The sequence below is a fragment of the Kitasatospora sp. MAA19 genome, assembly GCF_029894125.1.
Classification (GTDB): Bacteria; Actinomycetota; Actinomycetes; order Streptomycetales; family Streptomycetaceae; genus Kitasatospora.
The window spans coordinates 167,501-225,171 of sequence record NZ_JARXYZ010000013.1; the positions used below are offsets into that span (position 1 = coordinate 167,501).

42 protein-coding genes (1 of these 42 cut by a window edge) are annotated in these 57,671 nt (G+C 74.3%); 20 read left to right on the forward strand and 22 right to left on the reverse strand.

Going from position 1 to position 57,671, the window contains the following annotated elements; all coding sequences use genetic code 11:
- Positions 1 to 35: 35 nt before the first annotated feature.
- From P3T27_RS21395 to P3T27_RS21405, 3 genes are all read right to left on the reverse strand, one after another.
- A complete protein-coding gene (locus P3T27_RS21395) occupies positions 36 to 875 on the reverse strand; it encodes an MBL fold metallo-hydrolase (RefSeq protein ID WP_280680847.1) in 840 nt (279 codons plus the stop codon).
- 179 nt (positions 876 to 1,054) lie between these two features.
- Positions 1,055 to 1,963, reverse strand: coding sequence for a zinc-dependent alcohol dehydrogenase family protein (locus P3T27_RS21400; protein ID WP_280680756.1), 909 nt, complete (start codon positions 1,961 to 1,963; stop codon positions 1,055 to 1,057).
- Positions 1,964 to 2,324: 361 nt separating this feature from the next.
- Positions 2,325 to 3,266, reverse strand: coding sequence for a D-2-hydroxyacid dehydrogenase family protein (locus P3T27_RS21405; protein WP_280680759.1), 942 nt, complete (start codon positions 3,264 to 3,266; stop codon positions 2,325 to 2,327).
- A gap of 336 nt (positions 3,267 to 3,602) precedes the next feature.
- On the opposite strand from P3T27_RS21405, the gene P3T27_RS21410 reads away from it, so the two are divergent.
- Complete coding sequence (locus P3T27_RS21410; RefSeq protein ID WP_280680848.1) at positions 3,603 to 4,970, forward strand: DUF2252 domain-containing protein; 1,368 nt, start codon at positions 3,603 to 3,605, stop codon at positions 4,968 to 4,970.
- Positions 4,971 to 5,119: 149 nt separating this feature from the next.
- Here the strand turns inward: P3T27_RS21410 and P3T27_RS21415 are convergent, their stop codons facing one another.
- From P3T27_RS21415 to P3T27_RS21430, 4 genes are read right to left on the reverse strand one after another with little or no spacing between them, the layout of a single operon-like run.
- On the reverse strand, positions 5,120 to 5,806 hold the full coding sequence (locus P3T27_RS21415) for an alpha/beta fold hydrolase (protein ID WP_280680761.1): 687 nt from the start codon (positions 5,804 to 5,806) through the stop codon (positions 5,120 to 5,122).
- Positions 5,807 to 5,834: 28 nt separating this feature from the next.
- A complete protein-coding gene (locus P3T27_RS21420; protein ID WP_280680762.1) occupies positions 5,835 to 6,119 on the reverse strand; it encodes a hypothetical protein in 285 nt (94 codons plus the stop codon).
- Positions 6,120 to 7,313, reverse strand: coding sequence for an MFS transporter (locus P3T27_RS21425; RefSeq protein WP_280680764.1), 1,194 nt, complete (start codon positions 7,311 to 7,313; stop codon positions 6,120 to 6,122). It abuts the gene before it with no gap.
- On the reverse strand, positions 7,310 to 7,873 hold the full coding sequence (locus P3T27_RS21430; protein ID WP_280680766.1) for an XRE family transcriptional regulator: 564 nt from the start codon (positions 7,871 to 7,873) through the stop codon (positions 7,310 to 7,312). The genes P3T27_RS21425 and P3T27_RS21430 overlap by 4 nt, the downstream gene beginning before the upstream one ends.
- 156 nt (positions 7,874 to 8,029) lie before the next feature.
- Here P3T27_RS21430 and P3T27_RS21435 point away from each other — a divergent pair, with 156 nt between their 5' ends.
- From P3T27_RS21435 to P3T27_RS21465, 7 genes are all read left to right on the forward strand, one after another.
- On the forward strand, positions 8,030 to 9,733 hold the full coding sequence (locus P3T27_RS21435) for an amidohydrolase (RefSeq protein WP_280680768.1): 1,704 nt from the start codon (positions 8,030 to 8,032) through the stop codon (positions 9,731 to 9,733).
- A 28-nt stretch (positions 9,734 to 9,761) separates the two neighbouring features.
- Positions 9,762 to 10,556, forward strand: coding sequence for a LuxR family transcriptional regulator (locus tag P3T27_RS21440; protein WP_280680770.1), 795 nt, complete (start codon positions 9,762 to 9,764; stop codon positions 10,554 to 10,556).
- A gap of 211 nt (positions 10,557 to 10,767) precedes the next feature.
- Positions 10,768 to 12,150: a DUF2079 domain-containing protein gene (locus P3T27_RS21445; RefSeq protein WP_280680772.1), complete on the forward strand. Its 1,383-nt coding sequence runs from the start codon at positions 10,768 to 10,770 to the stop codon at positions 12,148 to 12,150.
- 96 nt (positions 12,151 to 12,246) lie between these two features.
- Positions 12,247 to 12,654 carry a GntR family transcriptional regulator gene (locus tag P3T27_RS21450; protein ID WP_280680774.1) on the forward strand — a complete coding sequence of 136 codons (408 nt, stop codon included), beginning with the start codon at positions 12,247 to 12,249 and terminating at the stop codon, positions 12,652 to 12,654.
- 63 nt (positions 12,655 to 12,717) lie between these two features.
- Positions 12,718 to 13,650 carry an ABC transporter ATP-binding protein gene (locus P3T27_RS21455; protein ID WP_280680849.1) on the forward strand — a complete coding sequence of 311 codons (933 nt, stop codon included), beginning with the start codon at positions 12,718 to 12,720 and terminating at the stop codon, positions 13,648 to 13,650.
- Entirely contained in the window at positions 13,647 to 14,690 is a 1,044-nt protein-coding gene (locus P3T27_RS21460; RefSeq protein ID WP_280680777.1) for a hypothetical protein, read from the forward strand. The genes P3T27_RS21455 and P3T27_RS21460 overlap by 4 nt, the downstream gene beginning before the upstream one ends.
- A 130-nt stretch (positions 14,691 to 14,820) precedes the next feature.
- A complete protein-coding gene (locus P3T27_RS21465) occupies positions 14,821 to 16,098 on the forward strand; it encodes a DUF5685 family protein (RefSeq protein WP_280680779.1) in 1,278 nt (425 codons plus the stop codon).
- 53 nt (positions 16,099 to 16,151) lie between these two features.
- On the opposite strand, the gene P3T27_RS21470 is transcribed toward P3T27_RS21465, so the two are convergent.
- Positions 16,152 to 16,337, reverse strand: a complete 186-nt coding sequence (locus P3T27_RS21470) for a hypothetical protein (protein ID WP_280680781.1) — start codon at positions 16,335 to 16,337, stop codon at positions 16,152 to 16,154.
- A gap of 186 nt (positions 16,338 to 16,523) precedes the next feature.
- Between P3T27_RS21470 and P3T27_RS21475 the strand changes: the two genes are divergently transcribed.
- On the forward strand, positions 16,524 to 17,732 hold the full coding sequence (locus tag P3T27_RS21475) for an alginate lyase family protein (protein WP_280680784.1): 1,209 nt from the start codon (positions 16,524 to 16,526) through the stop codon (positions 17,730 to 17,732).
- Between the two features lie 110 nt (positions 17,733 to 17,842).
- Here P3T27_RS21475 and P3T27_RS21480 read toward each other — a convergent pair whose 3' ends face one another.
- Positions 17,843 to 18,685 (reverse strand): HAD family hydrolase, encoded by an 843-nt coding sequence (locus tag P3T27_RS21480; protein WP_280680786.1) that lies wholly within the window; start codon positions 18,683 to 18,685, stop codon positions 17,843 to 17,845.
- A gap of 424 nt (positions 18,686 to 19,109) precedes the next feature.
- Here P3T27_RS21480 and P3T27_RS21485 point away from each other — a divergent pair, with 424 nt between their 5' ends.
- The gene (locus P3T27_RS21485; protein ID WP_280680788.1) at positions 19,110 to 19,973 is read left to right on the forward strand and encodes a chitosanase; all 864 of its coding nucleotides are present in this window, start codon (positions 19,110 to 19,112) and stop codon (positions 19,971 to 19,973) included.
- A 292-nt stretch (positions 19,974 to 20,265) separates the two neighbouring features.
- On the forward strand, positions 20,266 to 21,534 hold the full coding sequence (locus P3T27_RS21490) for an ROK family transcriptional regulator (RefSeq protein WP_280680790.1): 1,269 nt from the start codon (positions 20,266 to 20,268) through the stop codon (positions 21,532 to 21,534).
- 11 nt (positions 21,535 to 21,545) lie between these two features.
- On the opposite strand, the gene P3T27_RS21495 is transcribed toward P3T27_RS21490, so the two are convergent.
- Positions 21,546 to 22,115 (reverse strand): TetR/AcrR family transcriptional regulator, encoded by a 570-nt coding sequence (locus tag P3T27_RS21495; RefSeq protein WP_280680792.1) that lies wholly within the window; start codon positions 22,113 to 22,115, stop codon positions 21,546 to 21,548.
- Positions 22,116 to 22,215: 100 nt separating this feature from the next.
- On the opposite strand from P3T27_RS21495, the gene P3T27_RS21500 reads away from it, so the two are divergent.
- The 3 genes from P3T27_RS21500 (at position 22,216) to P3T27_RS21510 (ending at position 24,422) form a co-directional block, all read left to right on the forward strand.
- Positions 22,216 to 22,686 carry a nuclear transport factor 2 family protein gene (locus P3T27_RS21500; protein WP_280680794.1) on the forward strand — a complete coding sequence of 157 codons (471 nt, stop codon included), beginning with the start codon at positions 22,216 to 22,218 and terminating at the stop codon, positions 22,684 to 22,686.
- Between the two features lie 44 nt (positions 22,687 to 22,730).
- Entirely contained in the window at positions 22,731 to 23,237 is a 507-nt protein-coding gene (locus P3T27_RS21505; RefSeq protein ID WP_280680796.1) for a GNAT family N-acetyltransferase, read from the forward strand.
- Positions 23,238 to 23,348: 111 nt separating this feature from the next.
- The gene (locus tag P3T27_RS21510; protein WP_280680797.1) at positions 23,349 to 24,422 is read left to right on the forward strand and encodes an LpqB family beta-propeller domain-containing protein; all 1,074 of its coding nucleotides are present in this window, start codon (positions 23,349 to 23,351) and stop codon (positions 24,420 to 24,422) included.
- Here the strand turns inward: P3T27_RS21510 and P3T27_RS21515 are convergent.
- On the reverse strand, positions 24,410 to 25,000 hold the full coding sequence (locus P3T27_RS21515) for a hypothetical protein (protein ID WP_280680799.1): 591 nt from the start codon (positions 24,998 to 25,000) through the stop codon (positions 24,410 to 24,412). The two genes, P3T27_RS21510 and P3T27_RS21515, sit on opposite strands and share 13 nt — an antisense overlap.
- 219 nt (positions 25,001 to 25,219) lie before the next feature.
- Between P3T27_RS21515 and P3T27_RS21520 the strand changes: the two genes are divergently transcribed.
- Both P3T27_RS21520 and P3T27_RS21525 read left to right on the forward strand, forming a co-directional pair.
- Positions 25,220 to 25,477 (forward strand): hypothetical protein, encoded by a 258-nt coding sequence (locus P3T27_RS21520; protein ID WP_280680800.1) that lies wholly within the window; start codon positions 25,220 to 25,222, stop codon positions 25,475 to 25,477.
- Positions 25,478 to 25,678: 201 nt separating this feature from the next.
- Positions 25,679 to 26,113: a VOC family protein gene (locus P3T27_RS21525; RefSeq protein WP_280680801.1), complete on the forward strand. Its 435-nt coding sequence runs from the start codon at positions 25,679 to 25,681 to the stop codon at positions 26,111 to 26,113.
- 183 nt (positions 26,114 to 26,296) lie between these two features.
- Here P3T27_RS21525 and P3T27_RS21530 read toward each other — a convergent pair whose 3' ends face one another.
- Entirely contained in the window at positions 26,297 to 26,824 is a 528-nt protein-coding gene (locus P3T27_RS21530; RefSeq protein ID WP_280680802.1) for a MarR family transcriptional regulator, read from the reverse strand.
- A 108-nt stretch (positions 26,825 to 26,932) separates the two neighbouring features.
- On the opposite strand from P3T27_RS21530, the gene P3T27_RS21535 reads away from it, so the two are divergent.
- Positions 26,933 to 28,213 carry an MFS transporter gene (locus P3T27_RS21535; protein WP_280680803.1) on the forward strand — a complete coding sequence of 427 codons (1,281 nt, stop codon included), beginning with the start codon at positions 26,933 to 26,935 and terminating at the stop codon, positions 28,211 to 28,213.
- Here the strand turns inward: P3T27_RS21535 and P3T27_RS21540 are convergent.
- On the reverse strand, positions 28,194 to 29,078 hold the full coding sequence (locus P3T27_RS21540; RefSeq protein ID WP_280680804.1) for an alkaline phosphatase family protein: 885 nt from the start codon (positions 29,076 to 29,078) through the stop codon (positions 28,194 to 28,196). The genes P3T27_RS21535 and P3T27_RS21540 overlap by 20 nt on opposite strands.
- A gap of 64 nt (positions 29,079 to 29,142) precedes the next feature.
- Positions 29,143 to 30,132 carry a phospholipase D-like domain-containing protein gene (locus P3T27_RS21545; protein WP_280680805.1) on the reverse strand — a complete coding sequence of 330 codons (990 nt, stop codon included), beginning with the start codon at positions 30,130 to 30,132 and terminating at the stop codon, positions 29,143 to 29,145.
- A gap of 253 nt (positions 30,133 to 30,385) precedes the next feature.
- Here P3T27_RS21545 and P3T27_RS21550 point away from each other — a divergent pair, with 253 nt between their 5' ends.
- The gene (locus P3T27_RS21550; protein ID WP_280680807.1) at positions 30,386 to 31,651 is read left to right on the forward strand and encodes a serine hydrolase domain-containing protein; all 1,266 of its coding nucleotides are present in this window, start codon (positions 30,386 to 30,388) and stop codon (positions 31,649 to 31,651) included.
- A gap of 117 nt (positions 31,652 to 31,768) precedes the next feature.
- Here P3T27_RS21550 and P3T27_RS21555 read toward each other — a convergent pair whose 3' ends face one another.
- The gene (locus P3T27_RS21555) at positions 31,769 to 34,165 is read right to left on the reverse strand and encodes an XRE family transcriptional regulator (protein WP_280680808.1); all 2,397 of its coding nucleotides are present in this window, start codon (positions 34,163 to 34,165) and stop codon (positions 31,769 to 31,771) included.
- A gap of 281 nt (positions 34,166 to 34,446) precedes the next feature.
- Positions 34,447 to 37,338: a BTAD domain-containing putative transcriptional regulator gene (locus P3T27_RS21560; protein ID WP_280680810.1), complete on the reverse strand. Its 2,892-nt coding sequence runs from the start codon at positions 37,336 to 37,338 to the stop codon at positions 34,447 to 34,449.
- A 276-nt stretch (positions 37,339 to 37,614) separates the two neighbouring features.
- On the opposite strand from P3T27_RS21560, the gene P3T27_RS21565 reads away from it, so the two are divergent.
- Complete coding sequence (locus tag P3T27_RS21565; RefSeq protein ID WP_280680812.1) at positions 37,615 to 40,434, forward strand: AfsR/SARP family transcriptional regulator; 2,820 nt, start codon at positions 37,615 to 37,617, stop codon at positions 40,432 to 40,434.
- A 53-nt stretch (positions 40,435 to 40,487) separates the two neighbouring features.
- Here P3T27_RS21565 and P3T27_RS21570 read toward each other — a convergent pair whose 3' ends face one another.
- Positions 40,488 to 41,171 (reverse strand): sigma-70 family RNA polymerase sigma factor, encoded by a 684-nt coding sequence (locus P3T27_RS21570; RefSeq protein ID WP_280680814.1) that lies wholly within the window; start codon positions 41,169 to 41,171, stop codon positions 40,488 to 40,490.
- A gap of 189 nt (positions 41,172 to 41,360) precedes the next feature.
- Positions 41,361 to 41,711, reverse strand: coding sequence for a hypothetical protein (locus P3T27_RS21575; RefSeq protein ID WP_280680815.1), 351 nt, complete (start codon positions 41,709 to 41,711; stop codon positions 41,361 to 41,363).
- Between the two features lie 553 nt (positions 41,712 to 42,264).
- Between P3T27_RS21575 and P3T27_RS21580 the strand changes: the two genes are divergently transcribed.
- The gene (locus P3T27_RS21580) at positions 42,265 to 43,500 is read left to right on the forward strand and encodes a MinD/ParA family protein (RefSeq protein WP_280680817.1); all 1,236 of its coding nucleotides are present in this window, start codon (positions 42,265 to 42,267) and stop codon (positions 43,498 to 43,500) included.
- Positions 43,501 to 43,802: 302 nt separating this feature from the next.
- Here P3T27_RS21580 and P3T27_RS21585 read toward each other — a convergent pair whose 3' ends face one another.
- The 4 genes from P3T27_RS21585 to P3T27_RS21600 all read right to left on the reverse strand — a co-directional run.
- Positions 43,803 to 45,080 carry a S8 family serine peptidase gene (locus P3T27_RS21585; protein WP_280680819.1) on the reverse strand — a complete coding sequence of 426 codons (1,278 nt, stop codon included), beginning with the start codon at positions 45,078 to 45,080 and terminating at the stop codon, positions 43,803 to 43,805.
- On the reverse strand, positions 45,077 to 48,508 hold the full coding sequence (locus P3T27_RS21590) for a right-handed parallel beta-helix repeat-containing protein (RefSeq protein ID WP_280680821.1): 3,432 nt from the start codon (positions 48,506 to 48,508) through the stop codon (positions 45,077 to 45,079). Before P3T27_RS21590 ends, P3T27_RS21585 begins: the two co-directional genes overlap by 4 nt.
- Before the next feature lie 76 nt (positions 48,509 to 48,584).
- On the reverse strand, positions 48,585 to 50,066 hold the full coding sequence (locus tag P3T27_RS21595; protein ID WP_280680823.1) for a hypothetical protein: 1,482 nt from the start codon (positions 50,064 to 50,066) through the stop codon (positions 48,585 to 48,587).
- Between the two features lie 132 nt (positions 50,067 to 50,198).
- Positions 50,199 to 57,671: the 3' portion of a hypothetical protein gene (locus P3T27_RS21600; protein WP_280680826.1), read on the reverse strand. 6,597 nt of this gene lie beyond the right edge of the window; only the last 7,473 of its 14,070 coding nucleotides appear in the window; its start codon lies off the right edge, out of view; the stop codon is at positions 50,199 to 50,201.

Genomic DNA, 57,671 nt, shown 5'->3' on the forward strand with positions numbered 1-57,671 from the left:
CCTGACCGAGACGGGATCGCCGTGGGCGAGGCCGGTCATGACAGGAGTGCCAGCGCGCTGTACCAGACCGGGCTCACGTTGAGTCGGTCCGGATGGAGCCGCAGCATCTGGTCGAAGAACTCGCGTGGGCTCGGCTTCGCCGCCAGCAGACGCTGCGCGTCGAGCAGGTAGTCGCGGGTCTGTTCCAGGATCGACGGGTCGTCGGGGAGTTCTCTGTTCTTGTGGCCGGCGACGACCGCGCGCGGGCGCAGTGCGGTGACGGTGTCGAGCGCGGTGAGCCACTTGTCGATTCCGCCGCCGGGGCTTTCCAGCAGGTACTGGTGGACTCCGTTGTACGCGACGTCACCTGCCACGACGAGGCCGATCGACGGCACGTGCAGGACGGTGGTGTCGTCGGTGTCGGTGTGGCCCGTCTCCACCGCCAGGAGGCGGTGGCCCTCCAGTTCGAACCCGTCCGCGGGAATCACCTGGTAGGCCACGGGACTGTCGGGAATGAGTCCGGGAAAATCCACGTCCCACATCTGTTCGCGCCCCTCGGTCGCCTGCTTGTGCATCAGCCGGATCGTGCCCTCGGTCGCGTACGGCACGGCGTCGGGGAATCGCTGCATCAGCAGATCGGTGCCGAACCAGTGGTCGCCGTGCCCGTGGGTGGCGTAGACGTGAGCCAGTCGCCTGCCCCAGCGCTCGATCCAGTCGCCGACGCCCTGCACCTGCTCGCGGGTGAACGGCACGTCGACCAGGACCGCGTCCGTCTCACCCAGGATCAAGGTGCACGCCAGCGGCGAGGACACGATCGGTCCCCCGTCGGGCAGGCGCATGGGCCGCTCGCGACGCACCCCGTCGAAAACCAGCACCTCGTAGCGCAACTCCGTCACATCGACCTCCTGGCTCTGCGACCGGTCGCCGAGCGCAGACGTCGGGCGGGGATCCGACCAGGATGACGTCTGGATCAGCGGTGCGGGATTCCCGCAGGAGGCGGCCGGAAGCACCGGCGAGGACATCGCGTTCAGCCGTGCTTCCGGCGCCCCGCTGCGGGCGGCAAGACCGGCCCCCGCTACTTCCCGGGTACGAGGAACACCTTTCCCCGCCGGCCCTTCTGCTCCGCTTGGGCGACGGCGTCACCGATCTCGTCGAGAGAATATTGACGCCCGGGAGAGGTTTCAATGATTCCCTCTCGCATCAGCGCCACGATGTCTTCCCCCAACTGCCGTCGTTCTGCTTCGGTGAGCCGCGGAAGCCAGTAGCCGAGCCAGTAGACCTCCACGATACGGCGGCCCGCCAGGATGTACCGCGGGTCCTCGCCGACACGGATCGGCTCGCCCGTCAGGGAGCCGTACACCAGCATCCGCCCGTCCTCGTGGAGCGCCTTGAACATCTGTGTTCCGGTCTCTCCGACCACCGGATCGATGGCGTACTTCACACCCTCGGGCCCGACGATCTTGCGGACCTGTTCGTCGATCGGCCCCTCGGTGGACACGATGACGGCGTCAGCGCCGAGAGCTTCCAGCTCGGCCACCGATTCGCGTCTGCGGACGACGTTCAGGGTGCGGATACCGTCGCGTTTGGCCAGCCTGATGACCATGCGTCCCAGCTCGGAACCGGCCGCGGACTGCAGCAGCCACTCCCCCTTGGGGACCGCCAGCACACGACGGACCATGAGGACCACGGAGGCGGGATTGATGACGAAGGAGGCCACCTGTTCATCGGGGATCTCATCGGGCACCTGGAACAGATCACCCGCAGGAACGACAGCGTATTCCGCCCAGTTTCCGCCCTGCCCGTTGACGACCGACACCCGCTGCCCACTGGTCAGGCCTTTCACCCCGGGCCCGAGGGCATCCACGATTCCGACGCCCTCGAATCCGACCGGCGCCGGGAACCTGGCCTGAACGCCGGCGTAGAACCCCCGCACGTACAGCAGGTCCGACGGGTTCACGGGGGCCGCCAGAATGCGAATCCTCACCTGCCCGTCCCCGGGCTCCGGGACAGGCACGTCCTCGACTTCCAGGACCTCGGATGGCTCACCGTGTCGAGCTAACCGAATAGCCTTCATCACCTCGACCTTTCTGCGTGCGACATCACCCAAAAGCGTGACTGGATTGCCGGAAAGTCCGTTGACTGTTGAGGCTCGGAGATGTTGCGGCGATCAATGCTTGAAATCTGCTGGAGCCCGCCGGCCACGCTATGGCGAATGGGCATTGTCAGACCCGCCCTCTGCAGGGATCGTAACCCGCACGCCTCGGCAGCGCTCACCGCAGGCGCCGACACCTCGGTCGGCGCAGCGACGGCACCCTTGCGCCACGCATCCGGCCGCCGGACAGGCCCTAGGTGAGGGTGCGTATCGGTCGTCCCGCCTGGAAGGCGGCGATGTCCTCGACCGCGTCGCGGTAGAAGACCTCGTAGAGCTCGCGGGTCACGTAGCCGATGTGCGGGGTGAGGACGGTGTTCGGCAGCGTACGGAAGGGATGGTCGGCGGGCAGCGGCTCGACGTCGTAGACATCGAGCGCCGCGCACCGGATCGCCTTGCGCCGCAGGGTGTCCAGCAGGGCGTCCTGATCGACGATCGGCCCCCGCGAGGTGTTCACCAGGATCGCGGACGGTTTCATCGCGGCGAGTTCCGCACTGCCGACCAGTCCTCTGGTGCGGTCGCTGAGCACCAGGTGCACCGACAGCACGTCCGCGGCGGCGAACAGCTCCTGTTTGGTCACAGCCGTCACCCCGTGCTCGGCCGCGCGTTCGGGTGTGAGGTGCTGGCTCCAGGCGATGGTGCCCATACCGAACGCCTGGCCGATCCTGGCCACGCTGCTGCCCAGGTTTCCCAGTCCGAGAAGGCCGAGGGTTTTCCCGTCCAGCCCGGTGCCGACCGTGCGTTGCCAGCCGCCGTCCCGCATCGCACGCTCCTCGACCGGGAGGTTGCGTGCGGCGGCGAGGATCAACGCCCAGGTGAGTTCGGCGGTGGGCGACCCGAAGTATCCGGTCGCGGAGACCACGATGCCCTGCCGTGCGGCGGCCGCCACGTCGATCGCCGCGTTCCCTGGGCCGGTGGTGACCAGCAGCTTGAGATCGGGCAGCCGACGCAGAACCTCGGCGGTGAACCACGTGCGCTCGCGCATCGCGACGACGACCTCGAAGCCGGCGAGCCTGCGAACCAGTTCGTCCGCATCGGGGATGTGGTCGGTGAACACCTCGATCTCGGCGTCCAGCCGGCCCCAGTCGGCGCAGTCGAGGGCGACGCCCTGGTAGTCGTCCAGAATCGCGACCTTCACAGCGGTGATGCTACGGCGCTCCTCGTGGTGGGGCGAGCGGAGGCGAGCCCGTCACGTCGCCGGGCTGGCAGGCGGTCAGGGCGAGGGCACCACCGTCCGCGCCGACGGCCGCAGGAAGCACCCCGCGCCGCAGGAACCGACGTCAGGCGCCGGACGTCACTCCCCCTGCAGGCCGTTCGCGCAGGTCGTGGGCGGGTGGGAGCCGGAAGGGACGGGCGGGGAGCGGTGACACAGGTGACCGGTGCGGTGGACGGGGCCGTGGTGGACAGGGCCGTGACGGACGCGGGCAGGGCGGACTCGAACGGAGTGGGGCCGCAGGGCCACCGGGCCTTCGCGGTGGCCGGGTTCGCCTCGGGGCAGGACGGGCGCGCGCGGGAGCGCGGGAAGGCCTTGCGCCGGCGGGTGCCACGGGAGCGGCATGCCGAGTTCGCACCCGCGGCGGAGCGGCCGACGGCCGTGGAGGCGATCGAGGCCTCCAACGCGGGCCGGATCGCCGAACTGGTGCCGATCCGGGTGGGGCGGATGGCCGCCACGCCGTTCGCGTTCCTGCGCGGTTCGGCCGGGCTGATGGCCGCCGATCTGATGGGCACACCGGACACCGGGGTGGGCGCCCAGTTGTGCGGGGACGCGCACGCCGCCAACTTCGGCCTGTACGGGGACGCCCGCGGCCGGCTGGTGATGGACATCAACGACTTCGACGAGACCGTGCCCGGCCCCTGGGAGTGGGACCTCAAGCGGCTGGCCGCGAGCCTGGTGCTGGCCGGCCGGGAGACCGGGGCCGACGAGGCCACCGCCCGGGAGGCCGCCGAGCACGCGGCCGGCTCCTACCGCCGGACCATGCGCACGCTCGCCAAACTGCCCGCGCTGGACGCCTGGAACGCCGTCGCGGACGAGCAGTTGGTCTCCTTCACCGAGGCGCACGACCTGGCCGAGGTGCTGCAGAAGGTCGGCGCGAAGGCGCTGGGCAACACGAGCGCCAGATTCGCCGCCCGCAGCACCGCCCGCACGGCGGACGGCGGCCTGCGGTTCACGGCCGCTCCCCCGGTGCTCACCGAGGTGACCGACGCGACCGCGCGGGCCGTCGCGGAGTCGCTCGGCCCGTACGTGGCGACGGTGCCCGCCGAGGTGCGCACCCTGCTGTCCCGCTACCGGGTGCAGGACGTGGCGTTCCGGGTGGTGGGCACGGGCAGCGTCGGCACCCGCTCGTACGTGGTGCTGCTCACCGACCACCGGGACCAGCCGCTGGTGCTCCAGGTGAAGGAGGCCCGTCCGTCGGCGCTGCTGCCCTACCTGGAGCGCGCCGGCCACCCGGTGGCCGGGCAGGACGGCCACGAGGGCCGCCGGGTGGTGCTCGGGCAGAAGCACATGCAGGTGGTCAGCGACACCCTGCTGGGTTGGACGACGGTGGACGGACTGCCCTACCAGGTACGGCAGTTCCGCAACCGCAAGGGCAGCGTCGACCCGGCCGCGCTGCTGCCGGGCCAACTGGACGACTACGCCCGGATCACCGGCGCCCTGCTGGCCCGGGCGCACGCGCACACCGCCGACCCCGGCCTGCTGGCCGGCTACTGCGGCAAGAGCGAGGAACTGGACGAGGCGGTCGCCGCCTTCGCGGTCGCGTACGCGGACCGGACCGAGGCCGACCACGCCGACCTGGTCGCGGCGGTGCGCAGCGGCCGCCTGCCGGCCGAGCACGGGGTCTGAGTCACAGGGCCTGAGTCACAGGGTCTGGACCAACAGGGTCCGGACCAACGGGGTCCGCGCCGGCGAGGTCCGCGCCGGCGAGGTCCGCGCCGGCGAGGTCCGCGCCGGCGAGGTCCGCGTCAGCGAGGTCCGCGCCGGTGAGGTCCGCGTCAGCGCGCCAGGAACGGCGCCACCGCGGCGACGTACTCGGCGGGCCGGGCACTGTGCACCAGGTGCCCGGCCTCGATGGTGACCAGCCGGCAGTCCGGGATCAGCCGGGCGAGTTCGGCCAGCCGCTCCTGCGGGATGTGGCTGGCCGAACCGCCCGCGACCAGCAGGGTGCGGGCGGTGATCCTCTTCATCCCCTCCCGCCAGGCCGGGTCGGGGGTGTCGATCTGCGCCTTGACCGCCTTCACCACGGCCCAGTCGAAGTGCACCGGTTCGTCCGGCGCGTCCGGCACCGCACTGGCCGGGCGCGAGTACGGCGCCGGGATGTCCTCCAGGACCAGGCGGTCGATCCGTTCCGGCCGGGCCTGGGCGACCAGGTAGCCGACCGCGCCGCCCATCGAGTGGCCGACCAGGTCGACCCGGGCCAGGCCGAGCGCGTCGAGGAAGGCGAGCACGTCGTCGCGCATCTCCTCCAGGCCGTAGGGGGTGGTGCGGCCGCTGTCGCCGTGGCCGCGCAGGTCGAGCGCGTACACGTGGTGCCCGGGCGCGAGGGCGGGCAGGACGACGTCCCAGTCAGTGGCGCGCTCGCCGAGGGCGTGCAGCAGCACCAGCGGCGGGCCGTCCGCCGGGCCGCTCGCGCGGTAGGCGATCGTCAGCTCGGGCAGTTCCACGGTCCGGATCTCGGTCATGCTCGTCACCGTACGCGCCGACCGGCCGTCACCGGACGGGTGTTCGCCCACGGCTCACCGCGACGGGCTCGCCCGTCGCGCCGCGGGCCGCCGCCCGGCCGGCGAACACCGAGGCCAGGACGGCGAGGGCGGCGACCGCCGCGCACACCGCGCTGGTGGCCAGGTAGGCGGAGCGGTGGCCGCCGCCCCCGGCCGTCTGCCGCAGGTACACCCCGGACAGCGCCGAGACCGAGACCGCCGCCGCGATCCGCTGCGCCATCTGCAGGATCGCCCCGCTCACCCCGGCCGCCTCGGCGGGCGCGTGGCGCAGCACTTACGCCTGGTTCGTGGCGCTCATCAGGCCGATCGAGGCGCCGCCGCACAGTTGCAGCAGCGCCAGCAGCCAGGGCAGGACGGCGGCGGGCGCCCAGTGCGCGACCAGTCCGCTCGCCAGCATGACCAGGGCGGAGCCGGTCATGCCCGCGGTGACGGTGCGTCGGCCGAAGCGCTGCACCACCCGCCAGGCCAGCGCCGAGGCGACGCCCATGGCCAGCGCCGAGGGCAGCGCGACCAGCGCCGCGCCCATCGGGGAGAGCCCGAGGCCGTCCTGGAGGAACATGGTGAGCACCAGTCCGGCGGCGAGCGAGGAACCGAACTGCGCCATCGCGGTCGCGGTGCCGAGCGCGTACGGCGCGGAGCGGGTGAGCGCCGGGTGGATCAGTGGGTGGCCGCCGGCGCGGGCGTAGCGGCGCTGCCACCAGGCGAGCGCACCGAGCAGCAGGACGGCGGCGGCCGCGAAGGCCAGCCAGCCGGTCCAGCCGGGAGGTTGGACGAACGGCAGCATCAGGACGAGGGTGAGCGCGGCGACCAGCAGCAGGCCGACCAGGTCGAGGTCGGCGTGCCGGGCGCTCGGGCGGGGCCTGGGCAGGTGACGCACCGCCAGCGCGACGGTGGCCAGGCCGAACGGCACGTTGAGCAGGAAGGTCAGCCGCCAGCCGTGCTCCGGGCCGACGGCCGCCAGGACCGCGCCGCCGATCGGCGGGCCGAGCGCGAAGGCCAGCCCGCCGGTGACGGCGTACATGCCGAGGGCGCGGGCCCGCAGCTGGCCGTCGAAGACGTCCTGGAGGGTGCCGATCATCTGTGAGTTGACCAGTCCGGCGCCGACGCCCTGGAGCAGCCGGGCGGCGATCAGCACCCCGGGTGTGGTGGCGGTCGCGGAGACCAGGCTGACCAGGGTGAACAGGGCGAGGCCGGTGACGAAGAACCACTTGCGGCCCCGGACGTCGCCGAGCCGGCCGCCGGGGATCAGCGCGAGGCCGAAGGCGAGCGAGTAGCCGGCGACGATCCACTGCAGGTGGGCGGGCTGGGCGTGCAGGCTCTCGCGCAGCGCCGGGATGGAGGTGTTGAGGACGGACTGGTCGAGCAGCGTGGTGAAGCCGCCGGCGACGCAGACCAGCAGGACGCGGCGCCCGGCGGCGTCGAAGCGCTCGCGGGGCGCGGTGGCTATCCGGGCCTTCGGAGACCTCACGGTTCGACCACCACCAGCGCGTAGCGGGCCTCGTCCGGGCCGGGGGCGCGGAAGCGGCTGGTCCCGGAGACGTAGCGCAGGCAGTCGCCGGGGCCGAGCAGGTGCATCTCACCGTCGACGGTCAGCTCCAACGTCCCCTGGAACACCCAGAGGTGGTGTTCCAGGTCCGCCACGCAGGGGCGGTCGTAGGCGATGTCGGCGCCGGCGGGCAGGCGGCCCTCGACGATCTCGGCGCGCAGCGAGCCGTGCGGCGGGGAGACCGACCGGCGGACGAAGCCGGTGGCCTCGTCGCGCCAGACCCGCTGGTCCTCGGCCCGCACCAGCCGGGCCGGCGCCGACTCGACCTCGGCGAGCAGCCGGGACATGGTCCGTCCGTACACGGCGCAGAGCCGTCCGAGCAGCGCGGCGGTCGGGCTGACCTCGGCGCGTTCGACCCGCGACAGCGTGGACCGGCTGATGTCCGCCAGCCGGGCCAACTCCTCCAGCGTCCAGCCCCGTTCCACCCTCAACTCGGCGAGCCGGTTGGCGAGCCGCTCGTCGGCGGCCGTCTCGATTCCCATATTCGCGATGCTATCCCGGATATGAGATCACGTCCGGGGCCCGGAGCGCGTATCGGTGGAATGACCGATGTGCGGCGGGCGGGGGCGCGGCCATAGTCCTCGGGAGATCGCTCGCGGGCGGCCGTGCGGTGCGCCCGGTTTTCGAAAGGACCTTCTGTGGACGCGTATGCGGATCTGGTGTTCGTCGGTGGGAAGGTGGTCACGGTCGATGCGGAGTTCACCGTCGCCTCGGCCCTGGCGGTGACCGGCGGGGTCATCAGCGCCGTCGGCGGGCGCGACGACGTCGCGCCGCTCGTCGGGCCCGCCACCCGCGTCGTCGACCTGCGCGGGGCGACGCTGCTTCCCGGCATCAACGACTCGCATCTGCACGGATGCGCCTTCGGCATGGCGACGCCGCCGCTCTCCCTCGACCTCGGCCACCCGGCCGTGTCCTCGCTGGCGGACGTGGTCGCGGCGGTGGCGGAGGCCGTCGGACGGCTTCCGGCCGGACAGTGGATCACGGGGCACGGCTGGGACACCGGTTACCTCGACGAGTGCCTCGCCGATCCGTCGCGGTCGCCCTCGCGGCGCGACCTCGACGCCGTGAGCCCGGACCACCCCGTCGTCCTGTACTCCTTCTCCGGGCACGCCACCTGGGTCAACTCCAAGGCCCTGGAGCTCATCGGGATCGACCGGCTGACCGTCGCGCCGCCCGGCGGGGCGATCGTCGTGGACGAGGCCGGGGAGCCGACCGGGCTGCTCCACGAGGGGGCGCAGGCCCTCGTCCAGAACGCGCTGCCGCCGCTCGGCCGGCAGGAGCGGACCGACGCCATCCGGTCGACCCTCGCCACGCTCGCCCGGCTCGGCGTGACCAGCTACACCGAGCCCGGGCTCGGCCCCGGCGGCGACGGCATCATGCGGGGCGCGCTCGGCGCGGAGACCCTCGACGTCTACCGCCGGCTGCTGGCCGACGGCGAACTGACCGCCCGCGTCGGCGTCCTGCTCCTGCCCACCGGAATGGCGAGCAGCGCCGACGAGTTCGCCCACACCCTCGCCCTCCTCGACGAGTCCGGCGACACCGACCCGCGCCGCCTCGCGGTCCACGGGGTCAAGATCTTCGCCGACGGCATCGTCCCCAACAGGACGTCCTGGATGCACGAGCCGTACGTCGGCGGCGGCTGCGGCTCGCTGTGCGTCGGCGGCGAGACCGACGCCGAGCGGATCGCCGAGATCGGGGCCATCATCCGGCACGCCCACGCCGCCGGGCACCAGTTGGGCGTCCACGTCACCGGCGACCGGGCCATCGACACCGTCGCGGACGCCTTCGCCGCGGCCATGGCCGAGCACCCGCGGCCGGACGCCCGCCACTACGTCATCCACGGCGACTTCCTCACCGCGCACAGCATGAAGGTGCTGGCCGCGCACGGCTTCGGCGTCAACATGAACCCCACCATCAAGTGGACCGTCGCCGACCTGGAGGAGGAGTTCGTCGGCGCCGGACGGGCCGCGTACGCATGGCCCTACCGCGATGCCCTCGACGCCGGCGTGCGGGTCGCGAGCGGGTCCGACGCCCCCGTCACGTACCCGGACTGGCGCCAGGGCGTCGCCACCATGATGCTGCGCGAGTCGAAGGCCGCCGGCCGGGTCAGCGGTCCCGAGCAGCGCATCGGCCTGGCCGAGGCGATCCGCACGTACACCGTCGACGCGGCCTGGCAGGACTTCGCCGACGACTGGAAGGGCTCCCTGGAGCCGGGCAAGGTCGCCGACCTCTGCGTGCTCGACGGGGACCTGCTCACCGCCGACCCCCACGACATCCCGCAGCTGCCCGTCGTCCTCACCGTCGTGGACGGGCGGGTCGTGCACGACACCCTGCGCGATTGACGTCTTCCGGGCACATGATCATCCTTGGATGATGGCAGCGGAGCGGAGCACGGCGGACATCCTGGACGCGGCCCTCCACGTCCGTGCGGCCGCCAGGAGCGCCACGAGCGGCGCGACCGGCGTCGACGCGGTCCTGGCGGCGCTGTCGGAGGTGGTGGACTACGACCACGCCTCCCTGGCCCGCTGGGATCCGCTGCGTCGGCGCCACACCACGCTGGCCGGCAGCTACCCGGACGACGCCACGGCCTACATCGAGACCCGCCTCCACCACGATCCGGTGTTCCCCGTGCTCCGCAGCCCGGCCCGGGGCGGCCTCTGGCTCAGGGACGTCCCCGGGCAGCTCCTGGCGGCGTCCCCGGGGTTCCAGCAGGTGCTGTCCCCCCTCGGCATCGAGGACGGCGTGGCCCAGTGCCTGTTCGCCGCCGACGGCCGGTACGTCGGCATGCTGAACGTCAGCACCCGTCGACCGCGGCGCTCGTCCGATCCGGCGCGCGCCGTGGTCACCCTGCTCACCGAGTCCCTCGCGGCGGCCGTCGCCCCGCACCCGGGCCCGCCGCCCGAGGAGGTCGCCGCCGCCGGCCCCGCCAAGCCCGCCGGCCCCGCCGCGGCCGCCCGGCGGCCTGGCGGGCTCTCCCCACGGGAGCTCCAGGTGCTGGCCGAACTGACCGCCGGCCGCACCAACCGGGAGATCGCCGAGCGGCTGTACATCACGCCGCGCACGGTCGGGACCCACATCGAGCACATCCTCGCCAAGCTCGACCTCCCCAACCGCGCGGCCGCCGCCGCCCGAGCGGCCGCCTGGGGCATCGAACCCGCCCACTGACGCGCGCCCGGCAGCGCACGACGCTCGGACCACAGGCGCACCGAACCCGCCCCACCGGATCCCGCCCCACTCCAGAGGGCCTTCGGCAACCGTCTGACGGACCGCATTCGGGCAGGTCACAGGCCCGGTCGGCGCAGCCGGACCGGAGTTGACGGCGATCTCTCCTTCCATCACCCTTCCACTAATCGAATAGTGAAAGGGTACTTTGCCCATGCGCCTGTTCCCCCCGTCACGCCGACCCGCCGCCCTGGCCTGGGGCCTGGCCGCGGGATTCGCCGCGCTCTACACCTGCGTCGCCGTCAACCGGCACCGGCGCGGCCTGACCAAGGCCTACGACCTGGGCATCTTCGAGCAGGCCATCCGCGCCTACGCGCACGGCCAGGCGCCGATCGTGCCGCTCAAGGGGCCCGGGTACCACCTGCTCGGGGACCACTTCCACCCGCTGATCGCCGTGCTCGCCCCGGCCTACCGGGTGTTTCCGAGTCCGGTCACCCTGCTGGTCGCGCAGGCGCTGCTGATGGCGCTGGCGGTCGTGCCGCTCACCCGGTGGGCGCACGAGGTGGGCGGGCCGCGGGTCGCGCTGGTCATCGGGTGCGTCACCGGGGTGTCCTGGGGCATCGTCCGGGCCGCCAGTGACGACTTCCACGAGATCGCCTTCGCCGTCCCGCTGTTGGCCTTCGCGGCCACCGCGCTCGGCCGGCGCCGGCACCTGACCGCTGCGCTGTGGTCGCTGCCGCTGCTCCTGGTGAAGGAGGACCTCGGCCTGACCGTGGCCGCCGTCGGCCTGCTGATCGCCTGGCAGTCGCGGCAGGACCGGCGCAGCCCGCTGCCGGGACTCGCGCTCGCGGGCGTCGGGGTCGCGGCCACCCTGCTCACCATGCTCGTGGTGCTGCCCTCGTTCAACCCGCACGGCGGCTTCGACTACTGGCAGCAGCTCGACGGCGGCGGGCAGTCCTCCGGTTGGTCGCTGGCGGCCCGGATCGGCTGGCCCCCGGTCAAGTGGCTGCTGCTGTTCCTGCTCGCCGCGACCGCCGGCTTCCTCGGGCTGCGCTCGCCGCTGATCCTGCTCTGCGCACCCACCCTGGCCTGGCGACTGTTCTCGGCCAACCCGCACTACTGGGGCGTCAGTTACCACTACAGCGCGGTGCTGATGCCGCTCGTGATCGCGGCCCTGGTGGACGCCCTCACCCGCGCCGACCCGCGCCGGGCGCGGCGCGCGCTCACCGCCGCCGCCCTGGTGGCGGCCGTGACCGTGCCGGTCTATCCGCTGCACGAGGTGGTGATGCCCGAGGCGTGGCGCACCTCCGCCCGGCTCACCCACGTCCGGGCGGTGCTCGACTCGATACCCGACGGCGCGACCGTCGCCGCCTCCAACCGGCTCGCCGCACAGCTGACCAGCCGGGACACCGTCACCCTGGTCTGCCAGGAGCCGACCGGGCCCGGGCCCGAGTGGGTGGTCGCCGACCGGACGGACCCGAGCGTGCAGGCCCCGTGCGCGACGGCCGCCACCGACCGGATGCTGACGGAGTACGAGCGACGCGGCTACCGGCGGGTCATCGACGCGGACGACCTCCTGCTGCTGCGCCGGCCCTGATCGTCCGCACCGCCCGGCACCCCCCGGTCCGGCTTGACCCGCGCACCGCCTTGCGCCACCATTCCACTATTGGACTAGTGAAAGGTCGAATCGCGTGTGATCGAGTACCGCATCGAGCGGCGCAGCGGGGTCTCCACGTACCAGCAGATCGTTCAGCAGACGAAGCAGGCCCTGCGGCTCGGGCTGCTCCAGCCCGGAGACAAACTGCCGACCGCACGGGAGGTGGTCGAGCTGACCGCGATCAACCCCAACACCGTGCTGAAGGCCTACCGCGAACTGGAACGCGAGGGCCTGGTCGAGCCCCGGCCGGGGCTCGGCACCTTCGTCCGGCGCTCGCTCGCCCGGCCGGAGGCGGCCGCCGACGGGCCGCTGCGCGCGGACCTGGTCGGCTGGGTGGACCGGGCCCGGGAGGCCGGGCTGGAGCGTGAGGACATCTCCGCGCTGATGGCCTCCGTCCTGGAACAGCGATTCGACACCGGGGTCTCCCCGGCAACACCGAGTTAAGGACACTGGGGGGACCGGGTGAACAACCCGACGAACACGCCGCCGGCATCGGCGGCGCCTTCGATACCGGCAGCACCGCAGGCACCGGCGGCGCTGGCGGCCGACGGCCTGGGCAAGCGGTACCGCCGCGACTGGGCGCTGCGCGACTGCACCTTCGCCGTCCCGGCCGGGCGGATCTGCGGGGTGGTCGGCGCCAACGGCGCGGGCAAGAGCACCCTGCTCGGCATCGCCGCCCGCCTGCTCACCCCCACCGAGGGTGAGCTGCGGGTGTTCGGCGAGCCGTCCACCACCGACGACCTGCGCGGCCGGATCGCGTACGTGGCCCAGGACAAGCCGCTCTACCCCGGCTTCACGGTGGCCGAGACGCTGCGGCTCGGCCAGGAGCTGAACCCGGCCTGGGACCAGGACTTCGCCCAGCAGATCATCGACCAGGGCGAGTTGAGGCCCAAGGCGAAGATCGGCTCGCTCTCCGGCGGCCAGCGCACCCGGGTCACCCTCGCGCTCGCCCTCGGCAAGCGACCCGACCTGCTGCTGCTCGACGAGCCGATGGCCGACCTCGACCCGCTCGCCCGGCACCAGCTGATGGGCACCCTGATGGCCGAGGCCGCCGAGCGCGGCACCACCATCGTGCTCTCCTCGCACCTCCTCCCCGAGCTGGACGGCGTCATCGACCACCTGCTGCTGGTGCAGTCCGGGCGGGTCCGCCTCTGCGGCGACCTGGAGGACCTGCTGGACGGGCACCAGCTGCTCACCGGCCCGGCAGGCACCGCGCTCCCCACGGGCGTCCTGGTCGAGCAGCGCTCCACCGGCCGTCGGGTCGACGTGCTGGTCCGCACCGGGGAACCGCTGGACGGCCCGTGGGAGGGCGGCCGGCCGAGCCTGGAGGAGCTGCTGCTCGGCTACCTCCGGGCCCCGCTCACCGCCCCGGTCACCGCTGGGGCCACCGCCGGGCCGGCCGCCCAGGCGCAGACGACCGAGAACGGGATCGCCGCATGACCACCGACGTCCTGACCGAGCGCGCCGCCGCCGCGCCCGCCGCGCCCGCCGCGCCAGAGCCGCCGACCCGGCGCCGCCGGGGCAGGCTGCTCTGGCTGACCTGGCGCCAGAGCCGCATCACGCTGTGGGCGATCGCCGGCCTGCTGGTCCTCGCCTCGGCCACCCTGCTCTGGCTCCACTTCTCCCTCCAGCAGATGGTCGACGATCTGGACCGGGCCGGCTGCCACGACTCCGACAGCTGGAGCACGATCAACTGCTGGTCCCTGATCGACCCCATCGACAGGCGCTCCGTGGTGTACACCCAGTGGCTCCAACCGGCCGCCGCCGCCGTCCCGCTGCTGCTCGGCATGTTCGTCGGCGCCCCGCTGCTGGCCCAGGAGTACGAGCGCGGAACCGTCCGCCTGGCCTGGACCCAGTCCGTCAGTCCGCTGCGCTGGCTCGGCGCGCGGATCGCCCTGCCCGGACTGGTGGCGCTGGCCGCCGCCGGGGTGCTCGCCGTGTTGATGACCTGGGTGTGGTGGGTGGACATCGCGCACGGCCCGGTCGCCTTCGATCCGCCGTTCCAGAGTTTCACCTACCCCGTCCTCGGGGTGGTGCCGGTCGCCTGGTCGCTGTTCGCGCTGGCGCTGGGCCTGCTGGTCGGGCAGTTGCTGCGCCGCACGGTGGCCGCGATCCTGGTCACCGGCGTCCTGGTGGCCGCCGCCCACGGCCTGGTCCGGTGGACCCGCCCCTTCTTCTACCCGACGGTGAAGGAGGTGGTCCCGCTCAACGGCTGGCAGCCCCACAACGCGTGGCTGGTCGACCGCGGGCCGGTGCTCGCGGACGGCCGGTGGGTCTCGACGGACTCCTGCCGGGGCCACTGGGAGCGCTGCGCGAGCACCACCCACAGCTGGATCGAGTACCACCCTGCCGACCACTTCGTACCGATCCAACTCGTCGAGACCGGGCTCCTGGTGGCGCTCACCGCCGCGGCGCTGGCGCTGGTCTTCCACCGGGCACGGCGGGACGGCCACGCGCTGCGGGCGACCCGGCGGGCCTGAGCTCCCAGGGTCCGCCCCCTCCCGACGGCCTCCGCCCCTCCCGCCCCCTCGGCCCGGGAGGGGCGGTGATCATATGATGTGCGGCGGATCTGGGCCGGTCAGCGGCCGCAGGCCAGGGCTTGGGGGAATCATGTTCGGCATCATCAGACCGTGCAGGCACCGGCTGTCCGAGCGGCTCCAGAGCTCGTGGATGGCGCACCTGTGCGGGCTCTGCCTCGCCCTGCGCGACGACCACGGCCAACTCGCCCGCACCGCCACCAACTACGACGGTCTGATCATCTCGGTCCTGGTCGAGGCCCAGGCCGCCCGGGAGGACGCCTCCTGGCGGCGCACCGCCGGGCCGTGCCCGCTGCGCGGCATGCGCACCGCCTCCGTCGCCAGGGGCGAGGGCGCCCGGCTCGCCGCCGCCGTCTCGCTCGCCCTCGCCTCGGTCAAGATCCGCGACCACGTCGAGGACCGCGACGGCGTCTTCGCCCGCCGCCCGGTCGCCGCCGGGGCCCGGGCGGTCACCCGGCGATGGGACCGGCAGAGCGCCGGCAGCGCCTCGACGATCGGCTTCGACACCGGCGTCCTGCTCGAAGCCGCCGCCCGGCAGGGCGCGTTGGAGCGGTCACTGGCGCCGGGCGGTTCCGTCCTGCTGGTCACCGAGCCCACCGAGACCGCCACCTCGGCCGCGTTCGCGCACACCGCCGTCCTCGCCGGGCGCCCCGGCAACGCCGCCCCGCTCGCCGAGGCCGGGCGACTCTTCGGCCGACTCGCCCACCTCCTCGACGCCGCCGAGGACCAGGCCGCCGACGCCGAGGCCGGCGCCTGGAACCCGCTCACCGCCACCGGCACCGACCGCGCCGAGGCCGAACGCCTCTGCCGCGACGCCGTGCACGGCATCCGGCTCGCGCTGCGCGAGGTGGAACTCACCGACCGGGCCCTGGTGCACCTGCTGCTCGCGCACGAGACCGAGCGGGCCGTCGACCGGGTCTTCGGCCCGGCCGCCCACACCACCGCCTGCCGCACCCGGAACGCCGGGCCCGGCTCGCCCGCCGCTTCCGCGGCCGGCGAGCACCCGAACGACGCGCCGCCGCGCCAGGCGCCGCCCGGCCAGGACCCGGGCCAGGCGCCGATCCCGCCGTGGGTGCCGCAGGGCCCGGGCTTCGGCCCGATCGGCGAGAAGCCGCCGCGGCCGCGCAACCTGCTGGCCGGCTGCGCGGTGTGGGCGCTGATGGCCTGCAGCTGCCAGCTGCTCTGCTGCGACCACAACGACCCGTTCAGCCGGGAGCGCCGCGAGGGCTGGTGCCAGCGGCACGACTGCGACTGCCCGGACTGCTGCGACGGGTGCAACGGGTGCGACTGCTGCAACGGCTGCGATGGTTGTGACTGCTGCGACGGCTGCGACTGTGGGTGCGACTGCTGACGCAGCGTCAGCCCTCCGGCGGCCTCACGACCACCGGGCGGCGGCGGGGCCCGTCAGGCATCGGGCCCCGCCGTCGCCGCCCGGCCGGCCGCCTGGTCCGCGACCCGGGCCGCCGCCCGGTCCGCCGCCAGCGAGCCCTCAAGTCGCGCCAGCAACTGCCGGAACCGCCCGGCGTCCTGCTCCGTCATCCGCCCCTCGGGCGCCGCCGCCCCCGGCCACTCGGCCACCATCTCGTTCATGGGCCCGAGGCTAGGCCTTGGCGATCAACAGGCGATAAACACACCGCGGCCGGGCGTGCGGACGCGGCCACCCCTCATCTGCAGCCTCTTGGCGTGTCCATGAGCCAATGGTTCAATTCTCATGTTAGGCAACTTTCCTAACCTGACATCAGAGCACGACCTCCTCCCCCCACGAGAGGACCTCCCATGGGTCGTCGCACCACCAGGACACTGATCGCCGCGGCGGCGCTCGCCGCCCTGCTGCCGCTCGCGGGCGCACCGGCCGGAGCCACCGGCGCGGCGGCGGAACCCGCCCAGCACACCCGGGCGGCCGCCTTCCAGCACCCGGGCGTGCTGGTCGGCAACCAGCAACTCGCCTTCGTCAAGGGCAAAATGGACGCCGGGGCCGAGCCCTGGAAGTCCGCCTTCGCGGATCTGCAGTCCAGCAAGTACGCCGCACCGGACTGGAAGCCCCGGCCGCGCGCCAACGTCGAGTGCGGCTCCAGCTCGAGCCCCAACAACGGCTGCTCCGACGAGCGCGACGACGCGATGGCCGCCTACGCCGACGCCCTGCAGTGGGCGCTCACCCGCGACCAGCGGTACGCCGACAAGGCCATCGAGATCATGGACGCCTGGTCGGCCGTGATCCAGGAGCACACCAACAGCAACGCCCCGCTGCAGACCGGCTGGTCGGGCAACAACTGGTCCCGGGCCGCCGAACTGATCCGCTACTCCGGCGCGGGCTGGTCGGCCGCCTCGATCGACCGCTTCGCCACCATGCTGCGCACCGTCTACGTGCCGCTGCTGTCCCCCGGCAGCCCGCGCAAGAACGGCAACTGGGAGCTGATCGAGACCGACGCCCTGATGGGGATCGCGGTCTTCCTGGACGACCACGGCCTGTTCGACCAGGCCGCCGGCATGTGGCGCAAACGCCTGCCCGCCTACGTCTACCTCGCCTCCGACGGCGACCTGCCGGTGCCGCCGCCCAAGGCCGGGATCGAGGGCGAGTCCGCGCTGGTCACGTACTGGTCCGGCCAGTCCACCTTCGTCGACGGGCTGTCGCAGGAGACCTGTCGCGACTTCGGCCACACCGGCTGGGGCCTGGAGGCCGCCGCCCAGACCGCCGAGACCGCCCGGCTGCAGGGCCTCGACCTGTGGGGAGAGGGGCGTGAACGGCTGGTCAAGGCGCTGGAGTTCCACGCCGCCTACGACAACGGGGCGGACGTGCCGGACTGGCTCTGCGACGGCTCGGTGAAGACCGGCCTCGGCCCGGCCGTCCAGCTCGCGTACAACGAGTACCACCTGCGCGAGGGCCTCGCGATGCCGCAGACCGAGCAGTACGTGGCCGCGCACAGCCCGTTCGGGGCCAACTACTTCATCGGATGGGAGACTCTGACCCACACCAACGCGCCCTGACCGCCCGGGCGGGGAACGGTGGTTCCGGGCGTGCGCCCGCCCGGAACCACCGTTCCGGCTGCGCCCCGCCCGGGAACGGACGTTCCAGGAACGTCCGTTCCGCGCGCGGCTCACCCCTCGGGGAACAGGGCCTCCAGGACGGCGGCCACCCCGTCCTCGTCGTTGCTGCCGATCACGTGGTCCGCGGTGGCCAGCACCTCCGGGTGGGCGTTGGCGACGCCGTACGAGGTGCCCGCCCAGGCCATCATCGGCAGGTCGTTGGGCATGTCGCCGAACGCGACCGCCTGTTCGCGGGCGATCCCGCGCCGTCGCGCCAGGTCGCCGAGCGCGGCGGCCTTGCTCACGCCCTTCGCGACGACCTCGACCAGCCGCTCGCCGTTCGCGTGGTACACGGTCACCAGGTCGCCGAGCACCGGGCGGGCCAGCGCCAGCAGCTCGTCCGCGGACAGCTCCGGGTGGCGGCCGATCAGCTTGGGCGCCGGGCGGCCGAACAGCCGTGCGTCGTCCAGGCGTTGCACGGTGGTGTCGGCATCCCAGGCGCCCGCCTCGTACTGCGCGTCCCCGGCCAGCTCCTGGGCGTACTCGACGGCCAGTCCGATGCCCGGCACGGCCTCGCGCAGCAGCCGGGCGCTCTCGCCGAGCACGTCGACCGGGATCGGGTTCTCGGCGATCACCGCGCGGGTGCGCATGTCGTAGCCGAAGGCGCCGTTGGAGCAGATCGCGACGCCCCGGTGGCCGAAGGCCGCCGCGATCTCGCCCATCAGGCGCGGCGGTCGCCCGGTGACCAGGACGACGAGCCCGCCGGCCCGTTCGACCCGGGCGAGGGCGGCGACGGTGCGGGCCGAGACGGTGCGGTCGCCGCGCACGATCGTCCCGTCGAGGTCGGTGGCCACCAGGCGGGGCGGCCGTAGCGGGGTGACGGTGGGTGGGATGGTGCTCGGGATGATGCCCATGGGTCGATGCTCCGTGCCGGTCGGGGTTCGGTGGGGGCGGCCGGGCGCTGGGGCGTGTGCGGTGCGCGCGCGTACGGCGCGGGCGGTGCGCACGCGGCGGGCACGCGGTGTGTGCGTGCGAGCGGGGCGCCCGGTTCGGCGGTGCAGGGAGCTCGCGGGCCGGGCCCGGCGGTGGCCGGGCCGACGTCGCCAGACGCTCGGACGGTACCACCGGCACGGCCGGTTCGGCGACGACCGGACGCCCCCTCCGAACCCGGCGCAATTTTATTAGGAAACTTTCCTTACCTTATAGACCGTCGCCGGCCGCAGACCGTACTCTGCTGCCGCGAGCTCGCGCTCTTGCGCCCCCACGGCGCCCGGTCGATCGGCGCGCCATCCCCCCCACTGCCTCCGGCGCCACCGCCCCGGAGATCGGAGCACACCCATGCGAGTTTCCCGAACCCGACGCCTCGCCGCCGTCGCCGCGGCGGCCGCCCTGGCCGCCGGCCCGGCCTGGGCCGCCACCTCGGCCTCCGCCACCCCCACGGCGGCGACCGCCGCGGCCGTGCAGAAGGTGGCCGCCGGCGGACTGACCCCCGACCAGCACCGCCGCGCCGACCAGCTGATCAGCATCTTCGAGAACAGCACCACCGAGCTCCAGTACGGCTACGCCGAGAACATCAACGACGGCCGCGGCGTCACCGCCGGCCGGGCCGGCTTCACCACCAACGACGGCGACGCGCTCAAGGTCGTCCGCGCCTACACCGCCGTCGCCCCCGACAACCCGCTCGCCCGCTTCATCCCCGAGCTGGAGCGCCTGGCCGCCGCCGGCAGCGGCGACACCAGCGGCCTGCCCGAGAGCGACTACATCGCCGCCTGGAAGCAGGCCGCCGAGGACGCCACCTTCCGGCAGGTCCAGGACGACCAGGTCGACCAGCGCTACTTCACCCCCGCCATGAACCAGGCCGACCAGCTCGGCCTCACCACCGCCCTCGCCCGCGCCGAGCTGTACGACGCCTCCATCCAGCACGGCAACGGCGGCGAGTACGACGCCCTGCCCGCGCTCATCAGCCGCACCGACGCCAAGGTCGGCTCGCCGTCCAGCGCCGGCGAGAACATCTGGCTGAACGCCTTCTTCGACGTCCGCGTCGACGACCTGACCAACCCTGCCAACTCCTCCACCGCCGACGAGTGGCGCAAGTCCGTCGACCGGGTCGAGTGCCTGCGCCGGATCGCCGCCACCGGCAACTACAACCTGGACGGCCCGCTCAACGTCACCGCCTTCGGCTCCAGCTACACCATCAACTAGCCACCTCCTCCACCAAGCCCGGGGTCCGGTGTGTGGGACCGGACCCCGGCCCGACGCGGCCCAGCTCCCCGGACTCCCCCACCCCGGGGAACGCGGCCCCGCCGGGCGATCCGACCGCCGGTGGCGGCAGGGCGCCGGGACTCCCCGCCGCCGCCGGCGGTTCGCGTTCCGCCCCACCGGTGGCGGTGGTCCGCGTTCAGCCCCGCGCCACCGGCAGCTCGCCTTCGGCCCCGCCGATCCGCGCACGGCCCGGCCTCGTTCGTCGACTGACGGGTACCCTACGATCGGCCGAATGAGCGCAGCAGGACGGACCACGGCCACGGACGGGCCGCCGCAGCCCGCCACCCCCGCTCCACTGCCAGGGCATGGGCAACAGCCGTGGAACCGGCAGCGGTTGCGGAGCAACAACGAGTGGCTCCTGCTGGAGCGGCTGCGCCGGTACGGCCCACTCTCCCGGGCCCAACTCGCCCGCGACACCGGGCTGTCCAAGCCCACCGTCTCCACCGCGCTGGCCACCCTCGAACTCGCCGGACTCACCCGCGAGGCCGGCAGGTTCGCGCCCGAGCGCGGCCGCACCGCCGTCCTGTACGAGACCGACCCGACCGCCGGGCACGTCCTCGGACTCGACATCGGACGGGCCCGGCTGCGGGTCGCCGTCGCCGACCTGTCCGGGCACATCGTCGCCCGCCGCGACCTGCCCAACCGGGGCCGCTCGGCCAACGCCGTCGCCGACGCCGTCGTGGCGGCCGCCCGGGAGGCCATCGCCGAGGCGGGCCTGCCGGCCACCGCCGTCGCACACACGGTGGCCGGCTCGCCCGGGGTCTGGGACGAACGGCGGCGCAGCGTCCGACTCGCCGCCAGCCTGCCCGGCTGGGGCCGCCCCGGCCTGTTCGACCGCATAGCCGACGGCCTGGGCACCACCGTCACCGTCGCCAACGACGCCAACCTCGCGGCCGTCGGCGAGTACACCTACGGCGCGGGCGCGGGCAGCCGGCTCTTCGTCTACCTGCTGGTCGGCACCGGTCTCGGGCTGGGCGTGGTCAAGGACGGCGAGCTGCTGACCGGGGCGCACGGCGCCGCCGGCGAACTCGGACTGATGCGGCTGCCCGACTGCACCACCGCCACCTGGAACACCGGCACGACCGGCTCCACCCTGGAGGAGACCGTCTCCGCGGACGCCGTGGTGCGCACCGCCCTCGACCTCGGGATGCGGCGGCCGCTCACCGCCGAGAAGGTGTTCGCCCAGGCCCGGGACGGCGAGCCGGCGGCGATCGAGGCCGTCCGGCAGGAGGTGGACCGGCTCGGCTACGCGCTCGCCGTCGTCGCCGCACTGCTCGACCCGGACGTGGTCGTCCTCGGCGGCGGCATCGGGCGCAGTGCCGACCTGCTGCTGCGCCCGCTGGAGCAGGCGCTGCACGAGCGGTCCCCGCTGCGGCCCCGGCTGGAGGCGAGCCGGCTCGGCCAGGACGCCGTCCTGCTCGGCGCCGTCGCCACGGCCCTGGACACGGCGCGGCCCGAGGTGTTCGAGCGGCGCACGGCCCCCGCACCGGCCAGACCCTAACCGGCCGACCGTCAGATGCGGGCGGGCCGGGCGGCGTCCAGCAGGACGCGGGCGGCTTCCTTGGCATCGGCGGCGGCGCTCGGGTCGCCGTGCACGGCGGCGGTGGTCATCGCCCCCTCGGCGAGCAGCGCGAGGTGGACGGCGGTGGCGGGCTGGGCCCCGGCGGCCTCGGCCAGACAGGCGAGGTAGGCGTTGAACTCCTCCTTGTGGTGCCTGGCTGTCGCCGCGACCGCCGGCGAGACGGCGCCCAGCTCGCCGAAGGAGTTGACGAACGCGCAACCGCGGAAGTCGGGTTCGGCGAACCAGCGGCCGAGCCAGTCGAAGACAACGAGCAGCTGGTCCCGCGGCAGGACGGCGGCGCCGGCCACGTAGACGGCGAGGTTCGCCCGCCAGCGCCCGTCCCGGCGGCGCAGGTACGCCTCGACCAGGTCGTCCTTGGACGGGAAGTGCTGGTAGAGGCGGCGCATCGTCATGCCGGAGGCCGCCCGGACGGCGTCCATGCCGACCGCCTGGATGCCCTGCCCGTAGAACAGCTCCTCGGCCGCGTCGAGGATCCGGTCCCGCGGGTCGTGCTGCTCCATCTGCCGTGCCCTTTGCGTGAGAACGATGGTTCTCCTAGAGTAGCCGATATGGCGAGAACGACCGTTCTCGCCACCGGCTCCGCCGCACCGAGGAGATCCCGTGTCCGACCAACGCCCTCCCCTGCCCCCGTACACCCGGGAGACCGCCCGGCAGAAGGTCCGCGCCGCCGAGGACGCCTGGAACACCCGCGACCCCCGGCGCGTCGCCCTCGCCTACACCCCTGACAGCCGCTGGCGCAACCGCACCGAGTTCCTCACCGGGCGCGAGCAGATCGCCGACTTCCTCACCCGCAAGTGGCACCGCGAACTCGACTACCGCCTCATCAAGGAGCTGTGGGCGTACGACGGCGACCGCATCGCCGTCCGCTTCGCCTACGAGTGGCACGACGACTCCGGCCAGTGGTACCGCTCGTACGGCAACGAGAACTGGGAGTTCGACCCGAACGGCCTGATGGCCCACCGCCACGCCGCCATCAACGACCTGCCGATCACCGCCGACGAACGCCTCTTCCACTGGCCGCTCGGCCGCCGCCCCGACGACCACCCGGGCCTCACCGACCTCGGCCTCTGAGCACCGCGCCCCAGCCTGTCGTCGGTCGGCCGTAGCCTGACGGAATGGCAAAGACCGTCACCTACCTCGAAATGACCGCCCCCGAGGACCTGCGCCCCGCCCCGCCCGTCCCCGCACTCGCCCTGCTCCGCGCCGACGCCACGTCCCCCGCCGTGCAGGCCGTGCAGGCCGAGGTCGGCAGGCCGCACGGCTGGAAGAGCTCCAGCCGCACCGAGCAGGACTGGGCGGCCCACCGCGCCCAGCACCCGCTGCGCCAGAGCTGGCTCCTCACCCACGACGGCGAACCCGCCGGAATCGTCGCGCTCGAACCGCACCCCGGCGGGGACGTCGAGATCACGACCTTCGGACTGCTGCCCGCGATGGTCGGCCGAGGCCTCGGTGGCTACGCGCTGACCCTCGCGCTCCGCCAGGCCTGGGCAACCGAACCCATCGGCGCCGGCACCGCACTCCGGGTCTGGCTGTGCACCAACACCAACGACCACCCCAACGCCCTGCCCAACTACCACAAGCGCGGGCTGCGCACGTTCCGCACCGAGGTCCATCCCGGGTAGGGCCTAGCAAGGGTGTTGTTCCACGACTGTGACACCGCGCACACCGGTCGCTGACCTCGCGCTGGGACGCTCCTGGCCGAATGCGAAACGCAGCCGAGGGGGGAACCTGGAATGTCCGTACGCAACAGATTCGGCACCGCCGCCGCGATCGCCCTGATGACCACCGTCGGCGCCGTCCTGCTCTCCGCCTGCGGCCCCGACAACGCCGGCTCGGATCCCACCGCCGCCCCGGCCACCTCCGCTCCCGGCACCTCCGCTCCCGGCACCGCGGCGCCGGGCGGCTCGACGCCCCCGGGCTCCCCCTCGGCCGGCGGCGGCACCCCGGCCCCGGGCGCCAAGGAGGCCAACGGCACCACCGCCGCCAACCGCCTGACCATCAGCACCGGCACCCAGGCCGTCGCGATGAACGGCACCACCGTCGACTTCGGCACCGTTGTCCGGGACCTCGCCTGGTCCCCCGACGGCACGAAGGCCGCGTTCGTCGACGGCAACGGCGACCTCGTCGTCACCAACCCCGACGGCACCAGGAAGACCACCGTCGCCAAGAACCCGGGCGGCGAGACCTGGTCCCACCCCAGCTGGCAGCACGCGGCGAAGGACCCCGGCGACGACTCCCTCCCCGAGGCCACCGAGCGCTTCAAGAACATCGTCTTCGCCGCCGCCAAGGGCGGCGTCCTGCGCCTGGAGACGATCCCCGCCAAGGCCGTCGGCGGCACCCCCGAGGTGCTCACCCCGCACAGTTCGGAAGGCGGCAACCCGAACCTGCCGCAGCCGCCCCGGACCGGCAACACCTGGGCCAACGCCGGCGGCCGGCACGGCGAGATCGCCTACGCCAACACCCCCGCCAACGAGGTCTACATCTACGACGACTACATCCGCCCCGCCGCCCGCGACATGGGCAAGGGCTCGCAGCCGGCCCTCTCCCCCGACGACGAGCACGTCGTCTTCGTCCGCTCGGTGAGCGGGCACGACCACCTCTTCAGCCGCTCCACCCAGTTCGACCAGAGGAACGAGAAGGACCTCACCCCCGGCGCCACCACCGACTACACCGAACCCGCCTGGTCCCCCGACGGCAAGACCATCGCGGCCCGCACCCCCGACGGCGTCAGCACCCTCCCCGCCGACGGCTCCGCCGCCCCGACCCAGGTCTCCACCGTCAAGGGCCTCCCCGCCTACCGGCCGTAGTCCCCGGCGGCCAACTCGGCGCGCAGCTCGGGAAGATGCTCGTCGGCGGACTCGTGCGGCAGGAACTCGACCACGTCGAGGAAGCGGAACAGCACCCGGGTCTCGGTGACCGCGTACTCGTAGTCACCGAACCCGACCACCGCGCCCGCGCCGCCCCGCACCGCGCCGCGCACGGCGGCCGCCGTCACCGCGTCCGCCCCGTCCGCCGTCACGCCCCTGCGGGCGTTCGGCCGCGCCAGGTACGGGCACACCATCGCCGCGTACAGCATGCACGCCCGATGCCCCGGCCCCTCCATGGTCGGCGCGAGGTTGCGGTACGGCCGCCCCTCGGCGAGCACCCCCGCGATCGCCGCGCTCTCCGCCGCCCCCACCACCCGCCACACGGGCCCCCGCGCCATGAACCCCCCGCACACCGAACACCGGCGCTCCAGCGCACAGTTCGCGCTGCGGCCGTGGTCCGTCAGCGCGAACTGCGGCTCACCGCCGTGCCACGGCGTGATCGCCGGCACCGGGTAGCCCCGGCCGTCCCGGGGCCGCTCCCCCACCCCCGCCGGCATCGGCACACGTTCGAATCGCACACCCCCATCCTTACCTTCTCCCCCCACCCCCGTCGACCTCCCGCGTCGCGCCCGGACACCACCCGGTCCGGAAACGACCTGGGCCCCCGCCTTCGGGCGGGGCCTGCTCCTTTCGTTCAAGGACCCCTCAGGGCGGTCTCGTGGTCGGCGTTGATCATTCGTCTACCGGCGACTGTTGTAGTGCGATCACCGACCCCTTCGAGTCCTTGGAGGACCATAGTGATCAAGCGTGCAGTAATCGGCGTAGCGGCAGCTGCGCTGCTCGGCCTCGGTGGCGGCCAGGCATTCGCCGCCACGGCCCCGGCCGGTTCGGCTGGTACGGACGCCTGGTGGGACCACCCGAGTCACCACGCGAACACCGCCACCGCGGAGTCGGCGCCCACGACGCTCTCCTGGACCTGGGTCAACGGGAGCGGCAACAGGACCTTTGTGACCGCAGCGGGCTGGTTCGACAAGCACCGCGAGGACGTCCTGTAGTTCAGCAAGTCCGCCCCGCCAGTTCCCTGTTGCTGGCGGGGCGCGTTTCGTTGCATCGACACTCCTCAGGGCGGAGGCATCGACATCGGGTCACCCCCTGCGACCGCACGGCACAGCAGTGGCACTCAAGGGCCATCCTCCGTCAACATGCCTACGCCTACCGGAGGACGAGCAACAGAGCCCTCCTGCTATGGTGCGCCGATGTCATCGATCAAGCAGTTCCAAGTCACCTTCGACTGCGCAGAACCCGAGCGCGTCGCTCGCTTCTGGTGCGAGGTGTTGGGGTACGTCGCACCGCCGCCACCGGAGGGGTTCGCCACCTGGGACGATTTCAACCGCTCCCGCTCTGCAGAGGATCAGGGTTCGTGGTTCGCCTGCAGTGATCCCTCAGGCGTGGGCCCGCGACTGTACTTCCAGCGCGTTCCCGAGGGCAGGGTCGTCAAGAATCGGCTGCATCTCGACGTGCGGGTCGGCACCGGGCTCGTGGGTGAAGAGCGCCTCGCCACGCTCGAAGCCGAGTGCGCACGACTGGTCGCGCTCGGCGCGGTACGCGTGCAGGTGCTGCTTGCCGACGGCGAGAACGAGTCGTGCATCGCGATGCAGGACATCGAGGGCAACGAGTTCTGTCTCGACTGAGCATCCTCCGATGAGCATCCTCCGAGCCGGCGAGGCAGGGTCTCGTTGTAGCTGGCCCAGGTCTTGCCGGCGGCGGTGACCTCGGAGGCCAGGTTGGGAGCCTGGAGGGCGCCGACCGAGCCGCAGCCGCCCCCGGGGCCCGCCACCGGGAGTGGAGCCCCGAGGGGCGACCAGGAGCCGCCGTCACTCCGCCGCGGAGGCCTCCTGGGCGAGCAGCACCTTGCGCAGCAGGTCGGCCAGGGTGTGGCGTTCGTCCGCGGTCAGGACGCCGAGGAGGCGGTGCTCCTCGCGGCCGACGACGCCGAGGGCCTCGCGCCAGGCGACGCGGCCGCTCTCGGTGAGGGCGATGTCGACCTTGCGGCGGTCGACGGTGGAGGGTGTGCGGACGATGAAGCCGCGGCGTTCGAGGGCTTCGAGGCGGCCGGTGACGGAGGCGGGGGCGAGGTTGAGGTCGGCCCGCAGGTCGGAGGGAGCGGCGCGGCCGCCGCGACCGGCGAGGACGTGGAGGGTGTCGAACTCGTGCTTCTGCAGGCCGTAGTCGGCGACGCCCTGTTCGCGGACGCGGCCGAGGTGGCGGGTGAGCTCGGACATCCGGGTGACGGCGCCCTCGATGTCGGGGTCGAGGTGGGGCAGCACCGGCAGCCAGCGTTCGACGTGGCCGTCCGTCCGGTCGCGGGGCTGGGTCGGTCGCTCATGGGGGTGCGGTGCCATGGAAGGAGTCTACAAAGCGGAGGGAGAGCACCCCGGAGCGCACCTGCCAGATGGTTCGGTACCGAAATTTCGTTGCCGAAACTTTGACACCGAAATACAGTGCGGCAGGTGAGTCAACACCCCTTGAGGCACCGCGACTTCCGGCTGCTCTTCATCGGCCGGACCATCTCCACCCTCGGCGACGCCGTCGTCCCCGCCGCGCTCGCCATCGCCATCACCCGCGCCACCGGCTCCTCCGCCGCGCTCGCCCTGGTGCTGGGCTGCGCGATGCTGCCGCGACTGGTCCTGCTGCCCTTCGGCGGCGTGGTCGGGGACCGCTTCAACCCGCGCCTCGTCGCACTGACCACCGACCTCCTCCGGGCCGCCGCCCAGCTGCTCGTCGGGCTGGAACTGGTCGGCGGGCGCCCGGACCTGGCGCACATCGCGGTCGCCGAGGCGATCGGCGGCGCCGCCTCCGCCTTCGCGATGCCGACGGCCGCGCCGCTGGTCGCGGCGACCGTCGACGGCACCCGACGACTGCGGGCCAACGCCCTGCTCGCCTCGGCCGGCAGCGCCGCCCGGCTCGGGGGCCCGGCCCTGGCGGGGGTGCTGGTGTACACCGCCGGGCCCGAGTGGGCGTTCGTGCTCGACGGCGCCTCGTTCGTGCTCAGCGCCGCGCTGCTGACCCGGCTCACCGTCCGCCACCGGCCCGGTGAGCGCGGCTCGTTGCGCCGGGACCTCGCCGAGGGCTGGAGCGAGGTGCGCTCCCGCGACTGGTACTGGACCAGCCTGATCGCCCACGGGGTGTGGAACGGTGCCAGTGCCGTCCTGCTCACCCTCGGCCCGCTGATCGCCGCCACCCGCCTGGGCGGGGACGGCGTGTGGGTGGCGCTGACCCAGGCCGGGGCGGTGGGCCTGCTGGTCGGCTCGCTGGTCGCCGGACGGGCCCGGCCGCGCCGCCCGGTGCTGGTCGCCAACCTCGGCCTCGCCCTGTACGGGCTGCCCCTGTTCGCGCTCGCCGTGGCGGCCCCCGGCCCGGTCGCGGTCGGGGCGTACGCGGTGGCCATGGCGGGCCTGGGCTTCCTCAACCCGGTCTGGGCGACGGTCGTCCAGCAGGACGTCCCGGCCGGAATACTGGCCCGGGTCACCTCGTACGACTGGCTGCTTTCGCTGGCCGCCGCCCCGCTCGGGTACGTGCTGGCGCCGCTGGCCGCCGACGCCTGGGGCAGCGAGGTGCCACTGCTGGCGACGGCGGCGCTGGTGACGGCGGTGTGCGCGGGGACGGCGGCGGTGCCCGGCGTCCGGCGGTTCGGCACGGGCGCGGCGGCCGCCGGGCCCGTGCCGGGCGCGGAGCGGCCACCGGCCGGGGTCGACTCCTCGGAAGCCGAGCTCAGTTCCAGATGCCCGTGATGGCCGCGGCGTTGGCGGCGTTGCCCGCGTGGGTGGTGACGCCGGCGAGGTCCTCCAGGGTGCGCAGCACGTTGTAGTGGTTGACCGTGGTGCCGGTGCTGCTGCCGGGGGTGACGTGGGCGCCGTAGACGACGGTGGGGATGCGGTTGCCGGCGAGGCGGTTGTCCTCGTCGAAGGTGACCACGAGCAGGCTGTTGTGGCTCTTGGCCCAGGTGGCGTAGGCGCCGAGGTTGTTCTTGATCCAGGTGTCGCCGGTACCGACCGAGCAGTCGTGCATGTCGCTGCAGAGGTTCGGCACGACGAAGGAGACGTTCGGCAGGGTGGTGTAGTCGGTCGGGAACTGGGTGAAGGTCTTGGCCGAGCTCACCGGGACGTTGCCGAAGCCGAACCAGGGGTTGTGCTTCTGCGCGTACGTGCCGCTGCCGCAGACGGTGCTGCCCTGCGCGGGCAGGGTCTCGTTGTAGCTGGCCCAGGTCTTGCCGGCGGCGGCGACCTCGGAGGCCAGGTTGGGGGCCTGGAGGGCGCCGACCGAGACGCAGCTGTCGTCGGTGACGCCCTGGGTGGAGCCGGAGAACAGGGCGTAGTAGTTCGGCTGGCTGGGGTGGGTGATGCCGAACGACTGGGTGAGGTTGGCGCCGCCGGTGGCCAGGGAGTTGAGGTAGGGGGCGCTGCTGCTGCCGATGACCTGGGTGTAGGCGTGATTCTCCATCACCACGACCACGATGTGGTCGGGCGCGGGCAGGGCGGCGGCCTGCGCGGTAGTGGCGGTGGCGGCCCAGAGGCCGGCGGAGGCGGCGACGAGGGCGGCCACCGAGCCGAGGGCGGTGGCGGTGCGGCGGGAACGGGGCTTTGTGGACGAAGTCATGACAAGTCCTTGGGTAGAGACCGGCCTGGGCGGCCGCTCGTTCAGGGGTGGGGCCGCGATACGCCTAGTAGGGCGTGCCGTTGGCGAAGTCGCGGGCGACGGTGGACTCGACGGTGTCGAGCACGCCGGAGTCGGCGGTGATCAGGCCCAGCTCGCGGTTGTTGTTCAGCGAGTTGTCGGAGAAGTTCTCCGAACCGGCGAAGACCTTGGCCGACGGCGTGCCGTAGTCGGCGACGATGGCCTTGGCGTGGATGTACAGGCCCGTGGTCGAGGAGTAGGTGACCACCTGGCCGCCGGCCGTGGTCACCTGGTCGAAGGAACTGCCGTAGGACGACGGGTTCATGCCGACCACGCGCACCGTGACGCCCCGGGAGGCGGCCGCGGCCACCGCGTCCACCAGGGCCGGGTCGCCGAACTCCAGCTGCTCCACGTCGAGCGTGCGCTGCGCGCCGTTGATCAGGGCCAGCAGACGGGTCTGCGAGTCGGTCGGCGACCAGACCAGGTTGTCGCCGTCGGAGGGGGTGATCGAGGTCTGCGCGTAGTCGGCGGCGAAGACCTGCTCGATCGCGGTGACGTCGTTGGCGTCGGTGTCCACGACGCCGTAGTCGCGGCTGGAGGAGTAGTAGGTGGCGTCCAGGTTCCCGGTCAGGATCAGGGACTTGGCGCCGTCCACCGTGACGGTCTTCTGGTGGGTGTAGACGAAGGCGGAGGAGGAGTACGTCACCCCGACGCCGGCGGCCTGGAGGGCCGAGTAGGCGGCGCCGTTGACCGAGGTGTGCCGGCCGTCGAGGATCACCCGGACCTGGACGCCGGCCCGCCGGCGGCCGATCAGGGCGCTGACGGCGGTGCTGTCGCGCAGCTCGTACATGGTCACGTCGACGGAGCGGGTGGCGGAGTTGATGAGGTCGTAGACGACGCCGTGGTCCTGGTCCGGGAACACGATCGCCGTGTACGTGGCGGCGGTGGCGGCCTGGGCGGTGCCGGACATCGGTATCAGGCCGGCGGCGGCGAGCAGCAGCGCGCCGGTGCGGCGCGCGAAGGTGGCCAGGGGCATGCGGGACTCCACGATCGGTGAGGTGAGGGGAAGACCTGGGCATGGGTGCGGGAGTACGCGCAGAGCGCCCGAACAGCATCGGGCGGATCGGTCCACGCGGGTAGACGACAGCAGGTAAAACCTTGACCCCGGGCCGGGAAACGGATGGTGCGGCCGATCGGGTTCACATTGCCAGCCACCGCCTCGGCCGGTGATAGTGGATCTTCGAGGACGTGGCCGGACGCCGCGTCAGCTGATGAGAGAACAGAGGATCATGGCGAAGATCAGCCTTCTGCGTCCCCTCGCGGTGGCGGCCGCCGGCGTCGTCCTGCTGGCGACCGGCGCCGCGCACGCGGTGGCCGCCGACCAGGGCACCACCACCGCGCCCGCCCCGGACACAGCCGCGGTGCTCGCCGCCCTCCAGGCCACCACCGCCGCCGGCGCCCCGGGCGCCTTCGCCGTGATCCGCGACCACGGCGCCGGCGAGACCACCCGTTCGCTGGCGACCGGCACGGCCGATCTCGACGGCACCCCGATGAACTCCTCGTGGCGGTTCCGGGTCGGCAGCAACAGCAAGATGTTCGCCGCCGTTCTCGTGATGCAGCTGGCGGAGCAGGGCCGGATCGACCTCGACCAGCCGCTGCGCGACTACCTGCCGGCCGGCACCCTGCCGGACACCTGGACCATGACGGGCCGCCAGGTGATGGAGCACCGGGCCGGGATCTACGACCACACCAACGACCTGCTGGAGCAGGCCGGCGAGGAGACCACCGCCGCCTTCGAGGCGCGCATCCGCACCAACGTGTACGAGCCGCGCGACCTGGTGGCGATGTCCGTCAAGCACGGCCAGCAGTACACACCCGGGAGCCGCTACTCCTACTCGAACACCGACTTCGTCCTGATGGGCCTCGCGGTCGAGCACCTCACCGGCCGCCCCTACGCGGACGTCCTGCGCGATCGGATCATCGAGCCGCTCGGTCTGAGCAGGACCTCCTTCGTCGTGCCCGACCAGGAGATCCAGGGCGCGCACGTCACCGGCTACCTCACCAACGACGACCGCACCAAGCCGCTGCTGGACTCCACCGAGCAGACCGGCTCCTGGGTGTGGACCGCCGGCGCCGTCATCTCCGACGCCGCCGACCTGGACCGCTTCCTCACCGCGCTGGTGGCCGGCAGCTCCGGCGGGCTCGTCTCGGACGACTCGCTGAAGCAGATGACCGCCGCGCTGCCCACCCCCACCGCCAAGATCAGCTACGGTCTCGGGCTGCGCCGCATCTCGCTCTCCTGCGGTGACGTGTACGGCCACGGCGGCATCGTCCAGGGCTTCCAGACCCAGTCCTTCGCCGGCCTGGACGGCCACCGCTCGGTCGTCGTGTTCGCCAACGCCTCCAACAACGGCGCCGTGACGCAGGGGCTGATGAACGCGCTGGAGCCGGCCTTCTGCGGCAAGAAGCCGGCCGTCGCGCCGCGGACCGCGTTCGCCCCGAGCGCCTTCGCCGAGGACGACGCGCTGCCGGTGGTGGAGGACACCCGGATCTGACCCGGCCTCCCGGCCCGCCGTCTCCGCACGACCCGCCCGTACGGCCCGCACGCCGTGCGGGCGGACGCGCTTCAGACCCCTGGGGCGGGCCTACCGGCGGCGGCCCCTGGAGCGGCCCTAGCGGCGGCGGCCCTGCCGGGGGCCGTCCGCGCTGAGGTCGGTGAGCGCCTCGGTGAGGAGTTCGCGGGCCTCGTCGGCGCGGCCCTGCTCGATCAGGGCGGTGCCGAGCTCGGTCAGGGTCTTGGTCATGCTGTCCGGCCGGCCGGTCGCCTCGAAGTGGGTCAGGGCCTGCCGGTAGGCCTTCTCGGCGGCCGGCCAGCGCTTCAACGCGGCGCGGTCCAGGCCGAGTTCGTGCGCCGTCATGGCCGCCATCAGGTGCATCAGCGGCGAGGACCAGCGCTCCACCAGCTCCAGCGCGCCGGCCAGCGCGCGCCGGCGGGACTGCACCGCCTCCTCGGCCCGGCCCGAGTCGCGCAGGCAGTTGGCCGCCCCGCGCAGCGTGACCAGCCGGCCGATCCGGCCGGAGCGGCTGTTGACGGCGTCGAAGGCCTCCGCGGCCTGGTGGTAGGCGTCGATGGCCTCCCGGTGCCGGTTCAGGTGCCGGAGGCCGGCGGCGAGGTAGACCAGCGCCCAGCCCTCCTGCTCCCGGGCGCCGATCCGGCGGGCGAGCTGCAGCCCCTCGCCGGCCAGTTCGACGCCGCGCTGGTACCGGTGCAGGCAGGTGACGTACGTCCAGGCCAGGTAGTTCACGTGGACGGCCTCGGCCAGCTGGTCACCGCAGGCGCGGGCCGCATCGGCCGACAGCTGGAAGACCTCGGCCCAGATGTCCCAGCTCAGCAGCCGGTCGGAGAACCAGTGCATGGCCTCGGCGGTGTCGATGACCTCCCGGTGCCGGCCCGCGGCGAAGGCCTGGTGGAGGGCCGCCAGCCACTCCGGGTGCTCCTCCTCCAGCCAGCGCGCCGCCTCGGTGAGCGGCACCGGGGGGCCGGTCCGGTCCCGGTCCGCGCCCGGTCCGGCCTGCGCCTCGGCGTCCCGGTCCGCCTCGCGGTCCGGGTCGAACCGCAGGCCGAACTCGGCGGCCCGGCTCAGCAGCCAGCCGGTCGCCCGGGCACGGGCGTTCGCCACCTCCCCGGGGGGCTCGTCCGCGTCGAGCTGCTCGCCCGCGTAGAGCCGGACCAGGTCGTGCAGCCGGTAGCGCTCCGGGGTGGCCAGTTGCACCAGCCCGGCGTCGATCAGCTGCTCCAGGACGAGTTCGGTCCGTACCGCCGACAGGCCCGCGTAGGCGGCGGCGACGGCGGCGGTGAAGTCGTGACCGGCGGTCAGCGCGGAGCGGCGCAGCACCAGTTGGGACTCGACCGGCAGCCGCCGGTAGGACAGCGCGAAGGCCGGGCGGACGGCCAGGTCGCCGGTCTCCAGCAGGTCCAACCGGTTCTCCTCCGCGGCGAGTTGGCGCACCAGGTGGCTGACGGGCTGCTGCGGGCGGGCCATCAGCCGCTGCCCGGCGATCCGCAGCGCGAGCGGCAGGTAGCCGCAGAGCCGGGCCAGTTCGGCGGTGGCGTCGGGCGCCGCGTCGATCCGCTCGCGGCCGGCGATCCGGGCCAGCAGGTCGGCGGCCTCGCCCGGGGCGAGGGCGTCCAGCCGCAGGCGGTGCACCGACTCCAGGCCGGCCAGGGTGTTGCGGCTGGTGACGAGGGTCACGGCCGGCCCGGAACCGGGCAGCAGCGGGCGCACCTGGCTCTCGTCGGCGGCGTTGTCCAGCACCAGGACGAGCCTGCGCTCCCGTACCAGGGCGCGGTAGAGGCCGGCCCGCTCCTCCGTCCCGGCGGGCACCGCGTTGTCGGCGACTCCCAGGGCGCGCAGCACCTGGCCGAGCGCGTCGCGGGCGGAGAGCGGGGTGGCGGACATGCCGCCGAGGTCGAGCGAGAGCTGCCCGTCGGGGAAGAACGGGGCCAGGGTGTGCGCGGCGTGCAGGGCGAAGGCGGTCTTGCCGAGCCCGGGCTGACCACTGATCAGCACCACCCTGGGGTGCGCGGGTCGGTCGTCCTTGGCCAGCTCGGCCAGCAGGGCGAGGGCGTCCTCGCGGGCGGTGAAGTCGGCGATGTCGCGGGGCAGCGCGAGCGCGCCGGGGGTGAGGGGGGCGGCGGGCGCGGCGTCCTCGGCCTCGGTCGACCCGGCGGCGGCGGGGGCGGGGGCGGCCGGACCGGGCGTGGGAACGGCGGCGGCCGGGGCCGGCCTGGTCCCCCGGGGGCGGCCGAACTGCGCGGCCCGGTCCAGCGCGGCGGCCTGCGTACCGTCCAGGCCCAGCGCCTCGGCCAGGGCGCGGACGGTGCGCCGCTGGGGTCCTCGGGTACGGCCGCGCTCCATGTCGCCGACGGCGCGCAGGCTGACTCCGGCCGCCGCGGCGAGCTCCTCCTGCGTCCGGCCCGCCGCCGCCCGGTACCCGGCCAGCAGGCGGCCGAAGTCGCCGGCCCCCGCTGACTCCGTGTCCGCCCCCGTGCCGCCCGCAGCCGTCATGTCCCGCCTCTGATCGCGCCGTTACTTCTGCCAGACGTTGTGCCTGACCGACCGTCCCAGGCAGAAGTATGCCCGGGCAGAAGTATGCCTCGGGTCCGATCCGTCCACCGCATCGAGGGACCAGCTCAGGCGGCGGGTGCGCCGGTCGGGCCGCGGCGGGCGGCGGGCCGGCGGGATGGTTCCGCGCACTGGTTCTGCCCATAGTTCTGCCTGTGGTCGTGCCGATCGGCGGGGGCGGAAGCGGCGGCAGCGGTGGGCGCGGAGGTGGCGGCCCGGCACGGTCAGCGCTCCCCCGCCGCCAGCGCCCGGGCCTGCCGTCTGGCCGCGGCGCCCTCGGTGGTGCGGCCCAGCTCGCAGAGCAGGTCGGCCAGCAGGCCGTGGGTGCGGGACTCCAGCCCGCTGTCGCCGACCGTCCGGCCGAGCGCGACGGCGAGTCGGGCCGAGGAGAGGGCGGCGTCGCGGCGGCCGAGGGCGTGCAGCGCGCGGGCCCGGCTCTGGGTGGCGAGGACGGCCTCGGCGCCGCCGGAGCGGCTGGTGGCGACCCGGACGGCCTCGTCGGCGTGGACCAGGGCCGGCCCGGGGGAACCGGCCAGGACCAGGGCGTCGGCGAGGTCGGTGAGCGCCCGGACGAGCAGTTCGCCGACGGCCGGGGTACGGGCGGCGCTCACCAGGTCGGTGAGCAGTGGCAGCGCCTGGTCGTGGCGGCCGGCCCGCAGCAGCGCACCGGCCACCCGCCGGCGGCAGTGGTGGCGCAGCACCTGGTCGCCGGCCCGGTCCGCGGCGGCCACGGCCCGGTCCAGCTGCTGCACGGCGGTGCGGTAGGCCGCGCGGTCGACGTGCAGGACGGCGAGGTCGGTGGCCAGCCGGGCGACGGCCGTCTGGTCCGCGCAGGCGTGGGCGGCGCGCAGCCCGGCCTCGGTGACGGCCCGCCAGTGGGTCCGGTCGTGGCCGGTGGTCTCGTACAGCAGGCCGATCCGGTGGGCGAGTTGCCAGGATTCGGCGGTCCGGCCGAACTGCTCGGCGCAGACCACCACGGCGCGCAGGGCGCTCTCCTCGCGGCGGAACCAGGAGGCCGCCTCCACCGAGGCCGCGCGGCCGGCGGCGGACCGGGCGGCAGTGGTCCAGCCGCCGGTGGTCCAGGCGGCGGTGACCGCGAGGTAGTGGGCGATCAGCCGGTCGAGGGCGACGAAGCGGTCGTCGCAGGTGAGTTCGGCGGCCTGCCGGGCGGCGTAGCGCCGGACCAGATCGCGCCGGGCGTAGCGGCCGGGGGTGGTCTCCTCCAGCAGGTGGACGGCGTCGAGGCGGGTCAGCAGGGTGCGGGTGATGGCGGGCGGCAGGTCGGCGAGCGCGGCGGCGGTGGCGGTGTCGATCACCGCGCCGGGGTGCAGGCCGAGCAGGGTGAACAGCCGGGCCGGGGCGGGCGGGAGCGTGCGGTACGTGTGGTCCAGCGCGGTGGTGACGCCGAGTGGGCCGCGGCCGGTCCCGGCCAGGGCGGCGAGGCCGGTCTGCTCGTCGGCGAGTTCCGCGGCGAGGTCGCCCAGGGACCAGCCGGGACGGGCGGCCAGCCGGGCGGCGGCCAGGCGCAGGGCGAGCGGCAGGTGGTCGCAGGCGGCGGCGAGTTCGGCGGCCGCCTCCGGTTCGGCGGCGACCCGGGCCGGGCCGAGGGTCCGGGCGAGCAGTTCGGCCGCGTCCCCGGGGGTGAGCGCGTCCAGCGGGAGCGGGATGCCGCCCTCACGGACCAGCAGGTCGCGCAGCCGGCTGCGGCTGGTGACGACGGTGACGGGGGTGCCGGGGAGGCCGGGGGCGCCAGGGAGGCCGGGGGCGCCAGGGAGGCCGGGGGCGCCGGGGAGGCCGGGGGCGCCAGGGAGGCCGGGGGTGCCAGGGAGGCCGGGGGCGCCGGGGAGGCCGGGGGCGCCGTCCTCGGGCGGGCCGTCCCCCGGCGGGGGCGGGGCGGGCAGCAGCGGGGCGAGTTGCCCGTACGAGAGCGCGTCGTCCAGCACGATCAGCACCCGGCGCCCGGCCAGGAGCTCCCGGTAGCGCTGCTGCCGGTCCTCGGGCGAGGCGGGCACGGCGTCCGCGGCGTCGCCGAGGGCGCGCAGGAACCCGGCCAGCACCTCGGCGGGTTCGCGGGGCCCGGCCGGGTCGAAGCCGCGCAGGTCGGCGTACAGGACGCCGTCCGGGAAGTGCTCGGCGCAGCGCTCCGCCCAGTGCCGGACGAGGCTGGTCTTGCCGGCTCCGGCCGCTCCGGTGACCAGGATCGGGTGGCCGCTCCGGGCGGCGGCCAGAGCCTCGTCCAGCCGGGCGAGGTCGGCCGACCGGCCGGTGAACCTGCGGTCCGGCGAACCGAGTTGTGGCGAACCCAGATGCGATCCGAGGTGCGACGAGCCGAGGTGCGAGGCCCCGGACGGGCCCGGCCGCCCGGGGCCGTCCGCCGGCGGTTCGCCGGCGCGGCGCAGCTCCGGGCCGGGCGGGCCGGAGAGCCGGGCCACCACCCGGTCGTACCAGGCCGCCGCCTCCTCGCGGCGGCCGGCCTGGTCGAGGCAGCGGACCAGCCGGGCGGCCAGCGTCTGCCGGGTCGGGTGGGCGGCCGCCGCCTCGGCCAGCTCGGCGGCCAGCTCGCCGCCGCGGCCGGCTCCGAGCAGGCCCTCGGCGAGCCGGTCCAGGGCGCGCAGCCGCAGATCGGTGACGTGCGGCAGGGTGCGCTCGCGCAGCAGGGCGGAGCCGCAGTCGACGAGGACGGGGCCGCGGAACAGGTCCAGGGCGGCGCGCAGCAGGGGCACGGCCGGGTCGTCCGGGTCCGGCTCCGCCTGCCCGGGCGGCGGGGGCGGAGCGGGCAGCAACACGCCCGCCTGGTCGCAGAGGCGGCGGAAGTGCAGCAGGTCGACCCGGTCGGGTGCGCCGACCAGCAGGTAGCCGGCGCCGCGGGTGTCCAGGGAGAGGCCGGGGTCGTCCAGGAGCTGGCGCAGCGCCGCGACGTGCCCCTGGAGTGCGGCGCGGGCGGTGGGGGGCGCGTCGCCGTCCCAGACCAGTTCGATCAGTTCGTCGGTGGCGACGGTCTGGTTGAGCCGGATGGCGAGGGTGCTGAGCAGCGCACGGCGTTTGGGAGCCGAGGGTGTGACCGTCGTCCCGTCGTCCCGTCGTACGGCGACCGGCCCGAGCAGGTCGATGTGCATGCGGCCCTCTCCTCCCCTGTCGCCGACCCGATCCGCCGCCGGCGAGAACCGCCGGCGACTTCCCGGCGTCGTCCGAGGATAGGCCTGGTCCGGCCGGGTGCCCGCAGCCGGATGGGGTCCCCGGCCGGTGCCGCCACCCGGCGGCGCCCGCCGGGGTGGGCGTTCTGGCGCGAACAGGACACTTCCGGGCACTACACTGCTCCACCCCGGGGAACGCCCCGGACATCGTGGGGCGGGGGGACGCCCTGGACATCGTGGGGTCATGTGGGGGTATTGGTGCGGATTCGGCTCCTCGGCCCGGTGGAGCTGCAGGCCGGGACGGACGGCTTCGCCTCGCTCCCCGGGGCGCAGCGGCGGGCGATCCTGGCGCTGCTCGCGTTGCGGCTGGGCCGGGTGGTCGGGGTCGACGGCTTCTGCGAACTGCTGTGGGGCGAGCGGCCGCCGGCCAGCGCCCGGGCCGCCCTGCAGGGGCACGTGGCCGCGCTGCGCAAGGCGATCGCCGGCACGCCGTTCGTGCTGCACACCCGGTCGTCCGGCTACCTGCTGGCCGGTCCGGCCGAGGAGGTGGACGCGCTGCGCTTCGACGCGCTGACCGCCCGGGCCGCCGGGCGGGCCGGGCTCGGCAACCGCGCGGCGGACGCGGAGGCGATCGCGCTGCTGGAGCAGGCGTTGCGACTGTGGCGCGGCGAGGCCCTGGCCGATCTGCCCGACACCCCCATGCGCGCGGCCGTGGTCGACCAGCTCGGCGAGGCCCGCACCGCCGCGGTGCTCAGCTGGGCCGGGCTGCGGCTGCGTCAGGGCAGTGGGGCGGCGGCGGTGCCGACCCTGGAGCAGAGCGTGCGGACCGACGGGCTGCGCGAGGAGCTGGTGGCGCTGCTGATGCGCTGTCTGCACCAGGCCGGACGGCCGGCGGACGCGCTGTCCGCCTACCACCAGGCCCGGGTGCGGCTGGACCGCGAGCTGGGGATCCGGCCCGGCCCGGCCCTGCAGGCGGCCCTCGCCGAGGTGCTGTCCGGGGACGGCGCCGAGGCGCCGGTGGCGGGCCGCCCGGCGGGCCCTCCGGCGGCCCCGCGGGTGCCCCGTCAGCTCCCGCGCCGCCCGGTCGACTTCGTCGGACGGGAGCCCGAGGGCCGCTGGCTGGACCGCGAGTGCGGCCCGGAGCGCGCCGGTGACGGCCTGGCACTGGTGGTCGGCCCGGCCGGGGCCGGGAAGAGCGCGTTGGTCACCGCCTGGGCGCACCGCTGCGCCCCGCACTTCCCGGACGGGCAGCTGTTCGCCGACCTGCGGGGCCTCGACCCGGCCGGCCCGGCGGACCCGGAGGCCGCCCTCGGCGGCTTCCTGCGGGCGCTCGGGGTCTCCGAGGCCGCCGTGCCCGCGGACCGGGACGGACGGGCCGCGCTCTACCGCGACCGGACCAGGGGGCGGCGCGTGCTGGTGGTCCTGGACGACGCCGCCGACGCCGACCAGGTCGCCGACCTGCTGCCGCAGGGGCCCGGCTGCGCCGCCGTGGTGACCAGCCGCGGCTCGCTGGAGGGGCTGGTGGCCGCCGACGGCGCCGCCCTGCTGCGGCTGACCCCGCTGCCGGGGGCCGACGCCGTACGGCTGCTGGAGCGCGCGCTCACCCCCGACCGGCTGCGGGCCGAACCGGCCGCCGCCACCGAACTGGCCGGGCTCTGCGACCACCTGCCGCTGGCCCTGCGGATCGCCGCCGCCCGGCTGGCCACCCGGCCGGACTGGACGATCGCCGACCTGGTCGCCGAACTCGCCGACGAGCAGACCAGGCTGCCCGTCCTGGACGCCGACGGCACGACCGGCGTCAGCACCGAGCTGCTCCTGACATATCGCCGGCTCTCCCCCGGCGCCGCCGAGTTGCTCACCCTCCTCGCCGTCCACCCGGGCCGGGAGATCGACACGCTGACCAGCGCCGCGTTGCTCGGCTCCGATCCGGCCACCGCCCGCCAGGCGCTCGGCGAACTCGCCGCCCACCACCTGCTCACCGGCGCCGCCCCCGGGCGCTACGGCCGCGCCGAGCTGGTCCGGCTGTTCAGCGCCGGGCTGCTCGCCGAGCAGCCCGAACCGCGCCGGCGCCTCGCCCGGGAACGGCTGCTGGACTACTACCAGGCGGCGCTGTCGTACGGCGGCGAGCTCATCGAACCCGGCCAGGTCGGCTTCGGCACGCCGGCCCACCCGCCGAGGGCCCTGCCGCCGGCCGGCGGCATCCGCAGCGCGCTGGAGTGGTTCCACGCCGAGGAGCCCGCGATCCGGGCGCTGATCACCGCCGCCACCACCGACCCGGGGCGGGTCTGGCGGCTGGCTCTGGCCGCCAGCCCGCTCTACTACGGCTCCAGCCGGTTCACCGCCTGGCTGACCTGTCTGCGCGCGGGTGAGAAGGCGGCCGAGTGGTGCGGCGAGCAGCCGGCCACCGCCCAGCTGCACGGCGCCCGGGCGAACGCCCTGCTCGGGCTGGAACGCCGTCAGGAGGCGGCCGAGGCGGCGCGCCGGGCGGTGGCCGGCAGCGAGTCCGCACCCGGGCCCGAGGGCCGCTCGGTGCACGCCCGCTCGCTCGCCACCCAGGCGCTGATCACCGCGATGCTGGGCAGCGCGACCGAGGCCGCCCGGCTGGCGTCCGGCGCGGCCGCGCTGGCCGTGGAGACCGGCGACCCCGGACGGCTGGCCGTCGCGCTGGTCCACCACGGCTGGGTGAGCCTGCTGGCCGGGGACCGGCAGGGCGCGCTACGGCAGGCCCGCGAGGCCCGGGAGCTGCTGCCCGCCCGCCCGGTCACCTCGATCCACCTGTGGTCGATGCTGACCGAGGCGCACGCCCTGCCCCCGTACGGGCGGGGCGAGACCGCCGACCTGGCCTGGCACCGGCTGCTGGCCGGCTGCGAGGAGGCCGGCCTGCTCTACCTGCAGGCGATCGCCGAACACTCCCACGCCTCCTACCTGCTGAGCCGGGGCCGCGAACCGGAGGCGCTCGACCGGCTGCGCTCGGCGCTGGAGCGCTTCCAGAGCCACGATCGGCTGGCCGGGGTGCAGAGCGAGTTCACCTCCAGCCTGGAGGAGTCGCTGAACTCGCGTCCGGCCCGGCGGCCCTGACCGGTCACCGGTCACCGGCAGTCGGTCGTCGGGCACCCCTCACCAGGAGCCGGTCACCGCGAGGCGGTGGCGCCGGAGCGGTCGAGCGCGGCCGCCTGGCCGCGGTCGGCCGGGCCGTAACCGTGCTCCGCCGCGAGGACCGGGCGCAGCGCCCGGATCGCGTAGAAGTTGCGGGACTTGACCGTCCCCGGCGGCACTCCGAGCCGGGCCGCCGCCTCCAGCACCGAGTGGTCCCGCAGGTGCAGTTCGACCAGCACCTCGCGGTGGTGCTTCTGCACCCGGCGAAGGGCCAGCGCGATGTCCCGGGCGGCGACCACCTGCTCGTACGGGTCCTCGTTGAGCGGGCGGTCCTCCATCGGCTCGCCGATCATCTCCTTGGCACGGGCGGCGGCCATCCGGTGGTGGTCGATCGCGATCCGCCGGGCCACCGTGAACAGCCAGGGGCGGCTCTGCTCGGCACCGGCGGCCAGCGCCGCGGGGTTCTGCCAGGCGCGCAGCAGGGTCTCCTGCAGGATGTCCTCGGCCTTGCCCCGGTCGCCGTGGGTGGCGCGCAGCAGCGCACGCAGCAGGTAGCCGCCGTGCAGCCGGTAGATCTCGGCGAGGGTCTCCGGGTCGAGGGTCGGCCGGGCCGACTGCGGTGTGCGTTGCGCGGGAACGACAGCCGTGGTGGCCGACGGGTCCGTGCCGGCGGGCGGCTGGGCGACGGACGTGGGCTGGGCGACGGGCTGCTTCGACACGCGCGACCTCTCAGATCGGGCAAGGGCAGGGCGACACACCGACCGGACGTCCCCGGCGGCTACGAACAGCAGCCTGCCCGCGGCCGCCAAGGCCGCGCCAACGATCCGCCAACGCCCCGGCCCCGCACGGCCGGGCCGCCGCCGACGGCACCGCTCAGGTGCCCGCCCAGATGCCCCCCAGGTGTCCGCTCAGGCCTCGTTGAGCACCCGCACCAGCTCCTGGACCCCCTCCTCGCCCCGGTGCTCGATCAGCACCGCGACCCAGGCCGCCAGCCGTTCCCGCTCCGCCGGCGACCAGCCCGGCGCCGAGGGGTGCTCGTCGACCACCAGCGCCGCCGCCAGCTCCTGCAGCCCGGGTGCGGGCTCCGTTCTCCACCGCTCGGTCGGCAACGCCCGCAGGGCGAGCCGCCGGGCGACGGTGATCACCTCCTCCGCCGCGCCCTCGGGCACCGCCAGCACGGGCGGCCCGGGCCGGCTCGGCTCCTCCTGCCGCACCAGCGCCGCGACCACCTCGCGCATGTCCGGCCCGTCCGGATCCATCGTGTCCCTCCCCCTGTCCCGTCGCACGGGACTCACACCGGTTCCTCCTGGGTGGTGGCACTTGACGCGCGCCGAGTGCCATCGGAAGACGGTATCTACTGACAGCCGGTCCAGTAGAGGGTTTTCCGGTACGGCCGGGCGGCTGTCGCCCGTCCACCGGTACGGTCGGCGATGAGGTCCGCGCCCGGGCTCTGGCTAGCCCATCGTCCGATGGCCGGCGGGCCAGGCCGTGCGGACGGCGCGGTGCGGGGTGGTGCGCAAGAGGTCCTCCAAGCGTGGCGGGAGACGCGATGCGCGCCCTGCCCCGCTCAACGGTCCCTCCACCGCAAGCGGTTCACCCGGGCCCGGCGACGACGGCGAGCGCATCGGAACGGGCCCGCCGCACGGAGTCCGGGGCGCAACCGGGCACGTGAGCCGGCCGTCTCACGCCCCGTTGAACGGTGCTCCCCGCCCTGCCCGTTGAACCGATCGGACGGCCCGTACGCGGCCGGCGTGGGAAACGCCGGAATCCGGTGTACCGAGCAGGGCCGACGCGGCGACAGGAGGCGGACACATGGCGGCCGACCGCACGCACACCGGGCGGGTGCACCGTCTGACGCAGGGCCCGGACTGGGACCTCGCCCCCGACTACAGCCCCCTCGCCCCACCGGCCGGGCCCCCCGCCGGACCGGACTGGCGCCGGCCGCTGGACACCCTCGGGACGGTCCTGGTACCCCCGCAGGCTCGACCGGCCCCGGCCGAGCCGCCCACGGAGCTGCTCCCCCAGGTCCCCCAGGTCCCCCAAGTCCCCCAGGTCCCCCAAGTCCCCCAGGTCCCCGAATTCGCCCTGCCGCCCCGGACCACCCCGTTCCCCCCGCCGCCGCCCCCGGCCCCGCAGCCGGCTCCCGTCGCACGACGCGGCCGCCGGGCACTGGCCCTCACGGCCGGCCTCGGCCTCGGCCGGGGCGAGCGGGAACGGGAGCGGGAGCGGCTGACGGCGACCATCCGCACCCCGCTGCACCGCTCCTTCCGGATCGCGGTCGTCGGCCTCAAGGGCGGGGTCGGCAAGACCTCGACGACCCTGGCGCTCGGCTCCGTCCTCGCCGAGGCCCGCGCCGACAAGGTCGTCGCCATCGACGCCAACCCGGACACCGGCACCCTCAGCATGCGGGTGCACCAGGAGACCCGGGCCACCGTCCACGACCTGCTCGCCGCCGAGGCCACCATCACCGGCTACATGGACGTCCGCCGCTTCACCTCGCTCACCCCCAGCGGGCTGGAAATCCTGGCCAACGACGCGGACCCGGCGATCGCCAACAGCTTCAGCGGCGAGCACTACCGGCGGCTGGTCGACCTGCTGAGCCGGCAGTACCCGATCATCCTCAGCGACTGCGGCACCGGCCTGCTGCACAGCTCCATGCGTGCCGTCCTCAACCTCGCCGACCAGTTGGTCATCACCGCCACCACCAGCGTCGACGGCGCGAGCAGCGCCGACGCGACCCTGGAGTGGCTGTACACCAACGGCTACGGCTCGCTGGCACAGCGCAGCGTGACCCTGATCTCCAGCGTCCGGAGCAACGGCCGGACGATCCGGGTCGAGGAACTCGTCGCCCACTTCGAGAGCCGCTGCCGCGGCGTCGTGGTCCTCCCCTTCGACGAACACCTGGCCCTGGGCGGCGAGTTCACCCCGGAGAAGCTCCGCCCCAAGACCCGCCGCGCCTACCTCGACCTCACCGCCCTGGTCGCCGAGGGCATGCACTTCGCCCCGCCCGCCACCGGCCCCCACGCCGCCGCCGCGCCCACCTGGTAGCCCGACAGGCCCCGTGCGGGACGCCACCGGATCGGCCGCCCGAACAGCACGGCGGGTGGCTTGACCAGGCCGGACGGAGAAGCCCGCCGGCCTGGCAACGCCGGGGCCCAGCAGCCGCGGGAAAGGCCGGGGCCGCGCGCAGGATGGCGTCTGACGACCGACTCGGGCGCCGGTCATCGCCGGAGCTGCGGGCTGTCGCACCGGCTCTCCGGCGACGCCCCGCACGCTGCTCGGCGACGGTCCGCGCGGGACGGCCGGCCCTCGCCGGCCACGGGACCCGGGGCGCCGCGCACGGCGCCCCGTCAGGCCGACCAGCGGCCGGGCCGCCAGGCGCGCCGGCGGCCTGCGGTGCACATCAGGGCGGCGCCGACGATCAGGGTGACGCCCGCGACGGTGCCGCCGGCGATCAGGGCGGCCTGGTGGGGGGCCGGGTCCGGCGGCGGGGCCTGGACCAGGGACACCGTCAGGGCCGGCCTGGGGGTGGCCGTGGCGTCACCGGGCAGGGGGGTGCTGAGGGCGGCGAGGGGGTCGACGGTCCCGTAGCCGAGGTGCGGGTCGGGCAGGGCGGTGCCGGGGTGGTAGGCGGTGGCCCGGAGGCGATCGGCGAGGCGGGCCGGGGTGAGGTCGGGCCGGTAGGCGAGGGCCAGGGCGGCGGTGCCGGCCACCAGGGCGGTGGCGAAGCTGGGCCCGGCGCCGGTGAAGTAGCCCTTGCCACCGGGCCCGACGCTCAGCACCGCGTCGCCCGGGGCCGCCAGGTCGACCCGGACGGCGTCCGCCGCGCCGCTGGGCGGGGCGCCGTTGGGGGCCAGGTCGGAGACCGCCAGGACGTCCGGGAGGGCGGCCGGGTAGGCCGCGGCAGGCGGCGCGGACGGGGCGGACGGGGAGGTGCCGCCCTGGTCGGGGGCGGCCGGGGCGATCACCAGGGCGCCCTTGCCGGTGGCGTAGCGGACGGCGTCGCCCAGTTCGGCCTCGCCGGTCGGCAGCGCGAGACCGACCGCGATGACCCGGGCACCGCCGTCGGCCGCGTCCCGGACGCCCTTGGCCAGCAGGGCCGGGGTGGTGATCCCCGCGTCGTCGGTGACGGCCACGGCGAGGATCCGTGCCTCGGGGGCGATGCCGGCGAAGCCGACGCCGTCCTGGCGCCGGGCGGCGATGAGTCCGGCGAGGAAGGTGCCGTGGCCGACGCAGTCGCGGGTGGAGTCGCCGGTGCCGAACTCGCGCGGCCCGGGGGTGAGGCGGCCGTCCAGGACCCCGGATGCCGGGTCGACCCCGGAGCCGACCACGGCGACGGTCACCCCGGCGCCGCGGCTGAGCTGCCAGGCGGCCTCGGGGCGCAGGTAGGTCTGCGCCCACGGGGTCCGGTCGGTGCCCTTGTCCGAGGGCTTGAGGCAGCCGTCCGGCCGGCCGGCGCCCCGGTTCTGGCCGATCACGGGGAGCGCCGCCGGGTCGGCGCCGCCGGGTGTCGGGGTCGCCGTGCCGGGTGTCGGCGCGGCCCAGGCGGGGGCGGCCGGGAGCAGCAGGGCGCCGCAGCAGAGCACGGCGGCGGCGGCCCGGACCGAGCGGCCCGGCACGCCGGTCACACCGCGCTCCCCTGCGGCAGCCCGGGGATGTCCTGGGGCAGCAGCAGGCTGAGTTCGGACAGGTCGCCGACGTCGAACCGGGCGAGGCGCCCGGCCTGCCGGGTGACCATCGCCTCCAGCGTCTGCCGGGCGAAGCGGCCGTTGCCGAAGTTGCGGTCCCGGGGGACGAGCGCGCACAACTCGCCGAGGGCTGCCAGGGTCTCGGGGGCGCAGACGTAGCCGGCCTCCTCCGCCTGGAGGCGCACGATGGTGACGAGTTCGTCCGCGCTGTAGTGGTCGAAGGCGATCTGCTGGGAGAAGCGGGAGGCCAGGCCCGGGTTGGAGCTCAGGAAGCCCTGCATCTCCTCCTGGTAGCCGGCCACGATCACCACGACCTCGTCGCGGTGGTCCTCCATGAGCTTCATCAGGGTGTCGACCGCCTCCTGGCCGAAGTCGCCGCCGGCGGCGCCGCCGCGCGGGGTGAGGGTGTACGCCTCGTCGATGAACAGCACGCCGCCCCGGGCGCGTTCGAAGGCGTCCCGGGTGAGCTGGGCGGTGTGTCCGATGTAGCGGCCGACCAGGTCGGCCCGGGCGGTCTCGACCAGCTGGCCGCGCGGCAGCACGCCCAGTTCGGCGAGCAGCGCCCCGTAGAGCCGGGCGACGGTGGTCTTGCCGGTGCCGGGCGGCCCGGCGAAGACCAGGTGGTGGCTGATCCGGGCGGTGGGCAGGCCGGCCTCCTCGCGGCGGCGGGCCTGGGTGATCAGATTGACCAGGTTCTCGACCTGTTCCTTGGCGGCGGACAGGCCGACCATCGCCCGCAGCTGGTCGAGCAGGTCGCTGCCGCGTTCGGCGCCCGGTCCGCCCGACCCGGCCGAGCGGGCCGCGCCGGCGAGTTCCTCGCCGAGGTCCTCCGGCAGCAGCTGGGCGAGGTCGGCGTCGGTGATGTCGGCCAGGACGGCCAGCCGGGACGCCTGACGGTCCACCATCTCCTCGAACACCTTGCGGGCGGCGCGGCCGTTGCCGAAGTCGGCGCCCTTGGGCATCCGGGTGAAGTGCGTGCCGAGCACCTCCCGGGTGGCGTCGGCGAGTTCGTAGCCGTGCCCGGCCGCGGCCCGCTCGACGATGGTGACCAGTTCCTCCGCCGAGTAGTTGCGGAAGTCCACGGTGCGGCTGAACCGGGAGGCCAGACCGGGGTTGGAGCCGAGGAAGGAGCGCATCTCGTCCGAGTACCCGGCGACGATCACCACCACGTCGTCGCGGTGGTCCTCCATCAGCTTGACCAGGGTGTCGATGGCCTCGCGGCCGAAGTCCGGCCCGGTGCCGCCGGATCCGGCGGACAGCGTGTACGCCTCGTCGATGAACAGCACGCCGCCCAGCGCCGACTGGAACACCTCGGTGGTCTTGATCGCCGTGCCGCCGACGATGGACGCCACCAGGTCGGCCCGGGCGACCTCGGTGAGGTGGCCGCTGCGCAGCACGCCGAGCTCGGCGAGGATCGCGCCGTAGAGGCGGGCGACGGTGGTCTTGCCGGTGCCGGGCGGGCCCGCGAAGATCAGGTGCCGGCCCATCGGCAGCGCCGGCATCCCGGCCCGTTCGCGGCGCCGGGCCAGCTTGTTGAGGTTGACCAGGGTGGCGACCTGCTCCTTGACCCCCTCCAGGCCGACCAGCGCCTGCAGGGCCGCCTGCGGGCCCTCGGGCTCGGGCGGCGGCAGGTCGTCCGGGCCCTCCGCCGTGGGCTCGGCGCCGTCGGCCTCAGGCGCGCCGGCCGGCCGGGCGGCCACCGGGCCGTCGTCGTCGGCGGCGGCGGTCGCGGTGCCGTGGCTGTCGGCCCGCCCGTTGTCCCGGCTGGTCAGGTTCTCCACCGAGAGCCGGTCGCTGGGCCTGGTCTGGCGCAGGCCCGAGCCGCGGTTGCCGGTGACGGTGCAGCCGGTGATCCGGATCGGCTCCTCGGATTCGGCGCGCAGCCCGTCCTGGGTATTACCGACCAGCTCGCAGCCGGTCAGGGCGGCCCGGCTGCCGGCGGCCAGCAGGACGCCGTGCCGGCGGTTGCCGTGGACCCGGGAGCGGGCCATGGTCAGCTCGCCGCCGTCCTCGACCACGATGCCGTCGGCGGTGCATTCGGCGATGTCGCAGTCGCGGAGCCCGGCGATGCCGCCGTAGCCGACCTCGACCCCGGCGACACCGGCCGCGTTCGGGGCTCCCTTGCCGGTCGCGGCGGTGCCGCGGACGGTGGTGCCGCCGACCTGGGTGTTGCCGCCGTCGGCGACCAGCAGGGCGGCCAGCCCGGTCGCGGCCAGCACCGAGGACTCCAGCCGCCCGCGCCCCTCCCGCAGCACCTCGACGCCGTGGCCGAGCACCTCGGCGACGTCCAGCCGGCGCAGCAGCGGGTTGGCCCCGTCGCGCACGCTGACTCCGGCGCCGGCCGCGCCGCGCACCTCCAGCCGGTCGAACTCGGCGGCGCTCTCCCCGACCAGTTCGACGCCCGCTCCGCCGCTGTCGCGCACGACGGTGCGGGTCAGCGCCGGGCTGGACGCCTCGTCCACCAGGATGCCGGCCAGTTCGGCGCCGACCACCTCGCACTCCTCGAAGGCACCCCGGGAGCGGTCGGTCACGTGGACGCCGTGGCCCTTGGTGCGCGCGGCCCGGAAGCGCCGCAGCACCGGGTCGGTGCCGCCGGCCAGGACGAGGCCGTGGCCGCGGGTGTCCTCGACCGCGCAGTCCTCCAGCAGCACCTGGGCGGCCGAGCTGAGGTAGACGCCGATCGGGGCGCTGCGGACGGAGGTGCGCAGCACCCGGGTGGTGCTCTGCTCCTCCAGCGCGATCCCCGGCTTGTCGGTGGCGGAGATCTCGCAGTCCTCGATCGAGCCGCGGCCCTCGCCGTTGGCGCACACCCCGTTGCCGCGGGCATCGCGCAGCACGCAGCCCCGGACCACGGGGTTGGCCCGCTCGCCGATCACCACGGCGGAGCTGCCGAGGTGTTCGATCACGCAGTCCTCGATCACGCTGGTGCCGGTGGAGGTCTCCACGATGCCGGCCCCGGCCGGGTTGACGACCCGGCAGCCGCGCATCGCCAGCGAGCCCTGCTGCCGGGTGAGCACGGCCGTCCAGGAGTTGCCCGCCACCTCGCAGTCCTCCAGGGCGGCCTGCCCGCGCGGGACGTCGACGGTGGGCAGTTCCTCGTCCTGCCCCTGGAGCACCAGCCCGGTCAGCTGGACGGCCTCGGCCACCACCTGGACCACCGCGCCCCGCCGGGGCGAGATCCGGACGCTGCCCCGGGCCTCCGCGGCGGTGATGGTCACCATCTTGGTGATCACCAGGTTCTCCTCGTAGCTGCCCGGGCGGACGCTGATCACCGTGCCGCTGCGGGCCGCCTCCAGCGCGGCGCCGATCGTGCGGTAGCCGCCGCCCTCGCGCTGCTCCGCACTGACCGTCAGCACATGGCGGGTCATGGCGCGTTCTCCTCCGTCGTTCGTGACTGTCGTGCGGTGGTGCGGGTCCGGCCGGGGGCCGGGTGGCGCAGGTCGGTCACCCGGTGCAGTTGGCCCGGATCGCGGACGCGGCGTGGTGGGCGTACGTCTTGGTGGGACCGTCCCAGTCCAGGCCGCGGTCGTGCAGCACCACGGCGATCTTGCCGCCGTTGAGCGGGAAGGTGCCCGCCGAGACCCACTGGCCCCGGCTGCCGACCTGGTTGACCGGGAAGGAACCGGACGCGGAGCCGCTCTGGACGGTGTAGAAGGACGGCGCCCCGCCGACCGCCTTGACGTCCCCGCTGTTCGGCACGTACACCGAGAGCTGGCAGCTGCCGGTGGTGACCGACCCGGTGTTGAACGTCCAGACCACCGAGTTGTCGTGGTCCTTGGCGTCGCCCGACATCGGCATCGAGTAGTAGCCGCCGCTGCAGCCGTCCCCCGCGTAGCCGCCGGAGTTGTTCCGCCAGCCCTCCTGCCCCTTGTCGAACCAGCCGCGTGCCTGGGCGCCCCCGCCGCTGCATCCCGGGCCGGCCACCCCGGCGTAGCTCGGCGGCGGGGGCGGGGCCGGCTGCGCGGCCTTGGCCGGGGGCTGGGCGGGGGGCGGCGCGGCCGGCTGCTGGGCGGCGGGCGGCTGCTGGGCGGCCGCCGGCGGCTGGGGCTGGGTCTGCGGGGCTCCGGCACCGGCACCGGCTCCGGCACCGGCTCCAGCGCCGCCACCACCACCGCCGCCCTGGCTGGCCGGCGCGCCGCCGGCGCTCTTGCTCGGGTCCGGCTTCCCACCGGTGGACGGCGCACCGCCGCCCGCCGGGACCCGGCCGGCGAACGGCACGGTCTGGCTGCCGCCGTCGCCCTGGTCCGGCACGGCACCGCCGGCGGCGGCCGCGCCGCCGGCCGCCGCCGCGGCAGCGTCACCGGCCGGCGGGCCGGCGACCGGCTGAGCGTTCGCCACCGGCTGCTCGCCCAGCGGGTTCCCGTGCGCGTCGGCACCCGGGACGAACCCGTTGCCGCCGTCCTGCTGCGTGTACCCGGCCGGCGGCGGACCGTCCGCACCGGACGGCCCCGGGTCGTCCCCGCCGAACTTCGAGATGCCCAACGGCACACCGACCAGTACCAGGCCCGCGATCACGGCCGCGGCCACCATCGGCCGGGAGATCCGGCGCGGTCCGCCGCCCTCCTCCTCGGCCGGCGCCGGGCCGGCGACCGCGGTCACGCCCGCGGGCGCCTCGGCGGCGGCCGCAGCGGTCGCGGCACCCGTGGCGGGCTTCGCACTCTCGACGGCCGGCGCCGCGCCGCTGGCGGACACCGCCGCGGGCTCCTCCTTCGCCGGCCCGGACTTGGCGGGCTCGGCCTTGGCAGGCTCGGCCTTCGCCGACTCCGCGTTCGCGGGCTCCGCCTTCTCAGGCTCCGCCTTCGCGGCCACCGCCGGGCGGGCCTCCAACTCCTCGGGCACGACCCACGCCACGGCGGGCAGCTCGATCCCGGCGCCCTCCGCCCCTTCCGTCCGGCTCCCCCGGCCGCTCCGGTCCTTGCCCACCATGGCCCCCTGGCCCTCGATGACGATGCTCGGCAGGGACGGCCGCCGGTCGGCCCCGGTCGAGGCGGCCGAACGGCACGTCCATTCGTCTCGACGGCCGGGAAGCACCCGGAGGTTCAGCAGCGGACGAACTCGTCAGCCGGTGTTCCTGTCACTGCTCTGGCCACGCCCTCCCCGGCTGTTCCCCCGCTTCCAGACACCCTGGCCCCGGCCCCGGCCGCGCCCGGGCGTCTGGCTGCCCCCTCCCGCCGAGCTCGATCCGGGTCCTCCCGCGATGGTCGTCTGCGGGGTGGCCGGCGCCTGCTCGGAGGTCGTCGTCTGCGCGGAGCTGCTCGAACTGCTCGATTGCTCGGTCGCGGCCTGGTCAGCGTTCTCGTTCCGGTCCGAGCCCGACGGCTTGTCGCCGTCCTTGGATTCGGAGTCGTGCTCGGCCTCGGGTTCGGAGCCAGGCTCGGAGTCGGAGATGTACGGCTCGTCATGAGCACCCTGCGCCGGCGTGTAGCCCTGGGGAGCGACGATCACGCCGTTCACGAAGTCGAGCTTCTTGCCACCCTCCTTGGTCGGCACTTCGGTCCCGGTGATCTTCGCCTCCAGCGCGGCCATCGCCTTCGGGTGCTCCTTGATGCAGTCCGGTGCCGCCCAGCCGTTGAAGATCTTTCCGTGGGTACCGCCGGTCACCACGACGAAGCCGAGGCCCTTCGCGATGTGCTCGTTAAAGATGGCGTGAGCCCAGTGGCACGCCATGCAGTCGCGCTTCCTGCCACCGATCGGCCAGGGCGTCAGCCCCAGTTCGTCGGCCCTGGCCTTGCCCTTCTCCTCGGCCGTCCTCCCGCTTCCGCCTCTGGATGTCCCGCTGTCCGACCCCTCGCTGTCCTCCTTCTGCTCTGCGTCCGTCGCGTCCTCTTCCTTCGCCTCGGCCTCCTTCGTCTCCTCTTCCTTCGTCTCCTCGCTTCCCTCCTTCTCGGCTTCCTCCGCCTCCTTCTTCTTCTGGGCCTCCTCCGCTTCCTTGGCCTTCTTCACGGCCTCGTCGAACTCCGCCTGCATCCGCTTCTGGACCTCGTTCAGGAGGTCCATCTCACCGTGGAGGCAGCCCTCGCCCTTGCCCTTGACGTTGGGGAGCCACTTGATCTTGTTCGTTTCCTTCAGCGCCTCGCGGACCGCGTCAAATCCCCGGCTGTGGTCGTCGAAGCCCACGAAGTCCTTGCTCCGGTAGTTCCCGTCCCGAATCGCTCGGAGCTTCGCCAGGTCGTGGTTCCTGCCTTCCTGGCCCTCCGGCGTGGCAAGGTTCGCCAGGCGATCTGTCGCGTCCTTTATCTTGCCCGGCCCCATTCCGGAGTTACCCGCGACATGGACCACGCCGTCGATGACGGTCAGGGCGAGGTGCGGCGTGCCGGTGTCCTTGAAGCTCGCACCGCGGCCGTACCGGTCGGCGTCCATCATGACCCGCGCCATCCGGTCCAGGGAGCGGCCGAAAGCTCCGCGCAACGAGTCGGTCTCCTGCCCCAGAGGCGCCTCAAGGCTGGGCGCGCGCAGGTCGAGAGGCAGCTCCGAGTAGCCGGGCTCGCCGACTGTGCCATTGGTGACGTAGAGCGTGCCGTCCCTTTCGATCACGTGCCCGATCTGGCTGCTCGCCGACTGCGAACTCGCGCCGCGCGAGGTCGAGCGGGGCGGGTTGTTCTCTCCCGGTGCCACGGTTCCACGACCACGACCACGACCGGTTCCACGACCACGACCGGGATCGGTATCGGTTCCACGCCCACGACCGCGCCCACCAGCGGGATCAGTATCGGTTCCACGCCCACGACCGCGCCCACCACCGGGATCGCTCGACGGCGTCGAACCGGGATCGGCGCTGGTCCCACGTCCGCGGCCCCGTCCGAACCCGCCCTGGGCTCCGCCCCTGGTGTCGTTCCCGCGTCCCCGGCCGCGATCAGCCCCGCGCGTCCCTGGCGGGGATGCGGCCGCCGAACTGCTCCCGGATCCGGCGGGGTTGAGGATCTGTTGGATGAGGTCGGCCTCCGAGAGCGGCTGCGGCGGCACGGGCGGCTCAAGGTCCTCGACGTGTTCCTCGCCGCCCTCCTCGACGTGTTCCTCGCCGTCGACGCCGCGCATGAACTCAAGGAAGCCGCCCAGCATCTCGTTGTCGGCGCGGGTCTCGCGGACCGGGTTGACCGGCCCGGCGTGCGCCGTTTCCGGGTTCTCCCCGAAGAGCCGCTCCAGGATGGGCAGCAGCACGGGCTCGTGGTCGCGGACCCAGTCGGCGCCGTTGTTGCGGGGCCGGCGGGTGCCCGGGTCGTCGCCGCGGTTGGTCCCGAGGTACACGTTGCTCAGCTGCGCGAAGAACTCCCGCTCGTCCGACGAGGAGTAGTTCCCGACCAGCTTGCCGTCCTTGTCGTGTACCGGGCCGTCGGGCCAGGCGGCGGTCGACTCGGTGCCGAACAGCTGGCTCAGGGTGTCGGCCATGTGGTTGTCCAGGAACACGTCCCGCACGAGCGAGCGCTCGTCGTCGGTCAGGCTGAACTCGTGGAGGGCGTGGGCGAATTCGTGGGTCGTGGAGGAGTAGCCCTCCTCGAAGCCCGCCACCTCGCCGATGCCGGTGTCCTCGCCGAGCAGGTTCTCCTCGGTCACCGCGATGTGTTCGTGCTCGGCCGCGCCCCGGACGGTCTCCCAGAGGCGGCCACCCTCGCCGACGGTTCCGCCGGCCATGTGGCGGAAACCCTCGACCTCGGTCATCGCGACGTCGCGCGGCACGACCACCACGCGCACCCGCCGCGTCAACAGGTCGGACGCGACGTCCGGGTTCTGGAGCATCAGCTCCAGCTGGGCGTGCGCCGCCTGCCGCGCCGACGCCGGGCGGTGCACCCGGTGATCGACGTCCACCAGCAGGCGGGCGGCGACCGTCGCGAACTCCGCCGGGGACAGCCGCTCCCGCAGGGGTCCGACGAAGTCGGTGTCGGCCGCGAGGGCGCGGCGGACGTCGGGCGAGAGCGAGTCCAGGGTCAGGAGCCGGTCCGGCAAGCCCATCTCCAGGATGTCGGACGCCCTCGGCGGCCCGGCGGGCGGAGGCGGCGGTGCGACCGGCTCGACGTGCGGAGGCGGGGTCACCGCCTCAGCGTGCGGAGGCAGAGGCGGCGCCACCGGCTCAACGTGCGGAGGAGGCGCCACCGGCTCAACGTGCGGAGGCAGAGGCGGGGTCACCGGCTCAACCTGCGAGACCGGGGCGGACGGCTCGACGTGCGGAGGCGGTGCGACCGGCTCACCATGCGGAGGCGGGGTCACCGGCTCGACGTGCGGCGCGGCGGCCTCGGGTACGGGCCGCACGGTCCAGGGGCCGGGGCCGAAGTCGGCGCCGCCGGGGTAGAGGTCCGTCGCGCCGGCCTCGATGACCCGGTTGACCTCGGCCTCGTTGTCGGTGGGGCTGACGCCGAAGCTCAGCAGCACCGGGGCGCCGTTCTCGTCCGTCCGGCCGGTGGCGACGGCGACGTGGTTGCCCTGGCCGTAGACCACGATGTCGCCCTCGCGGGGCAACGGCGTGTCGGGGGAGGTCGAGTCGTAGGTGGTCCTGGTGTGCGGGAGCAGACGGGAGATCAGGTTCTTCGTCCACTGCGGTCCCTCCAGACCGCTCGCGTACGTCTCGTGGATCCACTCCCAGGAGACCAGTCCTTGGGAGTGCGCGGTGAGCAGGACGGACTCCCAGCAGTTGAGCGTGCTGCCGGCCGCGAGCGGCGGCGGCTGGTCGGCCGGGCCGTCCAGCGCCCAGGTGGCGAAGTCGGTCTTCTCCAGGTCGAGCGCGCCCGAGGCGCGCCACTCCAGCACGGCCTCGCGCCGGGCCAGGTCGCGCATGGCGTCGGCCACTTGGCGGCCGCCGTCCGGAACGGGCAGGTCGAAGCGGCCGCCGAGGTGGTCGGCGCGCAGCGTGAGCAGTCCGTCGAGGAAGGCCTGCGGCAACGGGCCGGCGTCGGCGAGGGCAGTGAGCGCCGCGTCGTCGAGCAGCCCGAGCTCGTGGAGCCGGCGGCCCGCCGCCAGCACGTCCGCCGGGCTGTTCACCGCCCCGGGGCCGACGCTGTCGGTGAGCTCCAGGCCGAGCGTGCGGGCCTGCTCACGCGACAGTGGCGCCCCCAGGTACCCGGCCGCCGCCTCCACCAGCGGCTCGACGGCCGTCTGGGCCACCGGGCTCTTCAACGGCGGCGCGTTGCGCAGCCTGACCCGGCGCTCCTCGATCTTCCGGAGCAGCGGCTCCGCTTCCTGCCGTACGGCCCCGGCGGCCTCCGGCGGCAGGACGTTCAGTTCCTCCAGTCGACGGGTCAACGCCAGGACGTCCGCAGGGGCGTTGTTGTGCCGGCCCTCGGCGCCGACGAAGGCTCCCGAGGCCATCCGCAGGCCCTTCCGGTCGCCGGGCACACCCCGGTTGGCCTGCACCAGCAGGGACTGGGGCGGCTGCGGGGCGAGTTGTTCCGGCTCATGCGCCTGCTGCGGCTCGGTGCCGGCGTCCTTCGTCGGCTCCGCGGCCTCGGGCTGCTTGGGCTGCTCCTCGCTCTGGTTCTCCTGCTCGGGCTGCTCCTCGGCCTTGTCGCTCTGCTCGGCGTGTTCCTCGGTCTGGTTCTCCTGGTGGATCTCCGACTCGGGCTGCTTGGGGTGTTCCTCGGCCTCGTTCTCGTTCTCCTGCGCAGGCTGCTTGGGCTGCTCGGACTGCGCCTCGTCGCGGTCGCTCTGCTCGTCGGCCTGGTCCTTGTTCTCCTCGCTCTGCTCGCCGCCGTTTCCGCTCTTCTGCTCCTTGCCCTGCTCGGCGGGCTTCGTGGCGGGCGGCTTCAGCTGTCCGGGGGCGCCACCGAGAAGTTCGGCGACCTGCCCGGCGATGTCGTTCGAGGCCGGGGGTGCGGGCTTCGGCTCCTCAGGCTTCGGCTCTTCGAGCTTCGGCTCCTCAGGCTTCGGCTCCTCAGGCTTCGGCTCCTCAGGCTTCGGCTCCTCAGGCTTCGGCTCTTCGAGCTTTGGTTCCTCAGGCTTCGGCTTCTCCTCCGTGTCCGGCGGGAGGTCGTACCGGTCGGACGGCCGTCGGCCCTTGCGCCAGTTCTCCTTGGTGAAGTAGGTGTCGCTCGGCCCGGTGTGCTCCTGCGTGACCGACTTCTTCGGGACGCCCACCACGACGGGGACGTCGCCGACCACCGTGCGCGGCCGCCACGACCACGGGCCGGAGCGGTGCTGGAAGGAGACGGTGAACTTCACGTGCCCCTGGAACCGCACCAGCGGCTCGGGGTACTTGGAGTTCGCCACGGTCCGTTCCGCAAGGGTGCGTTCGCCTCCGGTGCGGCGGCCGGCGCCGCCGCCGAAGGTGATCCCGGTCATGATCTTGCCCTTGACCTTGGAGAACTCCACGCCGATCTGGCCCATCAGCTGGGTCATCCGGGAGGACAGCGCCCGCTCGGTGAACCGGGTCGCCAGTTCGGCGGACTGGGCGATCTCCGACTTCTTCTCCTCGCGGCCCTGGCCGAGGCCGACCAGTTCGGCCTTCACCGTGACGCTCACCTTGTCCAGGACGCCCAGCCGGAGGGTCTTGACCCGCTCCCCTCCCGCCGTCAGGTCCGGAAGGGAGTCGATCAGGGTGCCCCGGTCGAACATCCGCCTGAGCTTGCGCATGGCGGCCGAGTTCTCCTCCAGCCGGAACTCGTTCCGGCCCAGGGTGGTGAGCAGGTTGCGCAGCGATCCGACGTCGGGCAGGTCGACGACCACGTCCTCGGCGCCGAGTCCCTCCCACACCTCCCGGGGCGGCACCAGGTGAGTCGTCTCGACGGTTTCGCGCTTCGGCTTGTTCTCCTCCTGGCCGGGGCGCGGGGCCTGGTAGGAGGTCTCCTCCCGGGTGGTGACCTCCTTCGTGTCGGAGGCCTCCAGCAGCACCTCGAAGCCCAGCTCGACGGGGACGGTGGCCTGACGGCGTCCGCGCCCGGGCGTCGTCGGCGCGACGGGCGTGCTCGGGGCGCCGGTGCCGTGCGGGGTGGTCGGGGCGGTGTTCTCCGCGTTGCCGTCCTGCGGAGCCTCCTCCTTCGGGGTCTCCTTCCGGGGCTCCTTCGCCGCCTCCTTCGCGGCCTCCTTCGCCCGCCAGGCGCGGGCCGAGTCCTGGATCCGCTGGCTCTGCCGGATGAGTTCGTCTTCGAACGGCTTGGGCAGCGGGGCGCCCTCGGGCAGCTTCTCGGTCTGCCGCCGGAGCTCCTCCTGGCGCAGCCGTTCGGTCCGCGCCTCCTGCGGGGCCGCCCCGTGGACGGGCCGCGCCGACCCCTTACGGCGCATCTCGACCTGGATCATCGCGGTGCCCTCGAACACGCTGCCGGCGACCTTGGTCTTGGTCGCCAGGCCCGTCCGGCCACCGCCGTCGTGCTCCGCGATCCGCTCGTGGCCCCGGACGTGGCTCAGGGTGGCGCCGGCCACGACGGCGGCAGGCATCGCCCCGAGCGGGTCGGTGGTGCCCACCACCCGCCCGGTGAAGGTGTCGTCGGTGGCCCGGTTGTGGCCGGCCTTCCCGTCGGCGCCGCCCTCGGCGACGCCGCTGGTGCCGCCGGCCGCGAACTCGGTCTCGGCCGTGTCGGCGGTGTGCCGCATCTCCCGGACCCCGGCCCAGCGGAGCACCACCGTGCCGCCGGGCACCTTCACGAAGACCTCCTGACCGGCCATCAGCGCCCGCAGCCGGGACTGCAGCGCTCCCGGCAGCAGGGCCGGCTGCAGCGCCTGCCGGACCCGCTCCCAGCTCGCGCCGTACACCTCCCGTCCACGGCCGTCGAGCTGGTCCAGCAAGGAGGTGCGGACGAACTGCTGACCGCCCGTCGGCTGGGGCCCGGCGGGCGGCGTCCCGCCCTCCTGGCCGGACGCACCGTCCTTGGGTTCCGGCGTCCCGCCCTCCTGGCCGGACGCACCGTCCTTGGGCTCCGGCGCCCAGACCCGCAGGATCACGTCGGAACCGCTCAGCACGCCCGAGGACACGATCCGCTCCGGCACCGAGCGGAAGGTGCCGGGGGTCGGGGCGGTGCCGGTCTTCGGGTCGATGGGCAGTTCACGGACCGGGAACACGAAGCCGGCCGCCGTGACGGCGTTCGTCCGGCCCGAGGCCTGGGCGATCCGCTGCCGGTCCGACCGGCCGATCAGCGCCGTCGACCGCGTCGGCTTCGCCACGATCTCGACGTCGAACTCCACGTCACCGGTGAACCGGGCGGCCCGCTCGACCGTCTTCTCCTTCTCGGACCGGCCGGTCACGACGTCCCGCGTCGAGCCCACCGTCTCCTGCCCGGCGGACGACTGGCCGAGCGTCACCGCGACGTACGGGAACTTCATGTCGAGCGCCGCCGTCACACTGGTTCCGCCGCGCACGTCGCGAAGCGCCCCGGTGGACGACACGGTCTCGCCGCCGCGCTCGAACTCGCACTTCTCGATCGGCCCCTGGTACTCCCGCATGGTCACCTTGGCCCCGACGACCCGGATCTCGACGGTGATCCCTTCGTGCGACACCGAGACGATCCAGCCGCCTCCGGTGGTGAGGGCCGACAGCCGGGGGCGCAGCGCCGTCTCGTCGAGGTGGGGGGCGAGGGCCGCCTCGACCCAGGCCCAGTGATCGCCGAACAGCGG

Bases quoted from the DNA above. Each gene is read 5' to 3' on its own strand.
- P3T27_RS21415 (WP_280680761.1), bottom strand. From the start codon at position 5,806: ATGACCGAGATCCGGACCGTGGAACTGCCCGAGCTGACGATCGCCTAC.
- P3T27_RS21430 (WP_280680766.1), bottom strand. From the start codon at position 7,873: ATGGGAATCGAGACGGCCGCCGACGAGCGGCTCGCCAACCGGCTCGCC.
- P3T27_RS21440 (WP_280680770.1), top strand. From the start codon at position 9,762: ATGATGGCAGCGGAGCGGAGCACGGCGGACATCCTGGACGCGGCCCTC.
- P3T27_RS21445 (WP_280680772.1), top strand. From the start codon at position 10,768: ATGCGCCTGTTCCCCCCGTCACGCCGACCCGCCGCCCTGGCCTGGGGC.
- P3T27_RS21460 (WP_280680777.1), top strand. From the start codon at position 13,647: ATGACCACCGACGTCCTGACCGAGCGCGCCGCCGCCGCGCCCGCCGCG.
- P3T27_RS21465 (WP_280680779.1), top strand. From the start codon at position 14,821: ATGTTCGGCATCATCAGACCGTGCAGGCACCGGCTGTCCGAGCGGCTC.
- P3T27_RS21470 (WP_280680781.1), bottom strand. From the start codon at position 16,337: ATGAACGAGATGGTGGCCGAGTGGCCGGGGGCGGCGGCGCCCGAGGGG.
- P3T27_RS21475 (WP_280680784.1), top strand. From the start codon at position 16,524: ATGGGTCGTCGCACCACCAGGACACTGATCGCCGCGGCGGCGCTCGCC.
- P3T27_RS21480 (WP_280680786.1), bottom strand. From the start codon at position 18,685: ATGGGCATCATCCCGAGCACCATCCCACCCACCGTCACCCCGCTACGG.
- P3T27_RS21485 (WP_280680788.1), top strand. From the start codon at position 19,110: ATGCGAGTTTCCCGAACCCGACGCCTCGCCGCCGTCGCCGCGGCGGCC.
- P3T27_RS21490 (WP_280680790.1), top strand. From the start codon at position 20,266: ATGAGCGCAGCAGGACGGACCACGGCCACGGACGGGCCGCCGCAGCCC.
- P3T27_RS21495 (WP_280680792.1), bottom strand. From the start codon at position 22,115: ATGGAGCAGCACGACCCGCGGGACCGGATCCTCGACGCGGCCGAGGAG.
- P3T27_RS21505 (WP_280680796.1), top strand. From the start codon at position 22,731: ATGGCAAAGACCGTCACCTACCTCGAAATGACCGCCCCCGAGGACCTG.
- P3T27_RS21510 (WP_280680797.1), top strand. From the start codon at position 23,349: ATGTCCGTACGCAACAGATTCGGCACCGCCGCCGCGATCGCCCTGATG.
- P3T27_RS21525 (WP_280680801.1), top strand. From the start codon at position 25,679: ATGTCATCGATCAAGCAGTTCCAAGTCACCTTCGACTGCGCAGAACCC.
- P3T27_RS21530 (WP_280680802.1), bottom strand. From the start codon at position 26,824: ATGGCACCGCACCCCCATGAGCGACCGACCCAGCCCCGCGACCGGACG.
- P3T27_RS21540 (WP_280680804.1), bottom strand. From the start codon at position 29,078: ATGACTTCGTCCACAAAGCCCCGTTCCCGCCGCACCGCCACCGCCCTC.
- P3T27_RS21545 (WP_280680805.1), bottom strand. From the start codon at position 30,132: ATGCCCCTGGCCACCTTCGCGCGCCGCACCGGCGCGCTGCTGCTCGCC.
- P3T27_RS21550 (WP_280680807.1), top strand. From the start codon at position 30,386: ATGGCGAAGATCAGCCTTCTGCGTCCCCTCGCGGTGGCGGCCGCCGGC.
- P3T27_RS21555 (WP_280680808.1), bottom strand. From the start codon at position 34,165: ATGACGGCTGCGGGCGGCACGGGGGCGGACACGGAGTCAGCGGGGGCC.
- P3T27_RS21560 (WP_280680810.1), bottom strand. From the start codon at position 37,338: ATGCACATCGACCTGCTCGGGCCGGTCGCCGTACGACGGGACGACGGG.
- P3T27_RS21575 (WP_280680815.1), bottom strand. From the start codon at position 41,711: ATGGATCCGGACGGGCCGGACATGCGCGAGGTGGTCGCGGCGCTGGTG.
- P3T27_RS21580 (WP_280680817.1), top strand. From the start codon at position 42,265: ATGGCGGCCGACCGCACGCACACCGGGCGGGTGCACCGTCTGACGCAG.
- P3T27_RS21590 (WP_280680821.1), bottom strand. From the start codon at position 48,508: ATGACCCGCCATGTGCTGACGGTCAGTGCGGAGCAGCGCGAGGGCGGC.
- P3T27_RS21595 (WP_280680823.1), bottom strand. From the start codon at position 50,066: ATGGTGGGCAAGGACCGGAGCGGCCGGGGGAGCCGGACGGAAGGGGCG.